The 57,671-nt window shown below is 40.7% G+C and carries 43 protein-coding genes and 2 tRNA genes (2 of these 45 only partly in view); 43 read left to right on the top strand and 2 right to left on the bottom strand.

All coding sequences use genetic code 11. From position 1 onward, the window contains the following. The 16 genes from HRU80_09770 to HRU80_09845 form a co-directional block, all read left to right on the top strand. Positions 1-683 carry the 3' portion of an insulinase family protein gene (locus tag HRU80_09770; protein QOJ29157.1) on the top strand. It extends 643 nt beyond the left edge of the window, so 683 of the gene's 1,326 nt are visible here — the last part of the coding sequence; its start codon lies beyond the left edge, outside the window; the stop codon is at positions 681-683. Between the two features lies 1 nt (position 684). Continuing rightward, positions 685-2,172: an insulinase family protein gene (locus tag HRU80_09775; GenBank protein ID QOJ29158.1), complete on the top strand. Its 1,488-nt coding sequence runs from the start codon at positions 685-687 to the stop codon at positions 2,170-2,172. Next, positions 2,169-3,824 carry a glycoside hydrolase family 9 protein gene (locus tag HRU80_09780; GenBank protein QOJ29159.1) on the top strand — a complete coding sequence of 552 codons (1,656 nt, stop codon included), beginning with the start codon at positions 2,169-2,171 and terminating at the stop codon, positions 3,822-3,824. The genes HRU80_09775 and HRU80_09780 overlap by 4 nt, the downstream gene beginning before the upstream one ends. Positions 3,825-3,951: 127 nt before the next feature. Then, entirely contained in the window at positions 3,952-5,214 is a 1,263-nt protein-coding gene (locus tag HRU80_09785; protein ID QOJ29160.1) for a hypothetical protein, read from the top strand. Positions 5,215-5,322: 108 nt separating this feature from the next. Then, positions 5,323-8,088 carry a tetratricopeptide repeat protein gene (locus HRU80_09790; GenBank protein ID QOJ29161.1) on the top strand — a complete coding sequence of 922 codons (2,766 nt, stop codon included), beginning with the start codon at positions 5,323-5,325 and terminating at the stop codon, positions 8,086-8,088. A 47-nt stretch (positions 8,089-8,135) separates the two neighbouring features. Beyond that, complete coding sequence (locus tag HRU80_09795) at positions 8,136-9,356, top strand: hypothetical protein (GenBank protein QOJ29162.1); 1,221 nt, start codon at positions 8,136-8,138, stop codon at positions 9,354-9,356. Positions 9,357-9,659: 303 nt separating this feature from the next. Then, entirely contained in the window at positions 9,660-10,931 is a 1,272-nt protein-coding gene (locus HRU80_09800) for a glycosyltransferase (GenBank protein ID QOJ30509.1), read from the top strand. A gap of 15 nt (positions 10,932-10,946) precedes the next feature. After that, complete coding sequence (locus HRU80_09805) at positions 10,947-11,441, top strand: hypothetical protein (GenBank protein QOJ29163.1); 495 nt, start codon at positions 10,947-10,949, stop codon at positions 11,439-11,441. Beyond that, a complete protein-coding gene (locus HRU80_09810) occupies positions 11,432-13,408 on the top strand; it encodes a hypothetical protein (protein QOJ29164.1) in 1,977 nt (658 codons plus the stop codon). The genes HRU80_09805 and HRU80_09810 overlap by 10 nt, the downstream gene beginning before the upstream one ends. Before the next feature lie 19 nt (positions 13,409-13,427). After that, positions 13,428-14,708, top strand: coding sequence for a fibronectin type III domain-containing protein (locus HRU80_09815; protein ID QOJ29165.1), 1,281 nt, complete (start codon positions 13,428-13,430; stop codon positions 14,706-14,708). A 1-nt stretch (position 14,709) separates the two neighbouring features. After that, positions 14,710-18,177, top strand: a complete 3,468-nt coding sequence (locus HRU80_09820; GenBank protein ID QOJ29166.1) for a PAS domain S-box protein — start codon at positions 14,710-14,712, stop codon at positions 18,175-18,177. 61 nt (positions 18,178-18,238) lie between these two features. Continuing rightward, the gene (lexA, locus tag HRU80_09825) at positions 18,239-18,871 is read left to right on the top strand and encodes a repressor LexA (GenBank protein QOJ29167.1); all 633 of its coding nucleotides are present in this window, start codon (positions 18,239-18,241) and stop codon (positions 18,869-18,871) included. After that, complete coding sequence (locus HRU80_09830) at positions 18,868-19,746, top strand: DUF72 domain-containing protein (protein ID QOJ29168.1); 879 nt, start codon at positions 18,868-18,870, stop codon at positions 19,744-19,746. The genes lexA and HRU80_09830 overlap by 4 nt, the downstream gene beginning before the upstream one ends. A gap of 107 nt (positions 19,747-19,853) precedes the next feature. Beyond that, positions 19,854-21,146 (top strand): T9SS type A sorting domain-containing protein, encoded by a 1,293-nt coding sequence (locus tag HRU80_09835; GenBank protein QOJ29169.1) that lies wholly within the window; start codon positions 19,854-19,856, stop codon positions 21,144-21,146. 116 nt (positions 21,147-21,262) lie between these two features. Beyond that, positions 21,263-22,522 carry a T9SS type A sorting domain-containing protein gene (locus HRU80_09840; GenBank protein QOJ29170.1) on the top strand — a complete coding sequence of 420 codons (1,260 nt, stop codon included), beginning with the start codon at positions 21,263-21,265 and terminating at the stop codon, positions 22,520-22,522. 54 nt (positions 22,523-22,576) lie between these two features. After that, positions 22,577-22,662: transfer RNA gene (locus HRU80_09845), tRNA-Leu, on the top strand. Positions 22,663-22,708: 46 nt separating this feature from the next. On the opposite strand, the gene xth is transcribed toward HRU80_09845, so the two are convergent. Both xth and HRU80_09855 read right to left on the bottom strand, forming a co-directional pair. After that, complete coding sequence (gene xth, locus HRU80_09850; GenBank protein ID QOJ29171.1) at positions 22,709-23,470, bottom strand: exodeoxyribonuclease III; 762 nt, start codon at positions 23,468-23,470, stop codon at positions 22,709-22,711. 12 nt (positions 23,471-23,482) lie between these two features. After that, positions 23,483-24,115 (bottom strand): hypothetical protein, encoded by a 633-nt coding sequence (locus HRU80_09855; GenBank protein ID QOJ29172.1) that lies wholly within the window; start codon positions 24,113-24,115, stop codon positions 23,483-23,485. Positions 24,116-24,336: 221 nt separating this feature from the next. Between HRU80_09855 and HRU80_09860 the strand changes: the two genes are divergently transcribed. From HRU80_09860 to nrfD, 27 genes are all read left to right on the top strand, one after another. Further along, a tRNA-Glu gene (locus tag HRU80_09860) sits at positions 24,337-24,413 on the top strand. A gap of 64 nt (positions 24,414-24,477) precedes the next feature. Then, on the top strand, positions 24,478-24,816 hold the full coding sequence (locus tag HRU80_09865) for a (2Fe-2S) ferredoxin domain-containing protein (GenBank protein ID QOJ29173.1): 339 nt from the start codon (positions 24,478-24,480) through the stop codon (positions 24,814-24,816). Next, positions 24,794-25,444 (top strand): endonuclease III, encoded by a 651-nt coding sequence (gene nth, locus HRU80_09870; protein ID QOJ29174.1) that lies wholly within the window; start codon positions 24,794-24,796, stop codon positions 25,442-25,444. The genes HRU80_09865 and nth overlap by 23 nt, the downstream gene beginning before the upstream one ends. Positions 25,445-25,566: 122 nt before the next feature. Beyond that, complete coding sequence (gene porU, locus HRU80_09875) at positions 25,567-29,547, top strand: type IX secretion system sortase PorU (protein QOJ29175.1); 3,981 nt, start codon at positions 25,567-25,569, stop codon at positions 29,545-29,547. Between the two features lie 79 nt (positions 29,548-29,626). After that, a complete protein-coding gene (locus HRU80_09880; protein QOJ29176.1) occupies positions 29,627-30,787 on the top strand; it encodes a PorV/PorQ family protein in 1,161 nt (386 codons plus the stop codon). Then, on the top strand, positions 30,784-33,771 hold the full coding sequence (locus HRU80_09885; protein ID QOJ29177.1) for a T9SS type A sorting domain-containing protein: 2,988 nt from the start codon (positions 30,784-30,786) through the stop codon (positions 33,769-33,771). The genes HRU80_09880 and HRU80_09885 overlap by 4 nt, the downstream gene beginning before the upstream one ends. An 18-nt stretch (positions 33,772-33,789) precedes the next feature. Continuing rightward, positions 33,790-36,864, top strand: a complete 3,075-nt coding sequence (locus tag HRU80_09890) for a biopolymer transporter Tol (protein QOJ29178.1) — start codon at positions 33,790-33,792, stop codon at positions 36,862-36,864. A 6-nt stretch (positions 36,865-36,870) separates the two neighbouring features. Continuing rightward, positions 36,871-37,692 carry a hypothetical protein gene (locus tag HRU80_09895; GenBank protein QOJ29179.1) on the top strand — a complete coding sequence of 274 codons (822 nt, stop codon included), beginning with the start codon at positions 36,871-36,873 and terminating at the stop codon, positions 37,690-37,692. After that, on the top strand, positions 37,692-39,008 hold the full coding sequence (der, locus tag HRU80_09900; GenBank protein QOJ29180.1) for a ribosome biogenesis GTPase Der: 1,317 nt from the start codon (positions 37,692-37,694) through the stop codon (positions 39,006-39,008). The genes HRU80_09895 and der overlap by 1 nt, the downstream gene beginning before the upstream one ends. Beyond that, on the top strand, positions 39,005-40,357 hold the full coding sequence (locus HRU80_09905; protein QOJ29181.1) for an FAD-dependent oxidoreductase: 1,353 nt from the start codon (positions 39,005-39,007) through the stop codon (positions 40,355-40,357). The genes der and HRU80_09905 overlap by 4 nt, the downstream gene beginning before the upstream one ends. 1 nt (position 40,358) lies before the next feature. Beyond that, positions 40,359-40,976: a uracil phosphoribosyltransferase gene (gene upp, locus HRU80_09910; protein QOJ29182.1), complete on the top strand. Its 618-nt coding sequence runs from the start codon at positions 40,359-40,361 to the stop codon at positions 40,974-40,976. Continuing rightward, complete coding sequence (locus HRU80_09915) at positions 40,966-41,973, top strand: hypothetical protein (GenBank protein ID QOJ29183.1); 1,008 nt, start codon at positions 40,966-40,968, stop codon at positions 41,971-41,973. Before upp ends, HRU80_09915 begins: the two co-directional genes overlap by 11 nt. Positions 41,974-42,026: 53 nt before the next feature. Next, positions 42,027-44,240, top strand: coding sequence for a bifunctional (p)ppGpp synthetase/guanosine-3',5'-bis(diphosphate) 3'-pyrophosphohydrolase (locus tag HRU80_09920; GenBank protein QOJ29184.1), 2,214 nt, complete (start codon positions 42,027-42,029; stop codon positions 44,238-44,240). After that, positions 44,227-44,664 carry a Holliday junction resolvase RuvX gene (gene ruvX / locus HRU80_09925; protein QOJ29185.1) on the top strand — a complete coding sequence of 146 codons (438 nt, stop codon included), beginning with the start codon at positions 44,227-44,229 and terminating at the stop codon, positions 44,662-44,664. The genes HRU80_09920 and ruvX overlap by 14 nt, the downstream gene beginning before the upstream one ends. 64 nt (positions 44,665-44,728) lie before the next feature. Continuing rightward, on the top strand, positions 44,729-45,010 hold the full coding sequence (gene eutM, locus HRU80_09930; protein ID QOJ29186.1) for an ethanolamine utilization microcompartment protein EutM: 282 nt from the start codon (positions 44,729-44,731) through the stop codon (positions 45,008-45,010). 12 nt (positions 45,011-45,022) lie between these two features. Further along, a complete protein-coding gene (locus tag HRU80_09935; GenBank protein QOJ29187.1) occupies positions 45,023-45,928 on the top strand; it encodes a BMC domain-containing protein in 906 nt (301 codons plus the stop codon). Between the two features lie 41 nt (positions 45,929-45,969). Further along, a complete protein-coding gene (locus tag HRU80_09940; GenBank protein QOJ29188.1) occupies positions 45,970-46,878 on the top strand; it encodes a hypothetical protein in 909 nt (302 codons plus the stop codon). Further along, a complete protein-coding gene (tmk, locus tag HRU80_09945; GenBank protein QOJ29189.1) occupies positions 46,878-47,501 on the top strand; it encodes a dTMP kinase in 624 nt (207 codons plus the stop codon). Before HRU80_09940 ends, tmk begins: the two co-directional genes overlap by 1 nt. After that, positions 47,467-49,143, top strand: coding sequence for a S41 family peptidase (locus HRU80_09950; GenBank protein QOJ29190.1), 1,677 nt, complete (start codon positions 47,467-47,469; stop codon positions 49,141-49,143). Before tmk ends, HRU80_09950 begins: the two co-directional genes overlap by 35 nt. After that, on the top strand, positions 49,140-49,445 hold the full coding sequence (locus HRU80_09955; GenBank protein QOJ29191.1) for a hypothetical protein: 306 nt from the start codon (positions 49,140-49,142) through the stop codon (positions 49,443-49,445). Before HRU80_09950 ends, HRU80_09955 begins: the two co-directional genes overlap by 4 nt. Next, positions 49,445-50,863 carry an FAD-binding protein gene (locus tag HRU80_09960; GenBank protein ID QOJ29192.1) on the top strand — a complete coding sequence of 473 codons (1,419 nt, stop codon included), beginning with the start codon at positions 49,445-49,447 and terminating at the stop codon, positions 50,861-50,863. The genes HRU80_09955 and HRU80_09960 overlap by 1 nt, the downstream gene beginning before the upstream one ends. Beyond that, positions 50,847-51,422, top strand: coding sequence for a hypothetical protein (locus tag HRU80_09965; GenBank protein QOJ29193.1), 576 nt, complete (start codon positions 50,847-50,849; stop codon positions 51,420-51,422). Before HRU80_09960 ends, HRU80_09965 begins: the two co-directional genes overlap by 17 nt. Positions 51,423-51,456: 34 nt before the next feature. Then, positions 51,457-52,719 (top strand): (Fe-S)-binding protein, encoded by a 1,263-nt coding sequence (locus HRU80_09970; GenBank protein QOJ29194.1) that lies wholly within the window; start codon positions 51,457-51,459, stop codon positions 52,717-52,719. A gap of 154 nt (positions 52,720-52,873) precedes the next feature. Continuing rightward, positions 52,874-53,443: a cytochrome c3 family protein gene (locus HRU80_09975; protein QOJ29195.1), complete on the top strand. Its 570-nt coding sequence runs from the start codon at positions 52,874-52,876 to the stop codon at positions 53,441-53,443. Positions 53,444-53,454: 11 nt separating this feature from the next. Beyond that, on the top strand, positions 53,455-53,673 hold the full coding sequence (locus HRU80_09980; protein ID QOJ29196.1) for a hypothetical protein: 219 nt from the start codon (positions 53,455-53,457) through the stop codon (positions 53,671-53,673). Beyond that, positions 53,660-56,770 (top strand): TAT-variant-translocated molybdopterin oxidoreductase, encoded by a 3,111-nt coding sequence (locus tag HRU80_09985; GenBank protein QOJ30510.1) that lies wholly within the window; start codon positions 53,660-53,662, stop codon positions 56,768-56,770. The genes HRU80_09980 and HRU80_09985 overlap by 14 nt, the downstream gene beginning before the upstream one ends. Further along, positions 56,771-57,671: the 5' portion of a polysulfide reductase NrfD gene (nrfD, locus tag HRU80_09990; GenBank protein ID QOJ29197.1), read on the top strand. Its footprint extends 467 nt past the window's final position; the window shows 901 of its 1,368 coding nt (coding positions 1-901); it begins with the start codon at positions 56,771-56,773; its stop codon lies beyond the right edge, outside the window.

Genomic DNA, 57,671 nt, shown 5'->3' on the forward strand with positions numbered 1-57,671 from the left:
TGGTGCTTGCCGGTGACTTTGAAACCGATAAGGCAAAGGCTCTCATAACCAAATACTATGGAAACTGGAAACCCGGATATGTTGCTCCGCAGATTGAAACAGAACCGGAGCAGAAGGCCTTCAGGAAGAAGGAAGTTCAGTATGAAGGTAAATCACTCCCGTTGATCTTGTTAAGCTATAAGAGTGATGCGTTTTCCGCAAAGAATAAAAACCTTCTGTCCACAATTTATTTTGCGGAACTTGCTTTTGGTTCAACAAGTGATCTTTATAAAAAACTCGTGCTCAATGAACAGAAAGTTCAGTTTATCGGTGCTTCTCCGGCAGAAAACAGAGATCCGGGCATGTTTGATATCTATTCCATGATAAAAGATGAAAAAGATGTTGATTATGTATTGGCAGAGATAGAAAAAACGATACAACAGTTCAAGGATCAGCCGGTTGATGAAACCCGGCTCAATAACTTAAAGAAGAGGAATAAATACTCATTCATTATGGGACTTGATAACCCGAATTCTGTTGCATCTGCTCTTCCTCAGCTTATTACCGTAACAGGAGGTATTGAAGTAATTGATGAAATGTATTCAGAATTGGAAAAACTGACACCCGCAGATATACAAAATGCCGTGAAACATTATTTTACAAAGGAACGAAGCAATCTGATTATTCTGAAAGGAAGTAAATAATATGAAAACGATTTATGTTTCACTTTTACTTATCTTCAGCGGAATACTCATGTTTGGTGCAGAACAAGATAATTTGGTTATTCAAAAAAGTGATAACCCTGTCATTTCGATAAAAGTATGGTTTAAAACCGGCTGGCAGGATGATCCTGCAGATAAAAAAGGTTTATCATCAATAACTGCACAGATGCTATCAGAAGGGGGAACAAAATCTCTTACCTACGAAAAAGTACTGGATTTCTTTTTCCCTCTTGCTGCTGACTTCTCAGTCAGTTCTTCGATGGAAATGACGGTAGTTAATGCGAGGATTCATAAGGATAATCTGGAAGAGTTTTATCCTGTTTTCATTGACCATCTTCTTAATCCTGGTTTCAGAGAAGAAGATTTACAGCGTGTAAAACAGAATACATTAAACTATATAAAGACAACTCTTCGCTATTCAAGCGATGAAGAACTTGGTAAGGCAGTACTGTATAATGAGATTTTCAAAAATACTCCTTACGAAAATATAGGTGCAGGGACGGTATCCTCAATTGAAAGTATCACTATAAAAGATATACAGGAAAGCTTTACCCGGTATTTTAACCGTTCAAATTATGTTCTAGGCATCTCCGGCGCTGCAGACGAAAAATTTATTGCAAGAATACAGTCTGATTTAAATAAATTATCTGCGGGTAAAGTAAACAGTTATCCGAAGATAACTCCTGATAAGATTAACGGCCTGGAGACAGTAATTGTTAATAAAAAAGCTGCTGCAACAGCAATTTCATTTGGTTTCCCGATTAATCTAGTCCGCGGAAGCAGAGAATGGTACGCCCTGGCAATTGCTAATTCCTGGCTGGGCGAACACCGTAATTCAAGTTCACACCTCTACCAGGTAATACGGGAGAAAAGAGGGCTTAATTATGGTGATTATTCATATATCGAGAATTTCCCTAATGGCGGAAGATATCAGATGCCTCCCGCAAATGTATCAAGAAGAAATCAGATTTTTGAGATTTGGATAAGACCTGTTCCTAATGAAACCCGGCACTTTTCTTTGCGGGCAGCTATGAGAGAACTGCAACTGCTTATTGATAATGGAATGAGCAAGGAAGATTTTGAAACCACGCGCAAATTCCTTCGTAATTATGTTCTTCATTTTGCTCCGTCCGAAGATAAACAGCTTGCTTATGCCCTGGATGACAAATTCTATGGAATTAACGGTTCGCATCTTCAGAAATTCCGTCAAATGATGGCGGAAATAACTCTTGAAGAAGTTAATGCTGCAATTAAAAAGCATTTGCAGTACAATAATATGAAGATCGTATTCATCACTGAGAATGGTGAGCAGCTTAAAGATGATCTGGTAAAAAATACCTCATCACCCATTCAATACTCTTCTCCAAAATCAGCAGATATTCTTGAAGAAGATAAATTGATTATTGATTATAAACTGCCATTCAAAAGCAATTCTGTTAAAGTTGTTGCAGTTGAAGAATTGTTCAAGTGATACGAATTATTAGCTGCCGTCTTATATTATTTATCGTAATTATGTTTGCAGCAGGCTGCTCCGGAAGTTCAGCTTCAGCACTGCACTTCCGGTTTAACCACGCGGGATATTTTCCTGAAGGTTTTAAAGAAGCAATTATTTTTTCTTCTTCGGAGATTGCCGGTTCAAAAGTAAAAATGATATCTGCCGGAAGCGGAAAGACCGTAAAAGAGTTCACTCTGAGAAATAACCGTGGGACCTGGGGGAAATTCAGATACCACTATGCTGTTACCTTTTCAGATATAAAGCAGAAGGGGGAGTATTATCTGCAGATTGATAAAGTCCGCTCCGATAATTTTACCATCGGAAATGAAAAGTACCATACACTGCTCCCACAGGTGTTGGATTTTTTCAGAATCCAGCGGTGCGGTCCAACGAATCCTCATCTGCATGGTGTCTGTCATCTATATGATTCCTACAAAATAGTAGGGGATGAAGCATTCGGCAATGTTGATGTAACAGGGGGCTGGCATGACGCAGGTGATTATATAAAATTCACCAATACGACAGCAGTTTCTGCGTATCTGCTTGCCTTAAGTTATGTTCTTAATCCTTCTCTTCATGAAAAGGATATAAATAAAAACGGAGCGCCCGATATTCTTGAGGAAATAAAGGTGGCCCTTGACTGGCTGCTCAGATGCAACTATGCAGAAGGCAAACTGATTACTCAGGTTCAGGATATGAGAGATCATGACGTAGGCTGGAGATTACCGGAGAACGATACACTGAAGTTTGACCGTCCGGCCTATAAAGGGGAGGGGAAAAATATTTATGGTATTTATTCCGCGGTGATGGCTCTCGGAGCCAAAATCTGGAGTTCCAGGTTAAATGAAAAAGAATTTGCTGAGAAATGCAGGGCAGCTGCGGAAAAATTCTATTCTGCCGCTTCTTCGGTTCCTGATATTGATGTCGCTTTCACAGGTATGTATCAGGATAAAAGTCATCAGGGTAAGATGCTTCTTGGCGCTCTGGAGTTATATAATCTGACCGGCCGGCAAAAGTATCATGACGATGCCAAACGGATGTCATCAGGATTGCAGCCAGATTACTGGTGGAGCTGGGGTGACCTGAACGCGCTTGCAAGTTTCCGGTCTGCTCAATTAGTAAAAACCGGAACAGCTGTTCTGGAAATTAACCTTGGCGGCTTTAACAAAGCGAAGGATAATACTGTATATGGTGATGCCGGAGTGTATACATGGGGAACCACCACGACTTTGTTTGGTATTGCAGCAAAAGCGATGATGTATCGGTTTTTAAATTCTGCAAACACTTATGATACTCTTGCGATTAGGCAATTCGATTATATTTTTGGAAAAAATCCTTGGGGTAAATCATTCGTTGTTGGTTTAGGCAGTTCGTCTGTACGGTATTTGCATTCTCAGATCGGTTATTTTAATAACAATAATTTGCCCGGGGGGATTGCAGCAGGTCCGGCAACCACTGAAATGCTAAAAAACTACAACATCACCAGAAAGAACTTCGCCGGGCAGGAATTCAACTCGTCAGAAGTTGCTTATTATGACGACCGTGATGATTATGTAACAAATGAACCAGCAATAATCACAAATGCAACTGCTGTTTTTGCGATGACATTGCTTCTTACTTATTATTAATGATCGTCTCATATAGAGACAATAAAAATTTAAGAATCTCAAAATAAGACAATTGCAATGTTTTTATCTTGCTTTATGAGCGTTAATCGAATATGATTTTGGTATGGTTTTTGTGTGATACGGTATTATGACTAAAAAAAGAATAAATTTATTAAAAACTGGTTTGAGTATTGTTGATGAAAACTGGGGAGGTTTTTATCGTGGCGGTACCTACTTACTGATTGGGCCCCGTAAATCGGGGAGGACTCTTATGGGTCTTCAGTATGCCATGGAGGGGGCCAAAAATAAAGAGGTTTGCCTCTATTTCACCAATATGCGGCCAAAAGATCTGATGATTCATGCCGCCTCCATAGACCTTGATTTACAGACTCTGATGAATCAGAATCTGATTATAGTTGTCCGGGTATCACCACCTGCGGAGGTATACAATGCACCTAATCCGGATGACTTTCTGGTGGAATATCTTAATGATATTGTAACTGTCGTCAATCAGTATCATCCTGACCGGCTGATATTTGATGAACTGACACCATTTGTAGGATTTGAAAATCTGGGATTATTACAGCAATCATATTTAAGCATAATTGAGAGCATTGAAGAGAAAAACGTAACAAGTTTTTTTGTACTTGCCGAGCCGGCCACTTCTTTTGCGCAAATGATCGTTGATACCTGTGCACAATACTCAACCGCAATTGTCTATCTCCAGAAAGAAGCAGATGCCGATACGATTGCTCACGGCGGAAAGTGTACAATTACTCCGAATGTCGGACATACTGAAGGACAATTTACGCAGGGTTTCACCATTGAACCTTATAAAGGAGTAGTGTTTCGCGATGGCAGTTCTGATTCAGCAGGAATGAGTTCTTATGACCAGTATCCCGGCGGAGGGAAGGGTTATGATCAGCCGGCCGTTACTCAGGCACCGAGCGCAAACGGAAATTCCAAATACCGTCCGCTTTCAAATGTTGATATGGTCACTGATAAAATGACATTTTCTAACCTTTATGATCTCAGTGAATTCACACTTATCCTTAATAATCAAATTGCTCTCTACAAGAGCACCGGGCAGGCATTTACCCTGATTTCAATGAAACTTGATGTAAATGCAGAGCGTCAGAAAATTCTGACGATGAGCCAGCTTCAGAATGCGGTCAGGCTATCACTTGATAAGAAGGAAAAAATCTGCGTAGTTGATGATAAAATACTCATCCTGATCGGCCGGAGTGATGACAAGGCGCTCAATGTTCTTGTAAGCAAAATAAAATCTAACTTACCGAATAACGATCCACAATATTTAAACCTCGTGATGCAGTATCTTTTTGCATTTACTTATGAAATCAACGACCGTGTTGAAAATGCTGAAAGTATCCTAAAAGAGCTTCTTGAATAGGAGTTTCCGGTCATGAGAGGGCACAATTTATTTTTCTTCGTTCTGCTACTGAGCGTTTCAATATTTGCGCAGTCACCTGACTTCTTCAAAAAAGAAGGTCAGAATCTGATGAAAATCGGCAAATATGGTGAGGCGATTGAGCAGCTTAATAAGTATATCTCAGCAAGACCGAATAACGCTGACGGATTTTTTCTCCGTGCGCAGTGTTATGAAGCCCGGGGGCAGCTTGAATATGCAGTGTTTGATTATCGTGTTGCAATACGTATTGCTCCTAATGATAAGGAGATCAGAAGAGCATCCGATCTTGCCACAAATAAGTGGTATGCAATACTGGAAGACAAAATTGCAGGTCATAAGCGCGAAATAGCCATGGATCCTTCCATTCCTCTTAATTATCTTGAGATTGCCGAGTGTTACAAGCATATGCAGAAATGGTCTGATGCTGAAACTTGGTATGAAGCCTTCATGAAAAAACAGGAGGCAAATGCTGATGAAATTCTCAGATATACAGAGGTTCTGATTAAGTTAAGAAGTTTTGAAAAAGGGGAGAGAGTTTCCAGAGCGTATAACGCTAAGTATCCGAAAGATATAAGACTGTGGAGCAGAAACGGCTGGTTTAATGTGTGGCTGGGAAGATATAAACCTGCAGCAGAGTCATTTAAGAAAGCATTAGAGATTCGTCCTTTCTTTAAGGAAGCTCTGGAAGGACTTGAAATCTGCCAGAGTCAGGCGCCTTATATATTTACCTATTATGATACGGTAGGCCTCAGGCAGGCAGATCAGAAACCAAAGCAGGAAGAATATATCATCGACCGGTATTACCGTCTGCTGAAGAATAATCCGGACGATGATGAAACCAGATTTGCTTTAGTACTTGAGCTAAAAAAAGTTGACCGCCTGGAAGAGGTTTTTCAGCAGCTGCAGCTTCTGGCTGATGAATACTCAGGTACTGAACGGTTTGATGAGTTGTGGACTGATGTAACAAATTACCGGGATTCTTTATACGCTAAAAGGATTGAGGAGATGAGCCAGGTTTTTGAGGCAAATCCCGGTGATACAACTGCTGCAATGATGCTTGCTGAATCGTATTTCCGATTGTCTGATTTTGATTCTGCAATAGAAGTTTATCGGAAACACCTCGAGGCAAATCCGAACACGAACGATAATATCCGGTTTAATTATGCCAAATATTTAGCATATAATCAGCAGTTTGAGCCGGCTATCGAACAAATGAATATATTGCTCGGGAAGCGGCCTGATGATCTGGATTATCAGCTGGTACGAGCTCAGATTGCCGTATGGACAACTCAGGATCTTGAAATGGCAAAGGGGTATCTGAATAACATTCTTAGTAAGGATCCGAATAATCTTCAGGCAATTATAGCACTGACTACCATTTCTGTTAAAGAAAGAGATTTTGATAAAGCACTGGAGTTTCTCAATCTGGCTAAAACACTTGATCCCAAAAGCAAGGAAGTTGAAGCGATTCAGAACTATTATGACTCCAATCTGGAACTTGAAGAGGACAGAAAGAATTTTGAGATTCTCGTTGAAGCAAGAAATCTTGCGGTAGACCAGCGGTGTGAGGAGTCTCTGCTTAAGTACGAAGAGTATTTTTCAAAAATCAGCAATCCATCCCGGTTTGAACAGATTGAATACGCGGACGTAAATATCTGTGCAGGAAATTTTGACGAAGCAATCAGTATTTATAATCGTCTGCTTGAAAATGAATATGATTATGATATATCGCTGCAGCGGGCTAAGGTGTATCTCTGGGGCGGAGATTCCCTTACGGCATTAAGCGAGCTGAAGAGACTGGTTGAAGAAGATACCTCAAGTTTTGAGTCACGTTTTTATCTGGCTGAAACGTATGAAAGACTTCAGGAGTATGATGAAGCCCAGGATATGTATTACAAACTTCTTGAAAGTACTGAAGATACCGCACGGGTCAGACTTATTAATCTTCGCATTGGTTGGCTGCCAAAGGGGACAAGCCTGTTTTCAAACATTCCGTTATTCATCAGAATTTCACCACAGTTAAATTATTTTGGTGATAATCAGGGAATGAGTTTTGTAACTGCCGGAGGTAATGTTGAAATTGGTCTTCTGAGTTTTCTGTCTCTTGGAATGACCTTTACACGTTCAACTCTTGATTCCAATATCCTTAGCAACGTTTTTACAACGTTTAAGTGGAATTTATACATTTATCCTGCACCTAAAATGGTCATCAGCGCGGGAATGGGCAACCTTTCTTATCTTAATCAGATTCCGGTGCAGAGAAGAAAACCCGTCTATGATATCGGATACCGTTATATTGATGATGATTATTTTACATTTGGCCTTAGTTACGAAGCAACCGATGCAGTAATGATACTGTTTTCGAGCAAACTGCTTTATTACAATCTGCACAGTGAAATATATAAATTTGAGTCCACGTACCAGCCTAACGATCTGGTTAAACTTACTGGAAGTTTTAATTATATAACGCTGGCTGACGGAAATGCAGGAAACAATGTACTTTTCAGAGTCGGAAGATACTTAGAAAAAGATATTATGGCCGGTTATGAGTATCAGTATGCCTCATATAACCGCGCGTCAACCTTATATTATTCTCCGATAGGATTTGAAGCTCATGTGGCCTGGGCGGACTGGCTTTTACGCCCCAGACCTGATACAAGAATTACTCTTAGCGGCAAGGTTGGATATATCCCTGAAAGTGATTCTTTCCTCAGGGAAATATCTGCTTTAGTTGAATATAAACCTTCTGATACATTTATTCTTTCTCTCAGAGGAACAACCGGCGGATCGTTCCGTTATGATGCCGGTTACCGCTATTATTCAGCTTTCCTTTCTGCATTCTGGAGTTTCTGGTAAGTTTCTCAAAAATTTCTTTTTATAAATCTAAACAGTGTGGTGTGTTATTGAATAAGTTCAAGTATGTTCTGTCTCTTTGTTCTGTTTTAATCGTTTCATTTTTTGTATCCGGTTCCTTTTACGGATCAGTCCATACTCCTTCTGGAAATCCCTCAAAGGAGAAAGTATATCCGATAAAAGGAAATACCAGTCAGTTAAAATATTATTTTGATGCACTAAAAGATGCTAAAAATAAAAAAGTAAGAATAGGCCATTGGGGAGACTCAATTATTCTTGGAGATATTCTTTCAGACAGTTTCAGACGGCTTCTGCAGAAACAATTCGGCGGAAATGGTGTGGGTTTTGTATCGCTGGTTCCCGAAGATTCACCAATGCGGCTTTCGACTATAGTCACAAGCTCTGGTGACTGGATTGAAGCATCACTCTTCAAGAGAAATCCTGACAGACTGCCTCTGGGTATTAATGCATCGGTCTTTACTACAAAATCGGAAAAAAGCTGGGTTTCCTATGATGTTGGTAAGTATAATAAATCAATCAGAAATTATAATTCCATTCATCTGTTTTACGCAAACGGAAATTCCTCGGGTGAAGTTAAATTTATTACCAGCAATGGTTTTACCAAAACAGTAAAACTTGAATCCGGATCTGGCATCCGGAAGGTCTCTGTTGATTTTCCGACACCGGCGACAAGTGTTAAACTCGAATTCAGTTCTTGTAAGAACATATATTTTTACGGTGTATCCATTGAAAATTCCCATGGCGTTTATGTAGATAATTTTCCTATAAAGGGAAATAATGGAATAGGGCTGCAGGATTTATCCTCCGAAGTCCTCAGTGATTTTAAGAAACTTCAGGATTATAAACTCCTCATCCTGAATTTCGGAGTAAACGTTCTTTCGCCTGAGCATAAAGAATATGACTGGTACATGACCAGAATGGAAAAAGTCATAGCTCATATTCAAAATTCATTTCCCGGCACATCCATATTAATTATTAGTACTGGTGACAAAGGAGTAAAAAAGGGGGGTAAGTTTGTTTCTGAACCTCAGATCAGAAATCTCCTGAAAGCACAGGAGGAACTTGCAACCAGAACCGGAGTTGCTTTCTGGAATCTCTTTGAGGCAATGGGGGGCGAAAATGCAATCGTGGACTGGGTGAACAGCAGGCCTGCCCTTGCATACAAGGATTATTGTCATTTTACACCTGAAGGTGGTGACAAAGTAGCTGATATGCTGAATGAGGCACTTATGAATTTAATGAACAAGTAATGTCTCAAAATGAGACAATTGTTGAGTAAGTAAACAAAGCTAATTATCAAAATCCTTTGTTTTGTGCAAATTTCGTATCATATTTAATTGGTACGAAATTTGTGCTTTTTTGGCTAAAGAATAATAAATATTACAATGCAGGCAAGAGTCCAACAAAAACCGCAGAATGAAGAAGAGAAATCGCCTAAAATCAGGCGGACTTCTATCACTGTTCAGAACACCACAGCCGGTGAAGGTCCTAAGGAAGACAAGAAGCAGATTATTATCAGGAGAATGATATACTCTGGTACGATCTCCGCTATCATGCTTGCGATTATCATCTATACGCTTCCGATGACGGTTCTAAGCGTAAGTGCGCTTTTTGAGTATGCTACACTTGTATCGCTCTTTCTGTTCCTCCTGGTGCTGCTTTTCCGTTATTTTGCTGTACTGGTGATGGCTTATATTTATATCAGTCAATACACGTTTAACAAGAATACCGGATTTTATCCGTTTGTTTCAATCATTGTTCCTGTTTATAACGAAGGGGTCGTTTTAAAGGATTCAATAGATTCGCTGCTTCACCTGGACTATTCCAATTATGAAATTATCATCGTAAATGATGGTTCAACCGATAATACTTACGAAGTAGGGAAAACACTTGTTGGTTTTCATAAAGGCCGTTATTCTGATATTAAAGTTTCCATGATCTCAAAACCCAACGGCGGCAAAGCCAGGGCATTGAACGCGGGAATTGGTTACTCCAAGGCTGAAATCGTACTCTGCATGGATGGTGATTCACAGTTATCTGAGGATTCCATTCGTATGGCAGTCCGGCACTTTGTTGATCCTGAAATTGGAGCAGTTGCCGGAAACGTAAAAGTTCTGAACAGAAGAAAACTGTTCACCGATCTTCAGGCACTTGAGTACATTGAAGGTCTTAATTTTGCCCGGGCAGCCCAGAGTTTTCTGAAACTGGTAAATATTATTCCCGGTCCTATCGGTCTTTTCCGCAGAAAAGCGATTGAAGATGCTGGTTATTATTCGAGCGATACTTATGCTGAAGATGCTGATCTAACTCTGAAGATACTTGCCAATAACTGGAAAATCTATTACGAACCGCGCGCCATTTCTTATACCGAGGCACCAGAAACTTTGCATCAGTTGTTAAAGCAAAGATACCGCTGGACCCGGGGAATTCTGCAGGCAATCAGGAAACATAAAGTACTTCTGGTAAATCCGACTATCAACTTCGGTGATACTTTTGTCCTTTGGTCAATGTTCTATGAAGCGCTCATCTGGCCGGCAATGAACATTATCTCCAATGTGTTCTTTATTTTTGTGGCTTTGGCTTACGGCTTTTCCAGTCTTATCTTTTTCTGGTGGGCAGGCCTGGCTATACTGGATTTAACAACTGCACTTTATTGTGTAGCGGTGGAGAATGAAGAAATCCGGCTGGTGCCTTATGCTCTGGTTTACAGGATGTTTTTTATTCTTACTATTGATATTTGTAAAGCAATGTCAACCGTTGAAGAGTTCCTGGGATTTGATATGAATTGGGGGAAACTTGAACGTGTTGGTTTAGTAAAAAGTTAACGTAACGGATTTATCATGGAATTAATACCGATTCTCGCAACAATCATACTTATGGCGACCATAAGTACTTTCTTTCTTGCTATTGGAGCATACGTGCTATTTAAAATAAGAGAAAGAAGAGGAGTGCTTGCCAAACTGGAAGCTCCTTCAACCGTACAAGCAGAATTGGTAACACCGGAAGCTGTTCAGGAACAGATGCAGGCACCAGAAATGCAGCGCGCTCCGGCACAGCCGGTTCGTCCGCCGGTATTTGCACGGCCCAATGCTCCTTCTTATAAACCGGCACCAGAACCAATAATTGTTCAAAGAAGGAATCCCCAGCAGATAGTTACTCCTCAGCCGGTTCAGCAGCCAAGATATACTCCCGCACCTGCAGCAGCCCGTCAGGTTGCTGCCAGACCAGGACCGGCACAGAGTGCACCTGTTGAACAAAAATTTAAAAAATATACTGCCGAAGGATATGCTGCTAAGGCAGAAGAAAAGAAACAAAGTCCGGCCAAATGGAGATAGTAAATCCTAATCCAGGTAAGCATCCTCAGGAGTCAGAAGACCAGGGTAAGAAAACCCGGGCTGAAGAGACTGAAGCAAAAAAGAAGAAAGAAAAAGGTGTCGGCTTTTTCCCTCTGATGGGATTTGGCCTCTTTTTTATCGTTACAGGCCTGTATATATATATGTATATCATGCAGGGTGTTTTTGGCAATGACGACTACATGGAGTACCTGACCCCGGCCGGTTTTATGGGACTGTTAAAAGGGGAAGAGAAAATTAAAATCGGAATTCTCTATTCCCAGTATACCGAAAACCTCCTGCCTCCAGGTAATACTTCACTTAATGATAACATTGTCATCTGGAAACGGTTTTTGTCACAGTATAAACTTACTTATACCGTGCTTGCAGATTCAGATATAGAAAAAGGACATCATAAGGAATATTCTCTCCTTATTTTGCCCAGTTCGAAAGCGTTAAGTGATCTTCAGTACCGGAATCTGAAATCATATATAGACCGAGGCGGTTCCATTTTTGCGACCGCTGGTACTGCATCCTTCACTGAAAAAGCAAAATGGCGCGGCTGGATATTCTTTAATGAAATATTCGGAGTGAAATTCCGTGCTGAAATTCCGCATGATATTGTAACCCGAATCCATACACTACGAGGCGGGCTGCCAATAACATCAAATATACCAGCCGGATATCCTCTTAAAATTGCCACATGGGATCGTCCTATTGCAGTTGAAGTGCTTGAACCGCGTGCGGAACAGGCGAGTTTTTGGTATAACTACCGTTTTGATGAAGGCCTCGTAAGAGAAGGACTTACAAAAAGCGCAGGAATAGTCTTTGGAACCTACGGTAAGGGACGCTTTGTATGGATGGGTTTTGATGTAAACTCAGTAATTGGACGGCAGGAAGACTACGTTAATTTTGATAAACTTTTTAATAACTCAGTCAACTGGCTTCTCCGGCTTCCGATAGCTTATGTGAAAGACTGGCCAGGGGATTATAAAGCTGCTGCTCTGATTACTCCGACTGTCGTTGAGCAGCCCGGAAATATTGCCAATCTTTTTCCCATATTAAGTTCTGAAAATGTAAAGGCAAACTTTTTTGTTGATCCTTCGGTAGCTGAATCCTATCCTGATCTCATAAGAAGGATGGCAGGGTACGGAAATATCGGAGCGATAGGGGATATAGGTTTTATGTTATCAATTAACGATACCATAAATAAACTGAATGACCTGCCAACACAGTTTAATAAGGTAAAGAGTGCAAGAGATAAACTCTCAGCGATATCAAATACAAAAGTTTATAGTTTCCTTCCGGCAAACGGATTGCTGAATGATGACACCTATATGGCGCTTATCAGAAGCGGTTATAAAGTTGTTCTAACCGATTCTCTTACAGACCGTTCAGTTCCGCGTGTTGTTATTAAAGGTGACAGCGCAGTTATTGCAATCACCAAGACCGCCAGAGATGATTATGAAGTAATCAGGGATTATGGTCTGTATCAGCAGGAATTCCAGGTTTACACATACAGAGAAGATATTGAACGGGTTCTTTTTGAAAGGGGTTTGTATATCTTTAAGATGCACACAGAATATCAGTGTCTTCCTGAAAATGTCTGGGTAGCAAGAAATGTTATCCGGATGTTAAAGGAAAGACAATTCTGGATGACTGATATTAATAAACTGTATGACTGGTGGGTGCAAAGGAACAGAATTGAAATCAGAGTTATGCCCCGGAGTTCATCCAGAGTAGCGGTTGTTGTTACAAACCCCGGCAGTGATCTGATAAAAGAGTTTACTCTTTCGGTTGAACTTGAAAGTAAAACAGATAATTTTAAGATTTCATCAGAAATTATCGGTACCAAGATTCCGAAGTTCAATTTTAACCCCGCGTCAAAGAAGCTCGATCTTTTTATCAAAGATTTGAAAGCGGGACAGTCAAGAAGTTATTTAGTAGATTTTGAACGCGTTGATGTCTGAAATGTATCGTAAAAAATTAATGAGATTATTGGCAGCAGCGGTGCTGTTATCAGGAGTATTTTTAAACTACAACTGTGCAGATAGTGTAACGGGCTCGGATAAACTTCCGCCGAATGTAATACTCTATAAACCCTCATCAAATGATACACTTCTTGTTCAGCGCTATGAAGTTATTTATGATGCAAGCGATGATCAGAAAATTGCATCGGTCGATCTCTATATTAATGATCAGTTCAGAGAGAGATTTGCACCACCGCCTAACGCAGCAAGACCAGCGGTGTACTGGAATATGGACACTACTTTGGCCGGAAATACCCATACAGTTCATCTGATAGTAACTGACGCAAGCGGAAACAGCGTAAAAAGTGAAGTAAAAACCAATATCTTCGTAACTTTAACAAAGGATCCTCCGTCTGCTCCGTTCGATCTGCAGTTAAAAAATCTTACGAGCACCCTTGTAAATATTTCCTGGAAAGATACGTCAAGATTTTCCAAGGGATATGAACTGTGGAAAAAAACCGGGTTCTCAGGGAATTATGTTAAATACAGAACATTTCCTGCCGGGAGTTTTAATACAAATGATGTATTGTCAGATCCTGAAGGGGAATACTATTACAAGATACGTTCGTTTAATGAATATGGTTACTCTATTTTCGGAGAAGAAGTAAATACCTCCGGAGCAGGCGGTTCCATAAATGTTTCGCCTCCGACAAAACTTACAGTAAAAGTATTTGGAACCCAAAAGACCGTGTTGACATGGCAGGATAATGCAAATAATGAAAATTACTTTGGTATAGAGCGTTCAAGGGAATCTGGAGAATTTGAACAGGTTGGAGTAGTGCCTCTGAATTCTACAGGTTTTACTGATTCTGCAAGGGGTCTTGCAGCCAATGTAACCTATACATACAGAATAAAAGCATATTCAACAACAGATTCATCCTGGTCTGGAGGCAGGACGGTTACTATGTCTTCCTTTAACATTAACCGGCCAAGCGGTCTCACTGCTCAGCAGGTTTCACCAACCAGAATAAATCTGACATGGGTTGATAACAGTAATTTTGAAATCCGGACATTTGTTGAACGTAAGGAAGGTCCTGCAGGTCAGTTCGTGGTCGTAGGCAGTTCAGGCACCGATATATCAGCATATAGTGATACTACATTTCCTTCAGGAACATTATTATATTACAGGCTTCAGGCATTTGACGGCAACGGTTACTCTGAGTATTCAAATGAATTAAACATCATTTCCTCAGGTAAACCCGTTATTCTTCAGGATAAAAAACAATTAAAGACGAGATAACGTGGCACCATCAAAGGATATAAGACTTCCTTCTGAGATAATTATACCTCTCATTGAAGGTCAGCCGTTCCCGGGAATCATTATTAACAGGAATGGCAACATACTTGCTGCGAATAAACCGGCAAGATCGTTTTTCTCAATGCAGAGTGACGATCTTACTTTGTTTGAATTATTCGATGCTGAAGACAGGGAAAAAATCACCCGGATAATTGAGTCGGCATTAAAATTCAATGGTGAGACAGTAGAGTATGCCGAGGTAACCCTGCAGGGGAAAAAAGTATCTCTTGAACTCTCAATCAATGCAGTTAAGGATGAGACCGGAAGCAAATATCTTTTTGTGAAAGTGAACCTTCCTTTTCAGGGAGGAACCGCGAACAGAGGGAAAGCCGGTTTCGGTCTGACCATTTCATCTGAAGATCTTTCCGGTCTGATCAGAAATAAAAAAATTGTCTCGGTCATCGAAAGCGTTAAATCATCGTTCCCGTTTACCTTTTTAGGTAAAAGTAAAATACAGAATGAGATTAATAAACTAGCTGAGCTGTTTTGGATAAAAGACAGTAATAATAATTTTCTGCTTGTTAATAACCGGTTTTCTTCACTGTTAGGACTGAAATCCGCACAGTTGGAAGGCCGTTCTGAAAGAAATTTTCTTCCCCAGTATTATCTGGATTTATATAAGACAATAGATCAGTACGTAAAGGAGACACTCAGTTATTTTATTCTCGAAGGGATTCCGCTTAAAGGTTTTGCATCCTTAAAAAATTATCAGTCAATTGAGTTTCCTCTTGTTGATGCAGAAAACCGGGTACAGGCAATTATAGGAATCGGTCAGAAGAGGGAGAGCGGCACTGAAGGCAGTTCGGAGAGTGATGAGTCAGGCAATCTTCAGCTTTTCAGACATCTTCCAAAGCCGTATTGCATTATTGATGAGGCCGGATCCATAAAAACTATTTCATCTTCATTCGAAAGTTTATTCTCCGTTGAAGAATCATTCATCACCGGAAGACAATATTCGGATGTGTTTCCTGAACAGCTATCCCATGCAATACGCGGTTTTCTGAGCGCAGGCAGGCAGTCACAGGAAATTAATCTTTCACTTACTCAGCAAAATGGGGAACAGACACAATTTCATGTTACTCTGACAAAAGTAATAAACGAAGTATCCGCTTCTTTCAGAATTATCGTCGGAATTGAAAGGACAGCAGACTTTGATAATCTTGAAGAACTGCTTAAAAGCAGGGGAAAAATGTATGATATTCTTATTCAGAGCAACCCGGAACCGATTTATGTTTACAGCACAGAGAATCTCCGTTTCATAGAAGCTAACCCTTCCGCCCTGGAATTATATGGGTATACCCGGGATGAATTCCTGCAGATGGATCTTACAGACTTATATACACCTGAGGATATACAGTCCCTACTTGAATCAGGGCAGGGCAGTGCTCCCGTAAACCGGTTTAACGGACCGTATAAACACCGTAGAAAAGACGGGGAAACCTTACATATTGAGCTTTGTAAAACAACATTTCTTTTTGAAGGTAAGGAAGCTCACTTTAATGTAGTCCGTGATGTGAGTGAAAAGCTAACTATTGAAAAGAAATTCACGGCATTCAGAAATGTTGTCGAAAACACGAGTGATATCATAATCGTTACGGATAATGTCGGCTTCATCAGAGAAGTGAATGCCTCAGTGATGGAAAATCTTGGTTATCGTCCCGCCGAACTTATTGAATCAAGTTTTATTTCTCTGGCATCAGATGAACACAGAGGACTGATTAATACATCCGTGTTCTATTCCCAGACAGCAGTATCAGGCAGGATTTCTGTTGATCTGAAGAAAAAAGACGGTTCGGTAATCCCCGCGAATATAGCATTTATACCTGTGGAGGGTGAGAATAATCAGATTGAGTCCTTTAATCTGATAGTTTCCACAAAACAATCAGGCGGTGAAACTGTACGTGAAGTTGAAAAAGTTGTAATCAAGGAAGTTGTTAAAGAAGTAGAAAAAATTGTTCCTGGTCCTGCAGGTACTGATGTTCTCACCAGAAAAGGCGGACTGGATCCTGCCCAAATTGGTACAATTTTTCATGAAATCCTCACACCGATTAATGTGATACTCGGCTTTGTTCAGGAAATTAAGGAAAGCCTTGGTGCTCCGAACTCTGAGCAGCAGGAGGCAATGGACTATATATCCCAGAACCGGGATAATCTTCTTGACACGATGAATACCATTGCGGAATATGCCAAACTGAATCTGGTGCCTGAAGAATCAATTTCTGAACTCAGAGCTACTCTGCTTCTTGAGGAGGTAGCGGAAGAACTTGAAAGTCTCACAGATTCACTGAAAAAGAGTCTGGTCTTTTCAAAAGTCTCTGCATCGCTCAGTTTTGAAGGATACCCGTCGCTTTATAAGAGTTTCATTGTTTCACTTGTAAAAATCTGCTTTAAGATTTCAGTTGAAGAGCAAATTTATATCTCCGCGCAGGCGGTTGATAACAACAGATTTGTGATTTCGCTAAAAGACAATATCGGAAAAGTTTCAAGTGAATTACTCAATAATCTGGTTAATTTATTTAATCAGAATGATATTTCCTTCGTACGTTCCTTCAATGTTTCACGTTATGCAGCATTAGCAGTCAAAAAACTGGTTTCGATGCTCGGCGGAAAAGTTGAAATACTTGGCAAAGGTGGAAAACCATTTGAAGTTGGAATCATCTTCCCTTATAAAGCCGAGCCGATATTGCCTGAAACTGCAGAAGCAGAAGTCCGGCCGGAGGAACCTGTTCTCTCAGAAGAACATGAAGAAGAAAATGAGCCTCTTACTGTACTTCAATCTCCTATGAGCGAGCCGGCTATTCAAACGCCATTTGCTGAAAGGCAAATGACCGCAGGATTTGAACGTCAGACTCCTGAAGTGCCTTATACACCCAGTCATATTCCTCCTGTTGTGCAGAATCAGCCGCCTCCGCCTCCCAGAAGTACTCAAATGGCACCTCCTGTTCATGCACCGGTTACACCGGTTTCTCATCCCGGCATGACTCCGGTTGTTTCGGCGAGCCATCAGGAGCCTGTGCAGCAGATTTTGGAATTGTCATCACTTTCTTGTCTCTACATAGAAGATCAGGTAGATTCACAAATTCTGTTCAAGGTTCAGATGAAGGAACTTGGAAAGATGGAATTTGCGGTGAGTTTTGAGGACGCCCTGCCAATTATTACTTCACAGAAATTTGATTTTATCGTGATGGATATCAATCTGCAGGGAGAGTATAATGGCCTTGATGCATTAAAAATGATACATAAAATGCCGGGCTTTGAAACTTTGCCGATTATCGCAGTAACTGCTTATGTTCTTCCAGGCGACAGAGAGAAATTCATTGCAGCAGGCTTCAACGATTTCATCTCAAAACCAATTTTCCGTGAAAAAATGATTGAGGCAATGGAAAAAATATTCAGGAAAAAAATCGTTTAATTTTCTTTGAAATCTCATTAAAATACCATAAATATGTATGGTGTTTTAATATTATTATGAGATGACAAAACTACTTAGTCCTGTTCAAAAGAAGATTCTGGATTATCTGTTATGGAAAAAAGATAAAGACGGAATCCCTCCTACGCTCGCAGAAATAGCTGAGCACTTTGGCTATAAAAACCGTTCAACGGTAAAGCAGCATCTTGAAGCCCTCCATAAAAAGAAGTATATCCGTAAAATTGATAAGATAAACAGGGGAATAGAGATTCTTAAGAAAGACCTTTTCTTTAAGAGTTATCCTCTGCATGGTGAAGTTGCCGCCGGCGATCCGATTCTCTATTATAACAACGTGTTAAATACTGCAGAACTGCCTTCTGCTCTGAGAATTCCATCCGACTCCTTCCTTTTGAAGGTGAGGGGTGACAGTATGAAGGATGCATACATCTTTAACGGAGACGTTTTAATAGTGAAACCTGCTCAGGAGGTTATAAATGGTCAGCTCATTGTCGGGGTGTTTGAGGATTCCGCTTTAGTAAAGAAAATATTTGTGCTCAAAGATTCCATTGAACTTCACCCTGAAAACCCTGATTTTAAGCCAATTGTCATAAAAGAAAAAGATACAGCAAAATTTCGGCTTATCGGACTGGTAGTCGGGGTATACCGCACCGTTGCCCCTCCGCGGCAGGTGTCATGAACTGGCATATTGGTACTGCAGGCTGGTCTTATAAAGATTGGGAGGGCAGTATTTACCCCAAAAGCAAAAAAGCCGGCAGCGATTACCTTGAGTATTATGCGCAGCTCTTTTCTGTTGTAGAGGTGAATGCAACCTATTATTCGTATTTGAATCCGGATTATGCTTTATCCTGGGTAAAAAAAACTGCGGACAATCAGGAATTTGTTTTCACCATCAAACTGCATCAGGATTTTACGCATAAACGCCATTACTCTAGTCAAAACGTTAAATCCGTCCGTTCGTTATTCGATAACTTGTCCGGAGAGGGAAAACTTGGCGGGGTGTTAATACAGTTTCCCTACTCTTTTGTAAAAAATCACGATAATGCCCGTTATGTTAACGATCTGGATGCTCTTTTTAATGAATACCGGCTTTTTTATGAGTTCAGGCACAAATCCTGGTTTTGCGAACTGCCATTATTATTAACCTCCGGGAGGCAGATTAATGTTTGCTCAATAGACCAGCCGGTAATAGGGGAGGCGCTTCCGTTCAACGTACAGACAGTGATACGTGACGGATATGTCAGGCTGCATGGAAGGAATAAACCTGCCTGGGAAGAATCTATCAAAAAATTCTCCCAGAATCTGCAAATGAAAGATCCAAATGCCAGGTATCATTACTATTACAGTCCGTCTGAAATGCAGGAAATCCGGCTAAAAATAGAAAAAAAGGCAGAAAACGCAACGGGAGATGTTTTTGTAATCTTTAATAACCACCCTTTCGGATATGCGCCGGCAAATGCGCTGGAATTAAAAATACTGCTGGAATCCTTAAAACCAGAGATTCCGATGCACATTGCCCTGAATTTTCCGCGGCTTGCCGGTTTAATAAAATAATAATGTTAATGAAAAATTAACCTGTCAGGGGAGGGGGAATGAAAAAATTTAGAAAAATTTGGATTATTTTGCATGTTAATTCTAAACTATTTTGAAAGATCTGCCTGATGAGAATTTTAAGACTTTTAATAATTATGGCCATAGCATTGCCACTGCACGCACAGATTTTACTTGAAGAGAATTTTGATTATCCCGCCGGAGACTCACTCAGAGCACATGGCTGGAATATCACCGGAACCTCAACATTAAATACTGTCCTTGTTTCAAACGCAGGACTTACATATCCCGGATATCCACTCAATTCCGGTAATAGTGCTGTTCTGCAGACAACAGGTCAGGATGTAAACCGGGGTTTCCTGAATAATGATTCGGTTACCTCAGGCAGTGTTTATGCTTCCTTTTTGGTAAATATATCAGCGGCCCAGACAGCGGGAGACTATTTCTTCCACTTTGGCATAGCAACCGATAATTCATCAATCTTTCTGGGAAGAGTATTTGCAAAACTTGATAACGGAAATGTTGCTTTTGGGCTTTCTAAATCATCCACAAATGCAACCGTACTTCCGGTATATACAACCACCACGTATCCGCTGAATACTACACATCTGATTGTACTTAAGTACACATTCTTCCCGGAAGCCACGGATGATTCAGTATATCTTTTTATTAACCCTGTGTTAAATTCATCAGAGCCCCTGCCGAATCTGGCGCATAGTACTCTTACTACTGGCAGTGATCCTTTGGTACTTAAGACTGTATGCCTCAGACAAGGATCCTCAGCGAATGCAGCTAATCTGATTCTTGACGGAATAAAAGTCTCCAGATCATGGAGCATGATTGTGCCCGTTGAACTTACTTCATTTACTGCCTCAGCTAAAGGCAGATCGGTTACTCTTAACTGGACAACAGCATCTGAAATAAATAATAAGGGATTCTATGTTGAGTTTGCGAAAAAAGGATCCGAATTCAGAGAGGCGCTCTTCATTGAAGGTAAAGGTTCAACCACTGAAAAAAATGATTATTCTGCCGTGATACCGAATCTCAGTTATGGCAGATATGAGTTCAGACTCCGCCAGGTAGATTTTGACGGTACCATTACTTATTCACCTGTGGTAGAAGCAACGATTCTTACTACCGGAAGTTTTGTGCTTGATCAGAACTACCCGAATCCTTTTAATCCTTCAACAACCATTACTTTCCAGCTTCCTGAAGATGCTGATGTTTCCCTCAAACTTTATAATGTAATGGGTCAGGAAATTAAAACAGTATTGAACAAAAGAATGACAGCCGGCTCACACAGCATCGCGCTTGATGCTGACGACCTTTCAGCTGGTGTATATCTTTATCAGTTAAAAGCAGGTTCTTATACCTCAACAAAAAAGCTTACCTTGGTTAAGTAAGGTTATAAATTATTATAATGCCGGGCAAATTGCCCGGCTTTTTTTTTGCCCTTATACGCATCCGCCGGAAAGCAATTTCCTCCGCTTATCAATAATCTGCTTCTCACAGTATGTGCATGCGTTATTTTGCAGTTCAAAAATATTCGAATACCATGCTCAGGAAAATTATACTATTAGTCTTTATTATATCTTCTTCAATCTTTCCGCAATGGATGTTCGAAGAAGGTCCGGGACAGACATACATATTTGATGTTCAGGTATATGATAACAAGCTCTATGTTGTTACTGACTCAGTATTATTCGTGAAGTCTGATGAAATATGGAAACGAATTTCTCTCAATGGTCATCCTGCACAGTCCTTGTATTCCGTCTTTGTTCAGAATGATATTATTCTCTTAGGAACCTCCAATAATGGTGTCTTCATCAGCAGAAATGCGGGTGAAACATGGTCACACTTCGCAAACGGGCTTCCTGATAATGCGTTAACGGTTTCAGGATTTGCAACCCTTGGTGATTACCTGTATATTTCCACTGTAGGCGGAGGAGTCTACAGATCTGCCCTTTCTCAGCTGACTGCATGGACCGGATATAATGAGGGAATACTATCAGGTCTGGACTTTAATATTAACGGAATTTATTCTGAAAATGGGAGGATCTTTATTTCAGCCGGGGGAAACGGATATGTCTATTACAGGGATCATGGTGCTGACTCATGGATGCCGAGATTTGTAGCGTCAATTCTCCCTGAGATTACATTGTTTCCGGAGTTTGTTTCAGTGGACGGCAGTCTTTATGTTGCCGGTTCAGCTGGTCTTTATAAGAGTCTGGATAGGGGAGAAACCTGGGTGAAAGTTGAAGGTTTAAATGGCAGTTTTAATCCGCTTCTAATTAAAGCCGGCGGGCAGGTAATTTATTCTCCATTAAAACTCACCTCGACTGCAATGCTCTACCGTATTGAGAATGGTTTAACATCTCCTCAGCCTCTTTTTGAGGCGCCTGTATTCGCTGATGGTAATGGAGTTTATTACTCAGGGAAAATTTATCAGCCGACGGCAGCAGGTCTTTATTCGAAAATGTATGATGTTACATCCGGTGAACCGGTTGTCAGTCCCTCGCAATTTCAACTTTCATCCGTGTATCCAAATCCTTTTAACAGCACAGGAACTGTAAACGTCAGTATTGAACTGCCGGGGGAATATCTATTCGAGATTATTTCGGTTACAGGGGAGGTACTTAATTCAACCACTCATTTTTCTGAAGGGAAGCAATATTTTCAGTACAGAATTGATGGAAAGAACTTGTCATCTGGAACATATTTTCTGAGGGTGAGCGGTTTACAGGAATCGCTGTTACAAAAATTCATTATTCTGAAGTGAAAAACTTTAGTGAATCAGGATTAATTCGTAAATTTACACTTCGAATTTTACCATGCCGGAGTGGCGGAATTGGTAGACGCACTGGACTCAAAATCCAGCGAGGCTCAAACCTCGTGCCGGTTCGAGTCCGGCCTTCGGTACAAAAAAAAGAAACCCTGCGGTTTCTTTTTTTATTTTAAAGCATTCCTATATTTCAATTCCGACCGGACAATGGTCTGATCCCATAACTTCCGGCATAATCCAGGCAGACTTAACTTTTTTCCTAAAGTTGTTACTCACAAAAAAGTAGTCAATTCTCCAGCCTACATTTCTTTCCCTCGAACGTGTCACCTGATCCCACCAGGTATAGTTTTTGCCTTCATTATTAAACATCCTGAAGGTATCAGTGTATCCTGCTTCAGTGAATTTATCCATCCACGCCCTCTCTTCGGGAAGGAACCCGGAAACTTTTTCGTTTTCTTTCGGGCGTTCCAGGTCAATTGCTTTGTGTGCGGTATTAAAATCGCCGCAAATGACGAGTTTTTTTCCTTCAGATGTCAGCTTTTGGGCATAATCCAGAAATGCATCATAGAAATCGAGTTTATATTTTAGCCGTTCAGCATTCTTTTTCCCGTTAGGGTAATAGTTGTTTATAAGAATGAAATCTTTATAGTGAGCAATAATGATTCTTCCCTCGTCATCAAATTCAGGAATGCCGTATCCATGTTCCACCCTGACGGGTTTCTTTTTTGTATATATAGCTACTCCGCTGTATCCTTTCTTAACAATGGAAGAGGAAAAATATGACGTGTATCCCTCAATGTTCAGAAGTTCATCGGAAAGCTGTTCAGGTGATGCTTTGGTTTCCTGGAGGCAGAGGATATCCGGATTCTCTTTTTTCATCCATTCGATAAAACCTTTTTTTTGGATCGCCCTGATTCCATTAACGTTCCAGCAGAGTAATTTCATCTTTTAAGATTCCTATTTAACAAAATATAAATAATTGGGGAGTTTTACCCTTATGCCGTAATTTTCAATTTCGCAGTCACTGAATTGATCTCCGACACACATAACGAAGGTGTAGCCTTTTGCAGATAACTCCCTGCGTTTGTCTGCTTTAAATTCTGCCGCACTCTGATAATTGTGGTTCATCGGTTTGGTTATCAGTGTATCAAAGGTACTATAACCTTCAGCGGTCAAATTTCTGAAAGTCGGCTCATACTGGGAATCATTTCGTCCGGTTATAAACAGTACCTTCAGACCCTTTTCTACGGCTTTTTTATATAAAAGAAATACGGGCTCAATTTTAACTGCTTTTTCTTCCCGGATCCATGAATCCCAAAGAGAGGGGATATATCCAAATCCGACGGATTTTATATGGGAATAGTTCGACAGGGCAGTTTCATCAATGTCAAAAACGACAGCCTGTTTACCTGCTGCTGAAATATTTTCAAGTTGCAGCAGCGCAGAGTCAATAATCTGCCTGACTTCCAAATCATACTGCCCTTGTTCGTAATAATTGGCAATACGGTCCTTAACAAAATCCAGGTTATCAAAATCCTGGCCGGATATAATGGTCAGGAGAAATAACCAAAGTAGAAGAGATTTCTTCATTTTATCACTAAAAAGGTTTTAAAGAATGCAAAGTTACAAAACTTGAAGGAAATGAGATAGCTCACTGAACAATCAGAGTCTGCTTTAGCTGACTCCTGATAACCACAACATACGATAACGGAGACTTTCTGAGATGTAACAGGGTGAGTCATGGAATGGAATATGATTTGAAAATTAAAGAAAATATTGCTTTATTTGGAATTGAACTTTAAAATTATACTGGCGCGTTCGTCTAGTGGCTTAGGACGCTGCCCTCTCAAGGCAGAGATCACGGGTTCGAATCCCGTACGCGCTACCAGATTCTCCGGTCAAAGTTCCTCTTCAAATTAACAATAAACCCGCAATTTTTATTAATTCGAATAATGCGCTTTAAAAAACATATTTTTATTTGTGAAAATAAGAGGCCTGATGGACATCCCAGAGGCTGCTGTGCTTCAAAGGGTTCTCCTGAAATTAAGGAATACCTCAAAAACCGCCTTAAAGAAGAGGGAATGCTCTCTGAATACCGTTCAAATACAGCTGGTTGTCTTGATGCCTGTGAATATGGTCCTGCAATGGTGGTTTATCCCGAACAAATCTGGTACGGGGCAGTTACTAAAGCTGACGTGGATGAGATTATTGAATCACATCTTAAGGGTGGCACGCCTGTTGAAAGGCTGAGAATAAAAGACAGCCGTTTTGAAAGAAAATTTGAAGTCTAAGCCTGAATCAGCCCGGCTTTCGAGAATTATTAAGATTCTTAAGCAGGAATATCCGGAAGCCAGGATAGCGTTAGATTTCCAGAGCCCCTTTCAGCTTCTGATTGCGACCATTCTTTCGGCTCAATGTACAGACGAAAGGGTTAATCAGGTTACTCCGGCACTTTTCAGGAAATACCCGGATCCTGAGAGTTTTGCAAATGCAGACCGCGCTGAACTGGAGAAGGATATCTTTTCAACAGGTTTTTACCATCAAAAGGCAAAGAATATAATCCTCTGCTCGAGGGAGATTTTGGATACCTATCAGGGTTCGGTTCCAAATGATATGGAACAATTGATTAAGCTGCCCGGCGTGGGTAGAAAAACAGCTTCTGTGGTCATGGGTAATGGTTATGGTATACCTGCAATTGCAGTTGATACTCATTGTGTCCGCCTTTCAAACCTGCTTGGATTTGTTGAAACAAAGGATGCGGTTAAAATTGAAATGCGGTTACGGGAGCTCGCCGAACCAGAGGATTGGATTATTCTCAGCCATCTTTTTGCATATCACGGACGAAAAACCTGCATTGCCCGGAGACCCGACTGCCAAAATTGTGTCATTTCTTCACTTTGCCCCTCTGCACAAAAGTAATTTACTACCGGAATTTTAGACCTTGACTAATATCTTAAAACTTCGCTATGTTTGCCAAAAACAAGGAAAAAACTTAGAGATTTTTGATACCATATTAACTAATTTCAGAACTGAATTCTGACATGGCACTCAAAAGTCTATTTTTTCTGTTTACCCTCAGCACTCTTACACTGATTGCTTCCGATGTACGGGTACTCCAGACCGGGAAAGATTTCCTCATTATTGAGTACACTCCCAGATACACAGACACCTCTTTCAGTCCTCTTAACCCTGAAATGCGTGACATCCGCTTTTTGAACATGTCTGTCCTCAACCCCATGGAGTTCGGAATATATCCGGTCAGTTTCAGGAAATTACTTATCGGACTTCCCTCAAATCAAAATCCTGTAGCAGAAATCCTTAGTACCGAATTCATTTCTCTGGGAGGTAAATTATTACCAGTTCCTCGCACTATTAAAACTGATGGGAGGTTAAGCTTTGAATATGCAGAGGCCCCGGCTGAAATTCTGAGCGCACAGCCTGGATTCCCAAAGGATCAGATTGTCAGTCTCGGGGAAACCACTACACTGCGGGATTTGAATGTTCAGGAATTATTCGTTTATCCGGTTGGCAGGGGACCTCAAGGAAATATAAAACTTTTGAAGCGGCTTGTTCTCAGAATTACGTTCAGAGGAGTTCCTTCTCAATTAAAAGAAGGGTATACTGATGATCTCCTGGATGGGGTAATTATTAATTATCAGCAGGCGGTTTCATGGATGGATAAACCTATGCGGTTTAACAAAGTACTCACTCCTTCCGTTTTTGCAACAGGGAAGTGGGTTAAATTTACGGTACCGCAGGAAGGAATCTACCGGATAACCAGATCATCACTTGCTTCCTATGGCATTGATGCATCAACGGTAGATCCCCGTACTATTAAGATTTATAACAATGGCGGCAAAGTGCTTCCTGAATCAAATGCAGCCGATAGTCCGGTTGATCCTCAGGAAATAGCGATACAGATTGTCGGAGAATCTGACGGAAAATTTGATGAAGGGGATTATATACTTTTTTACGCAAGGTCAGTTAATTTTTGGGAGTATAATAGTCAGCAAAAGAAATACATAAGGAATATACAGCCGTATACTGATAATAATTTTTATTTCATCACTTCAGGCGGCACACCCGGTAAACGCATGCTGAGTGTTTCCGGCGCTGATTTGCCCGGTGCCATTCCGGTGACAACTTCGAAAGCTTTCAAACACCTTGATGAATATAAAATCAATATTGGTAAAAGCGGTAGGAATTTTATGGGGGATGAGTTCAGCGAATATGCTAAAACCAGAACCTATATGAACCGCCTGGAAGGTTATATACCCGGTTCTCAGATTCGTTACCGTTACCGTTTTGCGAACTCATTTTCCGGAGGAGTACGGTTTCAGATTAGTGAAAGTAATCAAATTTTTGTAGACAAAATTATTTCAGGCTATGGTAACAGCCAATATACCTTTGCACAAGCTGATACGGGTAATGTTCTGTTTTCCGGTTCTATTCAGGATGGCCGTAGTGTACTTAAATTTTCTTATGATTCTCCCGGCGCCTCAGCTAAAGGATATTTAGACTTTTTTGAGATACATTATGACCGGTCATTAAGTGCAACTGATACTGATGAAATATTGTTTTTTTCACCGGAAACACCGGGTACCTATGAGTATCAATTAAATAACTTTTCGACTTCCGCGATATCCGTATATGATGTTTCTGATTTTTCAGACGTACGCATTCTTACGCACCCATCATATCCGTCAGGCGGTGATTTCAGGTTTTCATCAACGGTAGAACCGGGTGTTAGAAAAAAATACCTTGCAATACATGAGTCACGAATTTTAACTCCGCAGGTAACCGGCGAAATAAAAAATCAGGATCTTAAGTCATATTCAGAAGGTGTCCGGTTTATTATCATCACACCAGATGAATTCAGAGAGCAGGCAGAACGGTTAAGTGAGTATCGTGCAAATGGTTCGCGCTTTCCCATTACTTCGAAAGTATTCGATGTAAATGAAATATTTACTGAGTTTGGATGCGGAATAAGGGATATTTCAGCAATCAGAAATTTTATCCGGTATGCCATGCAAAATTGGTCAGTAAAACCTGAATTTGTACTATTATTTGGTGACGGTGATTATGACTATAAGAATATTGAAAAAGCGAATGTGAATTTTATTCCGCCTTTCCAGACGGAAGAATCGTTTGATGAAGTAGGTTCATATAATGCTGATGATTACTTCGGGACTACTTCTCCCACATCTTCCTATCTTCAGATACCTGTTGGCAGAATTCCGGTTCAGAATCTGAAAGAAGCCAAAAATGCTGTTGATAAAATAATTGCCTATGAGAAAAATGATGAACAGACTCTCTGGCGAAATCTTATAACACTGGTTGCCGATGACGGTCTTACTTCAACAGGCAACGAAGGTTCACTGCACACGGGTCAGTCGGAAACTCTTTCTACACTGATTCCTCAGTCCTTTGATATAAAGAAGATATATCTTGCAAGTTATCCCACTGTTCTGTCAAGTTTCGGGAGAAGGAAGCCTGCGGTTAATGATGCAATAGTAAACGCCGTTAACGAAGGTACCCTCATTTTGAATTATATCGGACATGGCAGTCCTGAACTATGGGCGCATGAGCAGGTTTTTGTAAAAGATGTAACTATTCCCCAGATGGTTAACAAAGATTTTTTCTTTGTAACCGCGGCTACTTGTGATTTTGGATATTTTGATAAAACCAATGCTCAGAGTTCAGCCGAAGTGCTGCTTCATAAGGAAAATTCAGGAGCAATCGGAGTATTTACTGCATCACGCCCCGTGTATTCGTTTTTTAATGCTGCGCTTAATGAGAAATTTTTTACCGGACTCCTCAATCCCGGACGGGACAATCAGGGAGTGCCTGTTACAGTCGGTAAGGCATACTTTGCAGCCAAATCATCATCCACGATTGATAACGACCGGAAATTTCACCTGCTTGGAGATCCTTCTTTACGATTGCACATACCGGTCCTGACGGGAAGCATTGACTCAGTAAATTCCCAATCCACTGCTTCAGTTGTCCAGATAGATGCATTGAATAGTGTACGAGTCAAAGGCACTATTAAGAATTTCAACGGAACTCCGAATACATCCTTTAACGGGGAAGGTATTTTAACCGTTTATGACTCCGACCGTTTTGCTCCAATTCCGGAATTCGGAAGCAATTATACCATTCGTCAGCAGGGGGGGGTAATATTTAAGGGTAAGGTTTCTGTGGTTAGCGGAAGTTTTCAGGCATCATTTGTTGTTCCGAAGGATATCTCCTACGAAACCAGAAACGGAAAGGTTGTCCTTTATTTTTATGATGATGATTTAGACGGTCTTGCATTTACAAAAAACATCGTCGTTGGCGGGGGAGGCAGCCCAATTCCTAACGATGGGCAGGGTCCGGAGGTTGAGATTTATTTTGATTCATTTGAAAATATTTCAGGTAGTCTCGTCCGGCCCAATTCAACTTTATTGCTTAAACTTTCAGATGAAACAGGAATCAATACTACCGGTCTGGGGCTCGGTCATAAAATGGAAGCTACTCTGAATGATAATGAGGCCGCTTCCATAGACCTTTCCGAATATTTTACTGGTGACCTGGATTCCGGGGGCAAAACAGGTATTGTCCAGTTCCCGATGAACGGTATGCAGCAGGGGAAATACAAAATTCAGGTATCTGCGTGGGATGTTTTTAACAACAACACACGGGAAATCTCATACTTTGAGGTTGGTTCTGAATCAGGAACCGATGTTACGGAAGTCTATAATTATCCGAATCCCTTCAGTTCTGGTACCTATTTCACTCTGCAGCATAATTATCCGGAGCCGGTTCGCGTAAAGATCCGTGTCTTTACCGTTGCGGGACGTCAGGTTTATTCTGATGAACAGGTTAATCTTTCTGACCGTTTTGTCCGCATCCCCTGGGATGGCCGGGATAACGATGGAAATTTACTGGCAAATGGTACGTATCTTTATAAAATTATAGTTTCCGGAATGAGCGGAAACGGCAGCCGCGAGTTTTTAAGCAAATTATCAATCCTTAAATAGGTATATTACTAGTCTTGTTTAAAATAATAGCCGGCTTCAGGCACAAAACAGGTTTTTTATTAAACGGAGATCTCTTTACATGAAGTTCAAAAATCAATTAATCGTTGCAGCATTATTCCTGATGCTTTTCCCGGGCAGGGTCTTTGCCCAGGGTGAAGCGGCTGTACCGTTTCTTCTGCTTGCACCCGACTCACGGTTTAGTGCATTAGGTGAATCCGGTACCGGTCTGGCTGATAATGCCTCAGCAATTTTTTGGAACCCGGCAGGTATCGCATTTTTAAGCGGCCAGGAGTTTACTTTTACCCACAGTAACTGGTTACCGCAGTTTAAGCTTGACCTGTTTTATGACTATGCAACCTACAGAAATTACATTCCTGAGATTGACGGAAGTGTAACGGCGAGCATCACCTATATGAACTATGGTGAATTCGTAAGAACCGGAGAGACAGGTCCTGAACCACTCGGAACTTTCCGTTCATTTGATGCAGCCCTTACTTTAGGCTACGCTACAAAACTTTCCAAGGACTGGGGATTAGGATTCAATTTCCGTATAATTCACAGTAATCTTTCAGACCAGCCGACAGCTGAGGAAAAAGGTTCCGGAGTGGCAACTACAGTATCTTTCGACGTGGGGGCAATGTGGCGTCCCACCTCGCTGCCAATTCCGTTCACGGGAGTTGATATTGGCAATCAATTCAGTATGGGATTAAATTTAAGCAATCTCGGCCCGAAGATTTTCTATATTGATAAAGCACAGGCAGACCCGATTCCGACCAATCTCAGACTTGGCTTTGCCCACAGAATTTTCGCTGATGAATATAACTCCCTTACCTGGACGCTTGATTTCAGCAAACTCCTTGTTAAAAAGGATACAACAGGTCAGAGCGAAGAGTTTTACCAGGCTCTCTTTACTTCCTGGATTGATAAGCCATTCGCGGATGAACTTCGTGATATCGTTACATCGTTCGGACTCGAATACTGGTATGGTCAGCCGGGCGACTTCCTCTTTGCATTAAGAGGCGGTTTTTTCTATGAAGACCCGTCATACGGCAATAGAAAGTTTATGACCCTGGGAGCAGGAATCAGATACGATATATACGGTTTTGATTTCAGCTATATTTCAACATCGGTTTTTAAGGGGGGCGAAAATCATCCATTGTCAGACACTCTCCGTTTTACATTCCTTGTTGGCTGGGGTGCTCTTCCTGAAAGCATTAAAGGATTACCCAGAGGTCTTTGATTTTGCATCCCCGCGCGTTAGTTTTAATTATTTTAGCAATTCTGAGCCACGTTTCCGTGGCTCAGCGCTATATACCAGCACCGGAATCCTTCAGCACAACCAGAGGCATTAAACCTGCCCCGGCTTCGGGTACACTTAGAGTACTTGCTATCATGGTTGAATTTCAGCGTGATAATGACAGGACTACGGTAGGGAATGGTCAGTTTGACTCAATTTATACCCGGAACTGGGGAAGCAGTATTCTTGATCCCTTACCGCATGATTCAGCATACTTTTCCGCGCATCTGGAATTTGCCAAAAATTATTATGCAAAGGTCTCGCGCGGTTCTCTTGCTTTACAGTATACTGTTCTGCCGCAGGTAATTACTCTCAGTAAAACTATGCGCGAATATTCTCCTCCAATCAGATCAACCGATTTCACCCCCATGGTAAATTTTTATGAAGAGTCGTGGCAGAAAGCGGATGAATTGTATCCCGGTTTTGATTTTTCAGCTTATGATCTCTTTTGTGTTTTTCATGCGGGAGTAGGAAGGGATGTTAGTCTTCCAGGCAGTTTGAATAATGAAAGAGACCTGCCATCGGTTTATTTTAATCTTGAATCGTTCAGAAAGTACAAAGGGGCAGGATATAGTGGAGTTCCGGTTTCCGGCGGTAGTTTTACAATTAAAAACTCAATGATTCTTCCTCAGACACAAAACAGGGAAATTGAATCGTTTGGAAATTATTTCCTGGTAGAACTTACTATCAACGGACTTTTGGTTTCTTCAATTGCCAGTCATTTAGGGCTTCCTGATTTATTTGATACCAAAACCGGGCTGAGTGCAATCGGCAGGTTCGGATTGATGGACGGTCAGTCAATATTTGCATACAATGGAGTATTTCCGCCAAATCCTTCCGCCTGGGAAAGAATTCAATTAGGATGGGATTCTGCTATTCCCCTTAATGATACTTTAAGCAGAAACAATGCTTTATATAAGTTAATGGCAGTTTCTACCTCCGCTCCTAATGATACCACAGTTTATAAAGTAAGCCTCTCTGCTGATGAGCATTATTATATAGAAAACCGTATCAAAGACGGCAATGGTGATGGAATCACTTTCACCATCTGGAATAATGGTTCTGTGTATCAGAAGAGCTTTACAAAAGATACATCGTGGTTTAACAGTTTCACTGTTGATTCACTTGAAGGTGTAATCATTGATGTAGATGATTTTGACTGGGCACTTCCCGGAAGCGGAATTCTTGTCTGGCATATTGATGAAAAAGTAATACGTGAAAATATTGCATCAAATCAGGTAAATGCTGATAAACTGAGAAGGGGAGTGGATCTTGAAGAAGCTGACGGAATTCAGGATATCGGAGAGCAGTTCACAACGATATTTGGTGATGTTCTGGTCGGGGAAGGAGATGATCTTGATCTGTGGTATAGCACAAATGAAGCTGATCTCTATAAAAACGAATTCTCGGATGTAACAAGGCCCGATACCAGAAGTAATGCCGGTGCGTTTTCACAGATAAAGTTATTTGATTTTTCCGCGATCGGGATGACAGCCTCATTCCGTTTGGGATATACCTCAACAGGAATTGAGCCAGTAATCTCAGTGAGAAATTACCCTTCCGGTCTTGCTACGGTGAGATATTTTACAGCGGGCTCAAACAGTTATAAAGTTGAAGAATTTGACACGGTTATTGTAATCTCATCTTTGTCAGTTCATTCAGTAGTAAAGAGCAGCGGCGGAGCTGCATATTATACAGACGGAACAGATCTTGTTATTATTACAGCTGATGACTCTACCATTACTCAGTCAGTCATTGGTGGAACTGTCGTTACAAAAAATACGTATAAGCCAGGCTTTACGATAAATGCGGGACCGGTGATGGCCGGAAATATTATTTATATCGGGAGCAAATCCGGATTACTTCACTCATTCAAAATGAGTAAAAACGGTACTATTGAAATAATTGCAGATTATAATTTCCCGGGCTCCGAGGTTCGGAAAATTTATCCCTATCCGCTTATTGCCTATACGGTTGTTAAAAGTGGTGATAAATATATTGTATATGCAGCAAACTCAGAAATTTTTTCAGGAAATGAAGAGATAACATCATTGTTTGTGGCAAACGTATCGGATGGATCGGAAGATATTTATCTGTTGACATCATCAAATGAGATGATTGTTATAAACAGAACTTTAGCCGGCTCAGCTGCATCCTTAAAATATCGGTTTATGGGAAATCCGAATACCGCATTCGGAATAAATACTGGTGCCAATGAAGTTGTCTTGTTTTCTGCAAACGATAACAGTATAGAGGCGGATAATGTATATAATATCCCGGCTGAAAACTTTCCTGTAATACTTTCAGCAGATATAAATTCAAATATTGCCATCGCCAGAAAATCGTCGAATGAAAGTGTGATCTTTGCGATTACCAATGACGGACTTTTAAATGGTATTTCACTGAAATCCGGCAGACAGATACCGGGCTTTCCGCTTGCTTATGCAAATGGAGATTCTTCCAGAATCATGCTCCGGAGAACTGATAACAAGACTGCGCTTATTGCATATTCAGAAAACGAATCATATGCAGAATGGTATCTTACGGATATTGCCGATAATATTATTTGGTCAGGAGATCAGGGTGAAGATGGTTTGTACGATGCAGTTTTTCTTACACAAAAGAATCTTGCAAACAGTGAACTTTTGGATAAAGTAAAAACATATAATTACCCCAATCCGGTAAGTGAAGGAAACACTCAAATACGTTTTTTCACAAGTGAAGATGCTGTTATAACCGTAAGGATATTTGATCTTGCCGGGGATCTGGCTGCAGAACTGAAAGCAAATGCTATTGGCGGATTTGATCAGGAAATTAGCTGGAATGTTACTGAAATTGAAAGCGGAGTCTATCTTGCGCGGATTGAAGCAGAAAACTCATCCGGTAAGAAGGATTTTAAAATTATTAAGATTGCTGTCGTTAAATAGACCTCCCCATAGGAGCTGATGAGAAAAATTTTCCCTCTATTTGTAGTTCTTTTATTTATTCCCTTTACACAGGCACAGTTTACTGAATTCCATCCTGAACTGGAGTGGTACACTATAAAGGGTGAAAACTGTGTAGTTCATTATCATAAAGAGGCTGAACGTACTGCTAAAGTAACTGCCAAAATCTGTGATGAAATTTGGGAGCCGATTACACGGCTGTACGGGTATGAGCCTGAAACGGTTCATTTTGTTATAAAAGACATTGATGATTATTCCAACGGTGCAACTTATTTCTTTGATAACAAGATTGAAATATGGACCAGCGCTTTGGACTTTGATTTAAGAGGGACACATAACTGGCTCCGCAATGTTATTAGTCATGAATTCACTCATCTTGTCCAGATTCAGGCGGCATTAAAAACCGGGAGAAGAGTGCCGGCTGTGTATCTGCAGTGGCTGAATTATGAAGACAAACGCAGACCGGATATTCTTTATGGTTTCCCGAATGTGATTGTCTCTTATCCGTTGGCAACATTAAATATGCCTGCCTGGTTTGCAGAAGGCACTGCCCAGTATATGAGAGAAGAATTTAACTATGATTACTGGGATGCTCACCGGGATATGATACTTCGTTCATATGTAACGGGCGGAAATATGTTAACCTGGAATCAGATGGGTGTATTTGAAAAAACCAGTCTTGGTAATGAATCAGTTTATAACTCAGGATTCGCGCTGACCCGCTATATTTCTCAAAAATATGGAGAAGATAAACTAAGGGAGATTACCAACCGGCTTGGTGTATGGTCAAATTTTACTATTGATGCTGCAATAGAAGATGTGCTCGGCATTACCGGCAGGCAATTATATAATGAATGGAAGAGCTATCTGGAAAATTATTACAAAACAGCTCTGGAGCCGGTAAGAAGTAATGCTGTTACAGGTACCCAGTTGAATATGGAGGGCTTTGGAAATTTTTACCCGGTCTTTGCTGACAGCGGAAGAAAAGTACTTTATATCTCCAATTCAGGTAACGACTACATGAGTTTAACCTCACTTTATGAATACGACCTGGAGAAAAAGCAGACAAAAAGGATTACCGGACCCGTCAGGTCTACTTTCGGTTTGTTTGATAGTGAGAATAAAATTCTGTATGCAAAAATCACGGATGACAACGAGAACTGGTACAATGTCCATGATTTGTTTGTTTATGACAGAAAAACGGAGGAAGAAACACGTCTTACCTTTAATCTGAGAGCGAATCAGCCGTCACTTTCTCATAAAAAAGATAAAGTGGTTTTTGTTTTCCAGAAAGACGGCACTACTAATCTTGCGACAGTAAATATTGACGGAACCGGGTTCACCCAGCTTACTTTTTTTGCTAATGGAGAGCAGGTTTATAACCCTTCCTTTTCTCCTGATGATTCCAGGATAATCTTTGATTATTCAGATTTTGATAATCGTGATGTGGCGGTATATTCATTCAAAACAGGAAAGCATGATTTCCTGCTTGAAGCAAGAAATGATGAGCGAAATGCATTTTTTCTGAATGATACAACTGTAGTTTTTTCAGCTGACTATAATGGCATATTCAATATCCATAAATTTATTATAAATAAAGGCCAGATAATACAATTAACGAATGTTGAGGGGGGGGCATTTATGCCTGCGATTGATCGTAATGGAGATATCGCTTACAGCGGTTATACATCAACAGGTTATAAAATATTTCATCTGTCTGCGGATAGTTTAAGATCCATCGCCAAAAATGACAATTATAAAGGTGTTAAGGAATTCCCCTTAAATGAATTTAAACCAATTGGCGATTTAACCGATGATCAGATTCAGAACTTCAGGAATTTTAAGGATAACATCCTTCCGGAGTATGAATCATCCCGCTATAGCGGAGCATTTTCCAAACTTACTTTTTTTCCGGTCTTACGGCTCGATAATTACAATACCGGCAATACTCCTTTTCAGCGTCTGAAACCCGGGGTTTATTTTACTTCTTCAGATATGCTTAACCGTTATTCTATTTTCGGCGGGGCGACTATCAACACGAGATTCGAACGCGATCTTTTCATGATGTTCGAGTATAAGAATAAGATTCCGCTTTTGTATGACATTGGCATAAAACCTGAAATTGCTCTTGAATTGTTCAACGTAAGCAGAAAAGCTGATGTTGATATTATTTTTGATGAGGACCTGCCGACCGTCACTACTGATGTTACCTATAATCTTTTTGAGGTTGGACTTAAGGCAAGTCACAGAATTTTTACACGCGATCAGAATCTGGAGTTCCGTTATGCCTTCTCACGGTATACAGCCTCACTCGGAAGTTTTATTCTCCCGCTTGAAGGTGACCCCCAGCTTTATCCTACTACTAATGATGAGTATCTGATTGGCAATAACTTTATGCTGAAATACACGTATTCATCACTATTTCCTTATGTAGATTCTGATATTAATCCTGTGGGTACTCAGATTGATCTGACATACAACCTGGAGCTGAATAAATATAATCCTGACGGAAACTACACAATTGATAATGGCATACTTGTTCCGTTATACAGTAATTTTAATTTTTCACGTCTTGAATTGCTCGCCAAGCATAACTGGCGTCTGACAGGAAGCCATGGTCTTGAACTGACCATCAGAGGGGGAACTATCATAGGCGCTGAGGTACCTGACTTTTTCGACTTCTACCTGGGCGGACTTGTTGGAATGCGATCCTATCCTTTTTATTCTCTTAGCGGCAATGAAATCGCGATGGTAAAAACTGCTTACCGTTTTCCGCTGTTTAAAAATATTGATTTTAGTGACGGTCACCTTTATCTGGATAAGATATTCCTCGAGGTATTTGCTGAAGCTGGAAATGCATGGAATTCTTATGCAACAACGATAAATGATATAAAAAAAGGTGCAGGGGCTGAATTACGTTTCTCGTTAAATTCCTTTTATCTCTTTCCAACCGCAATTTTCCTGAATGCAGCATACGGTTTTGATTCCTTTGAAAGAAATGTCAGGGATGAAAAAGTCATGTATGGAAAAGAATGGAATTTTTATGCAGGTGTTCTTTTTGGATTTGACATTTAGAATTATATGAACAAGACACTATTCATACTTATATTTAGCTATCTTTCACTTACAGCACAGCAGAGTGAAGTGCTTACCGGAAGTATAACATTTGACAGCAAAACGATCGGGATACTTCCTGCGGTGACAAAAAATTCAGTTCTGCCGGTTTCCGAAAAGAAAAAGCCAATCGTTAATGGACTTCTTTCTTTAGTATTACCGGGAGCGGGACAGTATATGGCTGAGTCATATATTGAAGCCGGAATTTTCGCGGCATTAGAAGTTACTGCAATAACCATAGCTGTAATAAATGACGGCAAAGGGGATGATCAGACAACAGAATTCCAAAAAGTAGCTGATGAGCGCTGGAGTGTTGTAAAGTATGCAGAATGGCTGAATACGTATAAAAGTGCTTCGATTCCCATAAATCCAAATACTTCTTTGCGGCCATGGGAAAGAGTAAACTGGGATTCACTTAATGCGTATGAAAGTACGTTCTCTCACCGCCTTCCAAAGCATGGTGAACAGCAATATTACGAACTGATCGGCAAATATCATCAGTATAGCCCTGGCTGGGATGAATTTAATCCCGCTAACAGTAATAATGCGGATATACCGCCAATCTTTCTTTCCTATGCAAGCATGCGGGGTAAAGCAAATGATTTTTACAACAACGCTTCCAAAGCAGTAATAGCCCTCTATATAAATCATTTTTTAAGCGCAGTACATGCGGTCTGGGCAACAGCATTGTATAATAATTCCGTTTCAGTAAAGCTTCAGTTTGATGAACAGGAATTGCGATATGCCGGTGCTCTGTCTCCGAGATTAACCCTGAAAGCAAATTTCTAATGTCAAAAATTCCGATTGTTGTAATAGCCGGCCGGCCAAATGTAGGCAAATCAACTTTGTTTAACCGCCTTACCAAAAGCAAGGAAGCAATAGTAGATGATGTGTCCGGAGTAACACGGGACAGGAATTATGGCGAGGTTGAATGGGATAATAAGCTTTTTCGTCTTATTGATACAGGAGGCTATGTCCCTGAATCGAAAGATGTATTTGAAACTGCTATACGTGAGCAGGTTCATATAGCTGTGGATGAGGCTGACGCCGTAATATTCGTGGTAGACAGCAGAACGGGTATTACTCCTTTAGATTTTGAAATAGCAAAAATATTCCGTTCATCATCAAAAAAAATATTTCTGGCTGTTAATAAAGTTGACTCAGAGAATTATGATCCGCTGACCTCAGATTTTTATAAGTTGGGACTTGGTGAGCCATATGGTATCAGTGCAATAGGGGGAAGGAGACTGGGTGATTTTCTTGATGCCGTCACTCATGATTTTCCTCCAAAAGAGGAGGAATCATTAGATGATACTCAGTTAAAAATAGCCCTCGTAGGAAGACCTAACGTAGGAAAATCTTCTCTTACCAATGCACTGCTCGGTTACGACAGAAGCATTGTTACTGATATCCCCGGTACAACACGTGACAGTATAAACTCTGTTTTGAAGTATTACGGCAGAGAAATAGTTTTGGTTGATACTGCAGGTCTTAGAAAAAAAGCCAAGGTCAAAGAAAACATAGAGTTTTATTCTTCAGTAAGGACCTTGCGCGCAATTGCAGAATCCACCGTTGTCGTCCTCATGCTTGATGCGACAACCGGATTAGAAAATCAGGATCAGAAAATCCTAGAGGAAGCTGTCAACCGCCGCAGGGGTATCATCATCGCGGTTAATAAATGGGATTTGATTGAGAAAGATACTAACACAGCAAGGCAGTGGGAACTGGCTCTCTATAAAATGCTTGGTAAGTACGATTATGTTCCCGTCATTTTCGTTTCTGCACTCACAAAACAGAGAATCTTTAAACTGGTTGATCTGGCTCAGGAAGTACATGACGAAAGGATGAAAAAAATCCCGACTGATGAACTAAATGAGATTTTGCAGGAAGAAATTCAGAAAACTCCTCCTCCTGCAGGACCTACGGGAAAAGAAATTAAAATAAAATACATAACTCAGGTTGGAACATATTATCCGGTTTTTCTATTTTTCGGTACACAGCCAAAATATCTTCCGGATCACTATAAACGTTTTCTTGAAAAGAAAATCCGGGAAAAATTCGGCTTTAAAGGAGTTCCCATGACACTGAGTTTCCGTCAAAAATGAAGCCGCTTACCATTGCGGTAATAGGGGGTAATGCTGCGGGCGCTGCTGCTGCTGCTAAGGCGAAGCGGGTTAATCCGCAAGCAAGGGTTGTACTTTTTGAAAAAACCGATTATATCTCTGTTGGGGTTTGTGAATTCCCATTTGTACTTTCCGGTGAAATCTCGGATCCCGCATCTCTTATTTTTTACACTCCTGAAAAATTCTCCGAAGAAAAGAAAGTAGAAGTATTCATCGGCTCTGAGGTCATCTCTGTTGATACCAAAGAACGGGTTCTTACTTTTACTGATAAGAATTCATCCGGGTCAATCCGGATGCCTTATGACAGATTAATAATTGCAACGGGCTCCCGCCAGAGTGAGGTAGCCGGGCTGGATGCTGGCTTAGAAAATGTTCTTTGGCTGAAAAAATATCCTGATCTTTTAAGAACAAAAGATTTTCTTGATCATAAATCACCTGAACATGGTATTGTTATAGGATCGGGGTATCTGGGTTTGGAAATTGCCGAAGCCCTGGTTAAAAGGGGAATGGAGGTTTCAATTATCGAGAAGGAATCAAGAGTTTTGCCAGGTGCAGAACCTGAGTTTTCAGGAATAATAGGAGAGATCTTAAAGGAGAAACAAATTGCAGTTTACTCAGGAATAACGACATTATCTTTCATTACGGATCACAGAAGTGTAAAATCTGTTAAGGTCGGCTCAAGGGTATTGGAATCTAACGCACTTTTTCCGGCTACAGGATTCAGACCAGACACAAGATTTATTGCGGGACTTGATTTCAGAAGGGGGGCATTTGGTGAAATTATAACCGACACATTTTTACGCACAAGTATTCCATATGTATATGCTGCTGGTGACTCTGCAGGTATTAAAAATTTTCTTACCGGTAAGAGTCAGGTTTTTTATAGCGCCAAGGTTGCTCATAATACCGGGCATATAGCCGGGAGCAACGCAGCTGGAAAACCGGAGCAATTTAAAGGAGCAATCCCGGTAACAAGTTTCAGAATTTTTGATAATTACTTTAGTCAGACAGGGCTCACTGAAAAAGCAGCCCGGGAGCATGGTTTTGTTGTTAAAACCGCTTTTGCAATCATGCCCAATCTTGTACACATTATGCCGGAAGTATCGAACACCGCCGCGAAACTTATCATTAACAAATTAAATAAACAGATTCTCGGGGCTTCATTCTTAGGGGCCAAAGAAGTCTCAGGTTTTTCTGATCTGATCACATTTATGATAAGAAATAGAATGAGTTATGATATTATATCTGAGACCGATTTTAACTATACACCGGCACTTTCACCATTCAGAAATATTCTGATATCATTGAAGAACAAATTAGACAAGGGTTAGAATGAGTTTATTTGTATGTGATTTTCCGCTTGTTAAAACAGCTATCACCCGGCTAAGAGACCGGAATTCGGAGCATACTGAATTCCGCAGAAATGTGCGTTATATTTCAAGAGTACTTGCTCTGGAGGTTTCTAAGAAATTCACACTCAGCGAGTATCAGGTTGAAACACCCCTTGAAAAGACAACGGGATTCAGGTTTGAAAAAGAGGTAATCCTGCTCCCGATTCTTCGGGCCGGTCTGGGGATGCTTGATGGGTTCCTTGATATCATCCCGGGTGCCAAGGCGGGTCATATAGGCCTGCAGAGAAATGAAGTGACGCTTCAACCGGAAAAGTATTATTTCAAAGTACCTGAAATGGTTGATCCTATTGTTATCATTCTCGATCCGATGCTTGCGACCGGAGGAAGCGCTTCTGCCGCCATTAATAAAGTTAAGCAACTGACCTCCGGCTCAGTTTATCTGGTATCGGTAATCTCTGCACCTGAAGGCGTTAAACGTGTTGAATCAGATTTCCCTGATGTGCAGATTTATACTGCGACTCTGGACAGACAACTGAATGATAAGGGTTATATTCTCCCCGGGCTCGGGGATGCCGGAGACAGAATTTTTGGCACATAAGGTTTTTTTCTGGATCCTTTTATTCAGTTCTTTTCTTTTTCCGCAAAAGTTTCCTGACCCTGCTGTTGACAAAGTTTTCAGAGAAGGAATAACTCTTGCTCTTAACGGGGATTATGAAGAAGCAAAAATACTTCTTGAAAACCCTGATTTTAAGAATTCAAAATTTCCGTTTTATGAAATACTTTCTGCCGCATCTGAAATCGGTATTTCGTATGATTATGCACTGCCGGCTAATAACAAATTAATTCATTCTTACCTAGATGAAGCATCACGTAAACTGAAGAAAATTACTTCTGACCAGAATTCAATACTCTGGATACATTATTGCAGCGGTCTTATTAATGGTTACCGTGCTATTCTCTATGCATACAATTCAGAATGGATTTCCTTCATCAATACCGGTCTTGATGCAGTTTCTTATTATGAAAAATGTATTGCCATTGATCCGGAGTTTGGGGATGCGTATGCTTCAATTGGCGCGTTTAAGTTCTGGAGAAGTGAGAAACTTTCTTTCCTGAACTGGATGCCATTTGTTGACGATGAGCGAGAACTTGGCAAAAGCATGCTTGAAAAAGCACGTAAAGCGGGTACCTATCACTCCTACTTTATTTATAAAAACCTCTTCGATATTTATTATCTGAGAGAGGAATATAAAAAAGCCAGAGAGGTGCTGAACGAGGCAATTGCAAAATATCCGAAATCCAGGATGTTCCAGTATGATTTAGCCAGATTTCTGGGAAGAGAAAAACCTCTTGATGCCATCAAAGTTTTGCAGCAGATTATGAATTCGTTTGATCCGGCTAAAGTTAAAAACAGAATAAACGAACTTAGGATAAAGGGGAGGATGGTCAACCTCTACAACAAGGCCGGCCAGAAGGATAAAGCCAGGGCATTGGCTGATGAAATTCTTTCAGCCCGCAATCTTTCTGATTATGAGTTATCGAAACTTGAGAGGTCAATTGAAAGAGTGAAAGAGATCAGGGAGGAACTAAACTAAAAGGGGGATTTTTTAGGGAAAATTAAGTTAACCCTTGAATATCTGCTGAAAAAATGACATATTTGAGGCTAAACAAAAGGTCTCAAAAATTGGCTTCCGCTCCCGTATCGTTTAAGGCAGAAAAAGACGAACTGCTTCAGCTTTGTTCCCGGAATATTCCCTCATTCCGGCCGGATGTTGTTGACAAGGCATTCGATTTTGCCATGGAAGCCCATAAGAACTTTGTCAGAAAGTCAAATGAACCCTTCTTTTCACATCCGATAGCAGTAGCCAGGATTCTTGCCTCAGAACTTCCCCTTGATGATGTCTCGGTTGCCTGCGGGCTGCTTCATGATGTTGTTGAGGACAACGACAATTATAACATTGATATAATTAAAAAGAATTTTGGGCATGATATTGCTGTCATAGTTGACGGTTTGACAAAAATTAAGAACCTGTTTAAGGGAACCGAATTTGATCAGGCCGAATACTACCGCAAACTCCTCCTTTCTATTACAAAGGATATACGGGTAATTATTGTTAAACTAGCCGACCGGCTAAATAATATGAGGACTCTGGAGTTTCTCGATTCAGACAAGCGTAAGAAGATTGCTAAAGAGACTCTTGAAATTTATGCCCCGCTTTCACATCGTTTCGGACTTGGTCAGCTTAAATGGGAATTAGAGGACCTGGCATTTAAGGAACTGAACAAACAGGCATACGAGGATCTTAAAAGAAAGATCAATGCTAAACGGGCTGAGCGTGAAGACTATATAGAACGGTTCAAACAGCCCCTGGTAAAAGAACTGGCCCAGTACAATATCAAATATGAAATAAGCGGCAGGGCTAAGCATCTTTATAGTATCTACCGGAAAATGATCAAAAGAAATAAACCGTTCAGTGAAATCTATGATCTTTTCGCGATACGGATTATCCTCGACTCGGAATCCAGAACTGATTGTTATACGGTGCACGGTGTCGTAAATGGAATTTATACACCCGTTCCTGACCGGTTTAAGGACTATATAGCAATTCCAAAAGCGAATAATTATCAGTCCCTGCATACAACAGTGGTCGGTCCGGACGGGAAAAAGGTTGAAGTACAAATCCGCAATAAGAAGATGCATGAGGTGGCCGAGCAGGGAGTTGCCGCCCACTGGAAGTATAAGGAAGGAAAATCCGGGGATGATCCGCAAATGGTCAGTTATATTGCCTGGATCAGGGATATTCTTGAATCATCCTCAGATGATGAATACAAAAAAGGTGTTGTAGACAATTTCAAGCTGGACCTTTATTCAGATGAGATTTTTATATTCACCCCAAAAGGAGACTTAAAAAGACTTCCGGTCGGATCCACACCGGTAGATTTTGCGTTTCAGGTGCATTCAAAAGTGGGCCATCACTGTATTGGTGCAAAGGTTAATCACAAGCTTGTTCCTCTGGATTTTGTCCTTAAAAGCGGGGATCAGGTTGAGATTCTGACTTCAAAAAATCAGCACCCTAATAAAAACTGGCTTAAATTTGTCAAAACCTCCAAAGCTATTTCAGATATCAAAAAATGGCTGAATAAAGAAGATGAAACCCTTTTCAATGCCGGAAAAGATCTTTGGGAGAAAAAACTTAAAAAACTGAAACTCTCCTTTACAAGCCAGGAGTTAAATAAACTGATTCAGTCCATAAAAATGGATAATACCCGCCAGTTCTTTATGGCTGTAGGTCAGGCAAAAATCAATGTTGATGAACTCCTGACTACTTCAATGGAAAAGGAGCGGAAGAGTAAAGATGTAACCAGCAGTTATGAAAACTTTAAGGATTTTGCCCGCTCAAGCGGTGGACAGCTTGCAATCAGCGGTGAAAACTTTAAGATGCTGGTTTCCTATTCAAAATGCTGCAGTCCGATTCCGGGAGATGATGTACTGGGTTTTGTCTCAATAGGTGGCGGAATAAGAATTCACCGGGCAGATTGCAAAAATATGGGTGATCTGGCCAAAAGAGATCCTGAGAAAGTGGTGAGTATTTACTGGCCTGAAATAGAAGGTTCATCCTTTATCGTAGGACTTTCGATCAGCGGGCTGGATTCTCCGGGTATTCTTAATAATATTTCAAATACCATTCTAAACGTCAAAACCACCAATATTAAGTCCATTAACATTGATACCCATAATGGTGTTTTTAAGGGAATTGTCACACTATATGTCATGAATAAGGAACACCTGAATACAATAATTGAAAAGGTCAGGTCCATCGAAGGGGTATATGAAGTCAGAAGATTAGATGAAATTATCTGAAAACGGGGAATTGACCGGAGGCGAGCGTGTTTTAGCGGTTGATTACGGACACGTACGGGTTGGGCTGGCCATCTCAGACCCTCTTAAAATCATCGCTTCACCCCTTACGACTCTAAAAAACGATGCGACTCTGCTTCAGGAAATAACCAGGATTATAAAAACTGAAGGAGTGAAAATCGTAATACTTGGTGATCCGGGTGAAAAGCCATCGAATAAGGAGATCCGGGATAAAATTATCCAGTTTAAGAGTTTTCTGGAATCCAGAAATTGCCGGGTAATTCTCTGGGACGAAACCTATACCTCAGAGATGGCTAAAAAGATGGTTCTCGAGACAGTAAAAAGCCGCAAAAAAAGGCAGAATAAGGGGTTGGTGGACATGAACGCGGCTATCATAATTTTGCAGGAATATCTAAGAACAGTTTGATAATTATCTGTAATCCAAGTAATTTGAATATCATTAAAACAAAACTTATTAACGGAGTCTGAATATGACATTAGATGCTTTGGGAATGATTGAAACCAAAGGTCTCGTCGGCGCAATTGAAGCAGCCGATGCAATGGTAAAGGCCGCTAAAGTTGAACTTATCGGTAAAGAAACTATTGGCGGTGGGTATGTAACCGTCATGGTCAGAGGTGATGTTGGCGCAGTTAAAGCTGCCACTGATGCCGGTGCAGCCGCAGCTCAGCGTGTTGGTGAATTAGTATCAGTTCATGTAATCCCAAGACCTCATACAGAAGTTGAATTAATACTCCCTAAGAAAAATAAATAATCCTTTAGCATAATGTCCCGTGCTCTCGGATTAATTGAAACAAAGGGGTTGGTAGGTGCAATTGAGGCCGCTGACGCGATGGTGAAAGCGGCCAATGTTACCATAATCGGTAAGGAAAAAACCGTCCCCGCAATGATAACGATTCAAATCGCCGGTGATGTGGCGGCCGTCAGGTCAGCAATTGACGCAGGCGCTGCAGCAGCTCAGCGGGTTGGGCAGTTGCTCTCTGTACACATCATTCCTCAGCCCGATGATCAGATTGAAACAATTATTCCTCAGCTTTTTTCTGAAGCAGACGATCTTTCCGGACCGCTTCCTGCTGAAGGATCTTTTGAGAAATCAGATGAGATAGCTGTTGAGCAAAAAGATGCGGAGAGTTTACCAGAAATTACTCAGGCTGCATCTGATACTCCAGTTACTGAACAGATTCTCTTACCAGGATTTAAATCGCAGGAAGAAATTTCTTTAAAAGAAGATAAATCTGAAACTCAATCAGAGCCGATCAGTGAAGTCGAAACGATTTCCGCAACAGTAATGGAAGAACAGGCACCTCAGATTGTTCAAGAGGCAGAATTCATTCTGGAAGAACTGCCTGAGGAAAACGTTTTACCTGCAGAGTCTTCAACTGAAGAGGTTGAAGAAATTACTCAAGAAACGGTGTCACCGGAGATTATTGAGGTAGCTTCTCAGGAAACCGTCAGTGCAGAAACCGATTTTATTGATGATGTTTCGGAGAAGATGTTTGAAGATCTTCCCGATAATTTCAGCATTATGGAAAGTGATATTTACTCACTAAATGTTCATCAGCTCAGAAAACTGGCAAGACAAATTGACAATTTTCCGATTCAGGGGAGGGAAATATCTAAAGCTAACCGCAACGAACTTCTCAGGCATTTTGAAGCTCTCAGATCCCCATGAGAGAAACCTAAAGCAGAATAGTTTTCTGCTGAGATGAAACAATGAAAAAGCTCCCTCTTTTCATAGTCTCATTCGTAATAGCTCTGATTATCTGGGTTGGAGTTTCTCTTTCTTATGAGTATTATTATACTCTCAGTCTTCCTCTCAAAATAACTAATCTTGGAAACGAATTTGCAGTCGCGGAAGAACTTCCTGAGAGAATGACTATTAAACTTAAAGCCAGAGGATGGAAACTGGCAGCGCTCCTTGCTTCCGGCAATAATGAGTTCTTAATTGATGCACGGAAAGATACTGGAAAAATTACCCTGAAGGTTGCTAATGCTGTTGATGAAAACAGCTGGCTTACTTCTGATATACAGGTACTTGAATATCAGCCTTCGGTAATAAATCTTAAACTTGAAAGACTGATTTGGAAGAGTGTTCCGGTACTGCCCGAAATTGAGAATTCATTCAAATCAGGTTACGGTCTTGCAGGAAAAATTATGATACAGCCGGATAGTGTAACTGTTGCAGGAGCCAAATCTTATATTGAAAGACTGCGATACCTGACAACAGAAAAATATGTTTTCGAAAATCTGTCCTCCCAGACTACAGAATTGATTCCTGTAGACTACCCGAAACATATATCGGTGTTTCCCCAGTCTGTGTCAGTAACTATTGATGCACAGAAAATTGTTGATAAGGAGTTCCAGGATATCCCCGTTGCGATTCTGGATGTACCTGGTGACAGGCAGGTGCTTATTATTCCGGATAAAATTACGGTTGGTGTTGAAGGGGGAGTCTCCTTACTGGGTTCAATGGATCCTGCAAATATCAAAGCCGAATTGCATTATAAGGAAATAATTGCGGATTCCCTCGGATTCGTATTTCCAAAGATCACCGTTCCCCAATATCTGAGGGTGGTTTCGCAGAAACCAGAACGTTTAAGATATATATTAAAAAAGTTTTAATGTTTATTACATTTGAAGGAATAGATTTTTCCGGTAAATCAACCCAGATTCAGCTTTTGAAGGAGCATCTGACTGCAAAAGGCAGGGATGTTCTGGTTATCAGAGAACCGGGCGGTGGAGAAATTGAAGAAAAAATCAGGACAATACTTCTTGATAAAAAGAACCTTGAGATGACATCTGAGACAGAAATTTTATTATTCTCAGCATCCAGGGCTCAGTTAGTGAGGAAAACTATTCTCCCTTCTTTAGAACGGGGGACGATAGTTATTTCTGACAGGTTTCATGATTCTACCACGGCTTATCAGGGTTACGGCAGACAACTTCCTCTGGAAATGGTGAAAAAAATAAGTGAGTTCGCTATTCAGGAGGCCGTTCCTGATATAACATTCTTTATTGATATCCCGGTTGCAGAGGCAAGGAAAAGAAAGCTGGCTCACGGGCAGGAGTCACTTGACAGAATTGAAAATATGAATGATGATTTCTACAGCAGGGTAAGAAATGGCTACCTTGAGATAGCTAAATCCGAATCCAGATTCAGAGTGGTTAATGGCTGCGAGAAAAAAGATGAAGTGCATGCAATGATTGTTAATGAATTACAAAAAGCCGGTTTACACGATGTTTAGAAAAAGAATTATTATTGCTCTGATTGTCGCCCCTATAATTTTCACAGGCGCGTGGCTTTACAAATCTGGTGATATCTATTTTGAAATTGCCAGAAATATTGATCTCTTTACCAGGATTTATAAAGAGGTTACTCTTAATTATGTGGATGATATTAATCCGGATGAGTTTCTGCGCTCCGGGATAAAAGGAATGCTTCAGAATCTTGATCCCTATACGGTCTTCATTGATGAAAAAAGGCAGGATGACATTGAGATGATGACCACCGGCAAGTATGGCGGTGTTGGGATTTCAGTTGGTATCCGTGATGAAAAAATAACTATTGTAGAAATCATGGACGGTTACTCAGCGCAGCGTCAGGGGCTGATGATTGGCGATGAGATAGTTGCTGTTGATTCAGTAAAACTTGATAAGTCAATGTTTGATGATGTCTCACTTTATGTTAAAGGGGAACCTGGAACTTTTGTTGGTCTGAAGATTGTGCGGCCGGGAGTAACGGATACTCTGCTTTTCAGTCTTGTGCGGGAAGAAATTCAGGTGAAGAATGTAACATTTGCTGATTTTGTCCCAGCTGAATCAGGTACCGCTTATATAAAGCTTAGCGGATTTAACCGGGGAGCCGGTGACGAATTGCGCAGATCAATACTAAATATTCAGAAAAAGGGGGAGATTAAAGAGATTGTGCTTGACTTACGTGGAAATCCGGGGGGTCTGCTCGAAAGCGCCGTTGATATATCCTCTGTCTTTTTACCAAAAGGGACTCTTATTGTTTCTACCATGGGAAAAGATTCAACAAGCTACAAAGCGTATTTTTCTAGTAAAGAACCAATTCTCCCTGAGACTCCACTTGCTGTTCTGGTAAACGGCAGCAGTGCATCAGCTTCTGAAATTGTTGCAGGTGCTATTCAGGATCATGACAGAGGCATTATTGTTGGTGAAAGATCATTTGGCAAAGGACTTGTTCAGACGATTTCGCCGTTGTCTAATAATACTTCGCTTAAAATAACTACCTCAAAATATTATACACCAAGCGGCAGATGTATTCAGAAAGTTGACTACGCAAAGGATAATAAAGTAATTACCAATTCAGCTGAAACGTTACCCGAAAAATATTTAACTGATAATAAACGCACTGTTTTCGCTTCTGGCGGAATTTTGCCTGATTCATCAGTTACTTTGTCTGAACTCTCGGATTTCACAAGAGATCTGCTTGCAAAGGGCTATATATTCCGGATATCTTCTGAACTTATTGCGGTTGCCAATGAAAAACGATACACAGAATCTGACAGTTCGCTGATCAGAGAAAAAACCGGAAGATATTTAAAGGAAAAGGGGTACGTGTATAAACCTCAGATTGTGAAGAAACTTGAAGAGATCAGAGAATCATTCAAATCAAAAGATGATTTTGCCGCAATCAGTGCTGAGTTTAATCAGCTGATCTCCAAAGCAGAATCAGCCGGTAGTGCAAATACACTTGCTTTGCCATCAGACGGGGTCAGAGAGGTGCTGAGTGATATTATTAACCGGCAGGGAGGCAGTTCTGAGAAAATCAGATATCAGCTCAGGTTTGACCATCAATATGTAACTTCGGTTGCTTTAGTGAAAAACAGAAATTATATAGCAAAAATACTTAACAGAAAATGAGCAAAAAGAAATTAGTCCGTTCAGGAAATATTATATTCAAACGGGATCCAAGTTTTTCAAAATGTCCATCCTGCGGAGAACAGTTCTCATTGCGCAGATCACGGGCAAGAAACCTGTTCGAAAATCTTGTAAGAAGCCTGACATTTTATAAAACCTACCGGTGTAATAAATGCGGTTGGCGCGGATTCCGTTCGACAATCATTATGACCTGGCAGTCGGTTAAAAATCTCATCATCTATCTGCTTATTGCCGGAGCCACGATAATCGTAGTAAGAATTGTATTACAGCGAATGGTTGGGTAATGAATTCGGCCACTCTTTCAGCAATTTCGCGCATCGTTGGGGGAGATAATCTTTTAACTTCCGAGGAAGACAAAATTGTCTATTCCTATGACGGAACTCCGCTGCTTCAACAAAAACCAGAAGCAGTTGTTTTTCCTGAGAATCCAACTCAGATTTCGGCTTTGTTTAAATTGGCAAAAGAGGATGGATTTAAAATTGTACCGCGCGGTTCCGGGACCGGTTTAAGCGGAGGATCTATTCCTGTCGAGAATAGTATTGCACTGGTTATGACCCGCTGGAATAAAATTCTTGAAGTTGATGAACTTAACCTTACTGCAACGGTTGAACCTGGTGTGGTTACCTCACAATTACACAAGGAAGTTGAGAAGCGGGGACTGTTTTATCCTCCCGATCCCGGCAGTATGAATATCTGCACACTGGGAGGTAATGTTGCCGAAAATGCCGGTGGATTGCGCGGACTGAAATATGGAGTTACCAAGGATTATGTTCTTGGATTGGAACTGGTACTACCGGATGGCGAAATACTCTCAATCGGCGGAAAAAATTTCAAAGATGTTGCGGGGTATAGCATAAAGGATATATTTATCGGAAGTGAAGGGACTTTAGGTATCATTACTAAAATCCAGTTTAAGTTAATTCCCAAACCGACCTCTGCTGTTACTCTTTTAGCTTTTTTTGATTCTGTTCCTCAGGCAGGGGAGGCGGTTGCTGAAATTATAGCGGCCAAAATTACCCCTTGCATGTTGGAATTTCTTGATAATACAACACTCCGGTGTGTTGAGGATTACACTAAACTCGGATTGCCGACCGATAAAGAAGCTGTGTTGCTCATAGAGGTTGACGGCAGGGGAAGCAGTGTAATGGAAGATGCAAATCAGGTTGAGCAGATTCTCATGAAGAACGGAGGTCAGTATATATCCAAGTCAGAGGATCCCGCGGAGTCATTACGGTTGAAGTCGGCAAGAAGAACTGCATTTTCAGCATTGGCAAGGCAGAGGCCTACTACTATACTTGAAGACGCAACGGTTCCCAGAAGCAAACTTCCGGAGATGCTTGAAAAAATTCAGTACGCGGCTAAGAAGTATGACCTGATTATAGGAAATTTCGGACATGCCGGAGATGGCAATCTGCATCCGACCTGTCTGACGGATGAACGTGATCATAAAGAAATTGAAAGAGTTCATAAGGCATTTGACTATATATTTGAGCAGGCAGTCGCTCTTGGCGGCACTATTACAGGAGAGCATGGTACCGGACTTGCAAAGAAACAATTCTTTGAAAAAATTGCTTCAAGACCTGCACTTCATGTCATGAATTCCCTTAAACTGGTTCTTGATCCGGATAACATACTAAATCCCGGTAAGATTTTTACCTTTAAGCCAAAATGCGAATCACTGATTTATGGCCGGCAAAGGTAATAGAATAACATATATCCAGTTCCTATTTCTCCTGGTGTTTTCAATTGTTCAGGTACAAGGCCAGGAGTGGAAAGAGATATATTCTGATTCAGAATTGCGTAAAGATACAGTTTTGATGACAAGGGACCTCAGAGATAAACAGCCCGTAGCTGATACTCTGGCTAATTATACAAAAGGGGAATGCACCATATTCATGCTTTACACACCTGAAATCATTCTCACCTTTGAAACTTCTGAGTATACTCTGCTCATGAATAGTAAGAGTGAAAAATTTGAAGATTATTTATATTTCCTGACTGACAACGATGTGTTGGAATCCCTTTTTATGGTTGTCTACGATAGTTTAATGAATCCTATCCGGATTGACAGGATAAGCACCGATATTAATATAAATTTTGGGGAGCATATTTATTCTTATTTCCTTGATTCGCTCGGCAGGGTAACAAATGTACTGGACTGGATCTGTCGCCGAGATGAAGGTAATGTAATCCTCTACACGATTGCATATGATAGATTTTTTCCAAAAGATATTTCATATTCGATTCATGAACGCAATTAATTCTGGACAGAGCAGAGAGTTACTCTCTAAGGTCATGCCGCACAGTGATATACTTACTCAGTGTATGCACTGCGGGCTCTGCCTGGCTGTATGTCCGACATATGATATTACAAAACTTGAGCGTTCATCGCCGAGGGGAAGAATCAGACTTATCAAAGAACTTGCGGAGGGGAAAAGTGAGATTTCTGATACTTTTATTAAGGAAATGAATTTCTGTCTGGATTGTCAGGCATGTGAAACCGCCTGTCCGGCAGGTGTGAAATACGGCCAGATGGTGGAGGCTGCAAGAAACTATATTACGGAAGTTGAAGCTGAAAAAGGGTTAAAAAATAGAATAAAAAGATTCTTCTTAAACCGGATACTTGCAAACGCACCGGCCCTTTCAGTTTTCTCATTCTTCATGGCTCTTTATAGAAAGAGCGGCTTACAGTGGCTGATAAGAAAAACTTCTATATTAAAAGTACTCCCCGGTAATCTTGCTGAGGTAGAATCGCTTTCACCTGAATTCGAATTTTTCCCTCCGAAGTATAGAGAAATTGAAAAGGTGTATGGAGCATCCGCGGCCGGAACCATGGCTTTTCATACCGGCTGTCTGATGAAACACGCTTTTGGGAATATTAATAATGACACCGTGAAACTTATGCAGATTAACGGCTTTGATGTCCTGATTCCTGAAGACCAGGTATGCTGCGGCTCACTGCATGCTCATAATGGGGAAGGAAAGATGGCGATTGAACTGGCAAAAAAGAATATTGACCGTTTTACCGGAAAAGAATATCAGTTTCTCATCTCTAATTCAGCCGGCTGCGGTGCTTTTATGAAGGAATATGGTCATTTGTTTGAAGATGACCCTGAGTATCGTGAGAAAGCCAGGGTTTTTTCTCAAAAGGTTAAGGATATTTCAGAATTACTCGCTGAAATCAACTTCGAGCAACATTGCGTCTCCATTGCCGGAGAAGTAACCTATCATGATGCATGCCACTTGTGCCACACCCAAAAAATCACTCAGCAGCCAAGGCAGGTGATAAAGAGGATTCCGGGCATAGAGTATAAAGAACTTGAAGATTCAACCTGGTGCTGTGGCAGTGCGGGGATCTATAATGTTATGGAATATGAATCCTCAATGAAATTTCTGCAGAAAAAGTTGACAAAAATTCAGGATACAAGAGCGAAAATCGTCCTGACGGGAAATCCGGGCTGTATCGGTCAGATTAAAGCAGGATTTCAGCGGGGAACAGAGAAAATAGAGGTATTACACCCTGTCGAGCTGATAATGAGGGCTCATAAAAAGGGCTAATTCAATTAAAAACGGGGATATTTTGTTTTTTTTTGACTTCTTAATTTTATAAGTTTGAACCTTATCTTATAAAAGTCTTTAAAGAATTCTTTGTTTCAGAAAGGCACTTTTCTGTGCCTTTAACACCTTACTATTAATAGAAAATTAGGTAAAGATGTCAAACAACTTCCTCGATTACCTGCTTCGAATAAGACTGCCTATCACTGTATTTGTGGTACTAACCTCGTTTGCAGTGACATACTTCATCTCCAGAGCTGAACGGGATGGGGTAGGCTATACCCCGGATCAACCTGTTGCATTTTCACATGCACTGCATGCAGGTCAGATGGGCATAGACTGCCAGTATTGCCACACCAGCGTTGAAAAATCACGACATGCCAGTATCCCTCAGGTAGCTACCTGTATGAACTGCCATGCTATAGCCAGAAAAGACCGGCCAGAAATTATAAAACTTACCAATTATTACAATTCCGGTGAAAAGCTCCCCTGGGTTAGAATTCACAAAGTGCCTGATTATGCATACTTTAGCCACGCTTCCCACGTAAATAAGGGGATTCAGTGCCAGAGCTGCCATGGTGATGTGGAGTTAATGGACAAAGTAGGACAGGTAAACTCTTTTACCATGGGTGCTTGTCTGGATTGTCATCGTAATCCGGAAGAGAAGATGCCATATTTGAAATCCGTAAACAAAGGACCTGACTACTGTTGGGCTTGCCACAGATAGGAGAGAACAACATGAAATCTGAACCAACAAATAAGTCACTTCATTCAAGAAAGAAATTCTTCGGACTTCTCAGCGGTGGTGTTATCGGAACATTATTGCTGCAGAACGTTTTTACAGGAAGAGCAATATCATCAGTTTCCAGAGTGGAAAACAACACTAAAATTATAGTAAAGCCAGAACCACTCGCTGTTCAAAGAAAATCGTCAGGAAAGAATGATGTCAGAGCTTAATAAAAATAACGATTCTCAGAAACAACAAAACGACCCCCACTATTGGAGAAGTTTTGAAGAACTCCAGAATGATTCTGGATTCAAAAAGATTAAAGAAAATGAATTTTTTGATGGTGTAACCAAGGATTTTGATCCTAACACAGACTTGAGCGGTGTTTCAAGAAGGAAATTTTTAGCACTGCTCGGTGCATCAGCCGCCTTAGCTGGTGCCGGCTGTTCGGATTATCGTGAGAAGGGTGATATCATTCCTTACAACAAACAGCCGGAAGAAATTACACTTGGCCGCCCTAATTATTATGCCTCCTCCTGTACAGGTTGTGAACAATCCTGCGGAGTTCTTATCAAGACCAGAGAAGGAAGACCGATTAAGGTAACAGGTAACCCTCAGCATCCTGTTAATAAGGGTAAAATTTGTTCAAAAGGGGAAGCATCCATCCTTAATCTTTACGATCCTTCAAGAATCCAGGATCCGGCAATGAACTCAACCGGTTTCCTGAATAAGGTTTCATGGAGCGATGCTGATAATGCTGTAGTTTCGGCACTTCTGACTGCCGGTTCAAAAGAAATTGCCGTTATTACTCATACCATAACTTCGCCGACATTCCTTAAACTCATTAATGATTTTAAGGTAAAATATCCAACTACGAAGGTTTATACAGTAAATCAGTTTAATGAATCAGTAAGAAAAGCTGCCTGGGAAAAATGTTATCCTGGAAATCAGGTACCACTGATTCAGTGGGATAAAGCAAAAGTTATCGTTGCACTTGAAGGAGATTTTCTTGGTAAAGAAGGTAATCAGGTTGAGAACAACCGACTCTTTGTAAAAAACCGTAATGTAGATGACCTAAAGAATTTCAGCCGTCTTTATGCTGTTGAAGGAAATTTTTCACTTACCGGATTAAATGCAGATCATAGATTCAGACTTCGTCCGGATAAGCAGGCGGAATTCGTGCTTTCACTTTTGCAGTATATTGTTTCCGTAGGTGGTTTGGCAGTTCCTTCTTCATTGAGTGATCTCTCGTCAGTTCTTACAAAATATGACCTTAATAAATTCTGTGATGAAAACGGTCTTAATTTTACTGACATTGTTAATATGACATCTGATCTGCTGAACAACAGAGGAAGATCAATTGTATATGCCGGAAGTGCATTAAGTGAAAAAACTCATATAGCTGTAAATCTTCTGAATGAGTTATTAGGCAATTCGGCGTTATATAACACATCTTCCGGTTCAGTTGAACTCACACAGGCTTCTTCAGTTTCAGAATTGGAAGAACTGGTTAATAAACTTAATGCCGGTAATGTTGCATTGGTAATTACTATTGATGCAAATCCGGTTTACAATCTTCCTGAAGACCTTGGGTTAAAAGATGCACTAAAAAAGGCAGGACTTGTAGTGTCTTTAACTGAACAGTTAAGCGAAACTACATTTGTCAGTAATTATGTGCTTCCGATAAATCACAATTTCGAAAGCTGGGGTGATGCACAGACCAGAACCGGTGTCTATAGCTTAATTCAGCCGGTAATAGCCCCGTTATATAACACCCGCCAGAAAGAATCAATATTGCTCAACTGGCTCAGCGGTGATGTTAAAAATTACGATGACCGTAATTATTATAACTATCTTAAGAATGCATGGTCTTCGACAGTATTTCCAAAGTCAATGTCCCTTGCGTCATTTGAGAAATACTGGCTTGGCTCTTTACATGACGGATATACGGTTCTAAATGAAACTCCTGACTATTCACTTGCCGTGAACTCAGATGCAGTTAATCAGCTTGCTTCTATTGAGACTGATTATCAGGGATTTGTGGTATTGATAACCGAAGGTCATGCAACCGGTGATGGAAAGTTCGCCGGAAACGGATGGCTGCAGGAAAATCCTCATCCGGTTTCAAAAGTCGCCTGGGATAACTATGCAGCGGTATCTTACAAAACTTCCAAAGAGCTTAATGTAAAAACCGGTGATGTTCTGGAAGTTAAAAGAGATAACAGATCATTAAAAATTCCGGCACTTGTTCAGCCTGGCCTTGCAGATAATTTTATAAGTATTGAAGCCGGATATGGCCGAACTAATTCATCAGTAGTTGCTAATGGGATAGGGTTTAACGCAAACACTCTGCTATCCAAAACACAATCCGCAAACCCTCTGATGTTCGGGTCAGTATCAGTATCCGTGACAGGTGAATATCGTGGTGTTGTATCCACTCAGGACCATCATGCATTTGATGATGACCTTATAGCTGATCAGCATCTGAAGAGAAATATCATTCGTGAGGCAACAGTTGCCCAGTATATGAAAGATCCCCATGTTATTCATCACGGCGGTCATACGCTTCATACGTTGTATGCTGATCATGAGTATCCTGATGTAAAATGGGCTATGGCAATTGACTTAAATAAATGCACCGGCTGTGGACAGTGTGTTATTGCCTGCAATTCTGAAAATAATATACCGATAGTTGGAAAGGATCAGGTTGCAGCCGGCAGAGAAATGCAATGGATAAAAATTGACCGCTATTATTCAGGCAGCCCCGAGAATCCATCAGCTAAATTGCAGCCGATGCTTTGCCAGCACTGCGACAATGCACCTTGCGAAAATGTCTGCCCCGTAGTCGCTACGACTCACAGTCCGGATGGTCTGAACCAGATGATTTATAACAGATGCGTCGGTACCCGTTATTGCTCTAACAACTGTCCTTACAAAGTAAGACGATTCAATTTCTTTAATTTCCGTGATCATTTTGCTAATGGATATCAGCTGTCACCATCGTTTGAACTGATAGCTAATCCTGAAGTAACTATTCGTTCACGCGGTGTTATGGAAAAATGCACATTTTGTATACAGCGCATATCTGATGCTAGAATGGTTGCAACGATTGAAGGCAGAAAGCTAAAAGGTGATGATGTGGTTACTGCATGCCAGGAAGCATGCGGCACCGAGGCAATTGTCTTTGGCGATATGAATGATAAAGAATCAAAAGTCTCTAAACTCCGTGAACATAATCTTGGATATCATCTCCTTGAGGAGCTTAATACCAGGCCTAATGTCACTTACATAGCAAAGCTCACGAATACCTACTCGGAGGAAGTCTAAGTGAATATAGATTATTCAAAAGAAGAGTCCATAGTAAGCGGCCGGTTAAGTATTGCTCAGATCGAAGATCTGATCGCAAAACCTCTTGAAACGAAAGTTGACAAGAAGTTTTTTATTGCTTTATCAGTATCTGTTACTGCACTTCTGATTGGAGCGGTTGCGCTCGGGTTCTCTTTCTTGTATGGCACCGGTCTTTGGGGCAACAATCAGCCGGTAGGCTGGGCCTTTCCGATTGTTAACTTTGTATTTTGGGTTGGTATTGGTCACGCAGGTACCCTTATTTCTGCAATTCTCTACCTGTTACGCCAGAAATGGAGAAACGGCATAGCCCGCTTTGCTGAAGCAATGACAATCTTCGCAGTTATGACAGCCGGAATTTTTCCGGTAATTCATACAGGGCGGCCCTGGTTAGCAGGATATCTTTTTCCTTATCCTAATCAGCATAGTCTCTGGGTTAATTTTACCTCCCCTCTTATTTGGGACGTATTTGCGGTTTCAACATATTTTACGGTATCTTTTGTTTTCTGGTATGTTGGACTTATCCCGGATTTTGCTTCAATGCGTGACAGAACAAAAGAGGGGATCAGAAAAACGATTTATAAAATTTTCAGTTTAGGATGGAGACATTCACACAGGAATTGGCAGCATTATGAAAAAGCATATATGCTTTTAGCGGGATTTGCTACCCCATTGGTGCTTTCGGTTCATACCATTGTATCTTTTGACTTTGCAGTTTCCATTATGCCGGGATGGCATACAACTATTTTCCCGCCATACTTTGTAGCTGGTGCGATTTTTTCCGGATTTGCAATGGTGGTAACGGTACTGATATTTGTAAGAAAGGTGTTTGATCTGGAACATCTTATCACGGTTGATCATCTCGAGAAAATGAATAAAATTA

The sequence above is a fragment of the Ignavibacteriales bacterium genome (assembly GCA_015709675.1).
Classification (GTDB): Bacteria; Bacteroidota; Ignavibacteria; order Ignavibacteriales; family Ignavibacteriaceae; genus H2-BAC3.

Coding starts and splice junctions, on each gene's coding strand:
- HRU80_09865 (QOJ29173.1), top strand. CDS start 24,478: ATGCGCTTTAAAAAACATATTTTTATTTGTGAAAATAAGAGGCCTGAT.
- HRU80_09975 (QOJ29195.1), top strand. CDS start 52,874: ATGTCAAACAACTTCCTCGATTACCTGCTTCGAATAAGACTGCCTATC.
- HRU80_09790 (QOJ29161.1), top strand. CDS start 5,323: ATGAAAATCGGCAAATATGGTGAGGCGATTGAGCAGCTTAATAAGTAT.
- HRU80_09805 (QOJ29163.1), top strand. CDS start 10,947: ATGGAATTAATACCGATTCTCGCAACAATCATACTTATGGCGACCATA.
- HRU80_09890 (QOJ29178.1), top strand. CDS start 33,790: ATGAGAAAAATTTTCCCTCTATTTGTAGTTCTTTTATTTATTCCCTTT.
- HRU80_09815 (QOJ29165.1), top strand. CDS start 13,428: ATGAGATTATTGGCAGCAGCGGTGCTGTTATCAGGAGTATTTTTAAAC.
- upp (QOJ29182.1), top strand. CDS start 40,359: ATGAGTTTATTTGTATGTGATTTTCCGCTTGTTAAAACAGCTATCACC.
- HRU80_09935 (QOJ29187.1), top strand. CDS start 45,023: ATGTCCCGTGCTCTCGGATTAATTGAAACAAAGGGGTTGGTAGGTGCA.
- HRU80_09855 (QOJ29172.1), bottom strand. CDS start 24,115: ATGAAGAAATCTCTTCTACTTTGGTTATTTCTCCTGACCATTATATCC.
- tmk (QOJ29189.1), top strand. CDS start 46,878: ATGTTTATTACATTTGAAGGAATAGATTTTTCCGGTAAATCAACCCAG.
- der (QOJ29180.1), top strand. CDS start 37,692: ATGTCAAAAATTCCGATTGTTGTAATAGCCGGCCGGCCAAATGTAGGC.
- HRU80_09960 (QOJ29192.1), top strand. CDS start 49,445: ATGAATTCGGCCACTCTTTCAGCAATTTCGCGCATCGTTGGGGGAGAT.
- xth (QOJ29171.1), bottom strand. CDS start 23,470: ATGAAATTACTCTGCTGGAACGTTAATGGAATCAGGGCGATCCAAAAA.
- HRU80_09920 (QOJ29184.1), top strand. CDS start 42,027: ATGACATATTTGAGGCTAAACAAAAGGTCTCAAAAATTGGCTTCCGCT.
- HRU80_09970 (QOJ29194.1), top strand. CDS start 51,457: ATGCCGCACAGTGATATACTTACTCAGTGTATGCACTGCGGGCTCTGC.
- ruvX (QOJ29185.1), top strand. CDS start 44,227: ATGAAATTATCTGAAAACGGGGAATTGACCGGAGGCGAGCGTGTTTTA.
- lexA (QOJ29167.1), top strand. CDS start 18,239: ATGACAAAACTACTTAGTCCTGTTCAAAAGAAGATTCTGGATTATCTG.
- HRU80_09940 (QOJ29188.1), top strand. CDS start 45,970: ATGAAAAAGCTCCCTCTTTTCATAGTCTCATTCGTAATAGCTCTGATT.
- HRU80_09785 (QOJ29160.1), top strand. CDS start 3,952: ATGACTAAAAAAAGAATAAATTTATTAAAAACTGGTTTGAGTATTGTT.
- HRU80_09965 (QOJ29193.1), top strand. CDS start 50,847: ATGGCCGGCAAAGGTAATAGAATAACATATATCCAGTTCCTATTTCTC.
- HRU80_09835 (QOJ29169.1), top strand. CDS start 19,854: ATGAGAATTTTAAGACTTTTAATAATTATGGCCATAGCATTGCCACTG.
- HRU80_09955 (QOJ29191.1), top strand. CDS start 49,140: ATGAGCAAAAAGAAATTAGTCCGTTCAGGAAATATTATATTCAAACGG.
- HRU80_09880 (QOJ29176.1), top strand. CDS start 29,627: ATGAAGTTCAAAAATCAATTAATCGTTGCAGCATTATTCCTGATGCTT.
- eutM (QOJ29186.1), top strand. CDS start 44,729: ATGACATTAGATGCTTTGGGAATGATTGAAACCAAAGGTCTCGTCGGC.
- porU (QOJ29175.1), top strand. CDS start 25,567: ATGGCACTCAAAAGTCTATTTTTTCTGTTTACCCTCAGCACTCTTACA.
- HRU80_09800 (QOJ30509.1), top strand. CDS start 9,660: ATGCTTGCGATTATCATCTATACGCTTCCGATGACGGTTCTAAGCGTA.
- HRU80_09830 (QOJ29168.1), top strand. CDS start 18,868: ATGAACTGGCATATTGGTACTGCAGGCTGGTCTTATAAAGATTGGGAG.
- HRU80_09905 (QOJ29181.1), top strand. CDS start 39,005: ATGAAGCCGCTTACCATTGCGGTAATAGGGGGTAATGCTGCGGGCGCT.
- HRU80_09810 (QOJ29164.1), top strand. CDS start 11,432: ATGGAGATAGTAAATCCTAATCCAGGTAAGCATCCTCAGGAGTCAGAA.
- HRU80_09895 (QOJ29179.1), top strand. CDS start 36,871: ATGAACAAGACACTATTCATACTTATATTTAGCTATCTTTCACTTACA.
- HRU80_09985 (QOJ30510.1), top strand. CDS start 53,660: ATGTCAGAGCTTAATAAAAATAACGATTCTCAGAAACAACAAAACGAC.
- HRU80_09950 (QOJ29190.1), top strand. CDS start 47,467: ATGAATTACAAAAAGCCGGTTTACACGATGTTTAGAAAAAGAATTATT.
- HRU80_09775 (QOJ29158.1), top strand. CDS start 685: ATGAAAACGATTTATGTTTCACTTTTACTTATCTTCAGCGGAATACTC.
- HRU80_09840 (QOJ29170.1), top strand. CDS start 21,263: ATGCGTTATTTTGCAGTTCAAAAATATTCGAATACCATGCTCAGGAAA.
- HRU80_09980 (QOJ29196.1), top strand. CDS start 53,455: ATGAAATCTGAACCAACAAATAAGTCACTTCATTCAAGAAAGAAATTC.